At 43.0% G+C, this 57,671-nt stretch carries 46 protein-coding genes (1 of these 46 running past the window's edge); 25 read left to right on the forward strand and 21 right to left on the reverse strand.

Going from position 1 to position 57,671, the window contains the following annotated elements:
* Positions 1-259 precede the first annotated feature (259 nt).
* Positions 260-1,072, reverse strand: a complete 813-nt coding sequence (locus NIES1031_RS20865; RefSeq protein ID WP_084544422.1) for a hypothetical protein — start codon at positions 1,070-1,072, stop codon at positions 260-262.
* A 419-nt stretch (positions 1,073-1,491) separates the two neighbouring features.
* Here NIES1031_RS20865 and NIES1031_RS24560 point away from each other — a divergent pair, with 419 nt between their 5' ends.
* The 5 genes from NIES1031_RS24560 to bcsA all read left to right on the forward strand — a co-directional run bounded on the left by NIES1031_RS24560 (position 1,492) and on the right by bcsA (position 13,013).
* Complete coding sequence (locus NIES1031_RS24560; RefSeq protein WP_178378208.1) at positions 1,492-3,585, forward strand: carbohydrate porin; 2,094 nt, start codon at positions 1,492-1,494, stop codon at positions 3,583-3,585.
* Positions 3,582-5,882, forward strand: a complete 2,301-nt coding sequence (locus NIES1031_RS20875) for a tetratricopeptide repeat protein (protein ID WP_073551378.1) — start codon at positions 3,582-3,584, stop codon at positions 5,880-5,882. The genes NIES1031_RS24560 and NIES1031_RS20875 overlap by 4 nt, the downstream gene beginning before the upstream one ends.
* A gap of 704 nt (positions 5,883-6,586) precedes the next feature.
* Positions 6,587-7,873, forward strand: coding sequence for a family 8 glycosyl hydrolase (locus NIES1031_RS20880; RefSeq protein WP_073551379.1), 1,287 nt, complete (start codon positions 6,587-6,589; stop codon positions 7,871-7,873).
* 24 nt (positions 7,874-7,897) lie between these two features.
* Complete coding sequence (locus tag NIES1031_RS20885; protein WP_073551380.1) at positions 7,898-10,462, forward strand: cellulose biosynthesis cyclic di-GMP-binding regulatory protein BcsB; 2,565 nt, start codon at positions 7,898-7,900, stop codon at positions 10,460-10,462.
* Between the two features lie 4 nt (positions 10,463-10,466).
* Positions 10,467-13,013, forward strand: coding sequence for a UDP-forming cellulose synthase catalytic subunit (gene bcsA / locus NIES1031_RS20890; protein ID WP_073551381.1), 2,547 nt, complete (start codon positions 10,467-10,469; stop codon positions 13,011-13,013).
* 255 nt (positions 13,014-13,268) lie between these two features.
* Here bcsA and NIES1031_RS20895 read toward each other — a convergent pair whose 3' ends face one another.
* Entirely contained in the window at positions 13,269-14,450 is a 1,182-nt protein-coding gene (locus NIES1031_RS20895; RefSeq protein ID WP_073551382.1) for an HhoA/HhoB/HtrA family serine endopeptidase, read from the reverse strand.
* Positions 14,451-14,805: 355 nt separating this feature from the next.
* Between NIES1031_RS20895 and NIES1031_RS20900 the strand changes: the two genes are divergently transcribed.
* The 5 genes from NIES1031_RS20900 to NIES1031_RS20920 all read left to right on the forward strand — a co-directional run bounded on the left by NIES1031_RS20900 (position 14,806) and on the right by NIES1031_RS20920 (position 19,543).
* Entirely contained in the window at positions 14,806-15,645 is an 840-nt protein-coding gene (locus tag NIES1031_RS20900; protein WP_236738935.1) for a carbohydrate ABC transporter permease, read from the forward strand.
* 13 nt (positions 15,646-15,658) lie between these two features.
* Entirely contained in the window at positions 15,659-16,489 is an 831-nt protein-coding gene (locus NIES1031_RS20905; protein ID WP_073551384.1) for a carbohydrate ABC transporter permease, read from the forward strand.
* Positions 16,490-16,564: 75 nt separating this feature from the next.
* Positions 16,565-17,317 carry a YebC/PmpR family DNA-binding transcriptional regulator gene (locus NIES1031_RS20910; protein WP_073551385.1) on the forward strand — a complete coding sequence of 251 codons (753 nt, stop codon included), beginning with the start codon at positions 16,565-16,567 and terminating at the stop codon, positions 17,315-17,317.
* Between the two features lie 76 nt (positions 17,318-17,393).
* Positions 17,394-18,635, forward strand: coding sequence for an FAD-dependent hydroxylase (locus tag NIES1031_RS20915; protein WP_073551386.1), 1,242 nt, complete (start codon positions 17,394-17,396; stop codon positions 18,633-18,635).
* Between the two features lie 56 nt (positions 18,636-18,691).
* Positions 18,692-19,543, forward strand: coding sequence for a DUF72 domain-containing protein (locus NIES1031_RS20920; RefSeq protein ID WP_073551387.1), 852 nt, complete (start codon positions 18,692-18,694; stop codon positions 19,541-19,543).
* 213 nt (positions 19,544-19,756) lie between these two features.
* Here NIES1031_RS20920 and NIES1031_RS20925 read toward each other — a convergent pair whose 3' ends face one another.
* The 6 genes from NIES1031_RS20925 to NIES1031_RS20945 all read right to left on the reverse strand — a co-directional run bounded on the left by NIES1031_RS20925 (position 19,757) and on the right by NIES1031_RS20945 (position 24,883).
* Complete coding sequence (locus NIES1031_RS20925) at positions 19,757-20,209, reverse strand: hypothetical protein (RefSeq protein WP_073551388.1); 453 nt, start codon at positions 20,207-20,209, stop codon at positions 19,757-19,759.
* A 107-nt stretch (positions 20,210-20,316) separates the two neighbouring features.
* Positions 20,317-20,481 carry a hypothetical protein gene (locus NIES1031_RS24565; protein ID WP_178378209.1) on the reverse strand — a complete coding sequence of 55 codons (165 nt, stop codon included), beginning with the start codon at positions 20,479-20,481 and terminating at the stop codon, positions 20,317-20,319.
* Between the two features lie 96 nt (positions 20,482-20,577).
* Entirely contained in the window at positions 20,578-20,775 is a 198-nt protein-coding gene (locus tag NIES1031_RS20930; protein WP_218596903.1) for a helix-turn-helix domain-containing protein, read from the reverse strand.
* 588 nt (positions 20,776-21,363) lie between these two features.
* Positions 21,364-22,074 (reverse strand): M15 family metallopeptidase, encoded by a 711-nt coding sequence (locus NIES1031_RS20935; RefSeq protein ID WP_073551389.1) that lies wholly within the window; start codon positions 22,072-22,074, stop codon positions 21,364-21,366.
* A gap of 20 nt (positions 22,075-22,094) precedes the next feature.
* A complete protein-coding gene (locus tag NIES1031_RS20940) occupies positions 22,095-23,711 on the reverse strand; it encodes a malectin domain-containing carbohydrate-binding protein (RefSeq protein WP_073551390.1) in 1,617 nt (538 codons plus the stop codon).
* 101 nt (positions 23,712-23,812) lie between these two features.
* The gene (locus NIES1031_RS20945) at positions 23,813-24,883 is read right to left on the reverse strand and encodes a WD40 repeat domain-containing protein (RefSeq protein ID WP_073551391.1); all 1,071 of its coding nucleotides are present in this window, start codon (positions 24,881-24,883) and stop codon (positions 23,813-23,815) included.
* Positions 24,884-25,532: 649 nt separating this feature from the next.
* Between NIES1031_RS20945 and NIES1031_RS20950 the strand changes: the two genes are divergently transcribed.
* Positions 25,533-27,707, forward strand: coding sequence for a serine/threonine-protein kinase (locus tag NIES1031_RS20950; RefSeq protein ID WP_073551392.1), 2,175 nt, complete (start codon positions 25,533-25,535; stop codon positions 27,705-27,707).
* A 5-nt stretch (positions 27,708-27,712) separates the two neighbouring features.
* On the opposite strand, the gene yidD is transcribed toward NIES1031_RS20950, so the two are convergent.
* Positions 27,713-27,928, reverse strand: coding sequence for a membrane protein insertion efficiency factor YidD (gene yidD, locus NIES1031_RS20955; protein WP_073551393.1), 216 nt, complete (start codon positions 27,926-27,928; stop codon positions 27,713-27,715).
* Positions 27,929-28,052: 124 nt separating this feature from the next.
* On the opposite strand from yidD, the gene NIES1031_RS20960 reads away from it, so the two are divergent.
* On the forward strand, positions 28,053-28,685 hold the full coding sequence (locus NIES1031_RS20960; RefSeq protein WP_218596906.1) for a diacylglycerol/polyprenol kinase family protein: 633 nt from the start codon (positions 28,053-28,055) through the stop codon (positions 28,683-28,685).
* Positions 28,686-28,791: 106 nt separating this feature from the next.
* Entirely contained in the window at positions 28,792-29,754 is a 963-nt protein-coding gene (locus NIES1031_RS20965; RefSeq protein ID WP_073551395.1) for an aldo/keto reductase, read from the forward strand.
* A 394-nt stretch (positions 29,755-30,148) separates the two neighbouring features.
* On the opposite strand, the gene NIES1031_RS20970 is transcribed toward NIES1031_RS20965, so the two are convergent.
* Complete coding sequence (locus tag NIES1031_RS20970; RefSeq protein WP_073551396.1) at positions 30,149-31,084, reverse strand: alpha/beta fold hydrolase; 936 nt, start codon at positions 31,082-31,084, stop codon at positions 30,149-30,151.
* Positions 31,085-31,174: 90 nt separating this feature from the next.
* Here NIES1031_RS20970 and NIES1031_RS20975 point away from each other — a divergent pair, with 90 nt between their 5' ends.
* Entirely contained in the window at positions 31,175-32,044 is an 870-nt protein-coding gene (locus NIES1031_RS20975) for a shikimate dehydrogenase (protein ID WP_218596907.1), read from the forward strand.
* Here the strand turns inward: NIES1031_RS20975 and NIES1031_RS20980 are convergent.
* The gene (locus tag NIES1031_RS20980; protein ID WP_073551398.1) at positions 32,041-32,604 is read right to left on the reverse strand and encodes a carbonic anhydrase; all 564 of its coding nucleotides are present in this window, start codon (positions 32,602-32,604) and stop codon (positions 32,041-32,043) included. The genes NIES1031_RS20975 and NIES1031_RS20980 overlap by 4 nt on opposite strands.
* 79 nt (positions 32,605-32,683) lie before the next feature.
* Positions 32,684-34,315, reverse strand: coding sequence for a SulP family inorganic anion transporter (locus NIES1031_RS20985; RefSeq protein ID WP_073551399.1), 1,632 nt, complete (start codon positions 34,313-34,315; stop codon positions 32,684-32,686).
* A gap of 153 nt (positions 34,316-34,468) precedes the next feature.
* On the opposite strand from NIES1031_RS20985, the gene NIES1031_RS20990 reads away from it, so the two are divergent.
* From NIES1031_RS20990 to NIES1031_RS21000, 3 genes are all read left to right on the forward strand, one after another.
* Entirely contained in the window at positions 34,469-34,684 is a 216-nt protein-coding gene (locus NIES1031_RS20990) for a hypothetical protein (protein WP_073551400.1), read from the forward strand.
* Between the two features lie 44 nt (positions 34,685-34,728).
* Positions 34,729-35,604: a ComEC/Rec2 family competence protein gene (locus NIES1031_RS20995; RefSeq protein WP_073551401.1), complete on the forward strand. Its 876-nt coding sequence runs from the start codon at positions 34,729-34,731 to the stop codon at positions 35,602-35,604.
* 90 nt (positions 35,605-35,694) lie between these two features.
* The gene (locus NIES1031_RS21000; RefSeq protein WP_073551402.1) at positions 35,695-36,012 is read left to right on the forward strand and encodes an ArsR/SmtB family transcription factor; all 318 of its coding nucleotides are present in this window, start codon (positions 35,695-35,697) and stop codon (positions 36,010-36,012) included.
* 16 nt (positions 36,013-36,028) lie between these two features.
* Here NIES1031_RS21000 and NIES1031_RS21005 read toward each other — a convergent pair whose 3' ends face one another.
* Positions 36,029-36,640, reverse strand: coding sequence for a hypothetical protein (locus NIES1031_RS21005; RefSeq protein WP_073551403.1), 612 nt, complete (start codon positions 36,638-36,640; stop codon positions 36,029-36,031).
* 126 nt (positions 36,641-36,766) lie between these two features.
* On the opposite strand from NIES1031_RS21005, the gene NIES1031_RS21010 reads away from it, so the two are divergent.
* On the forward strand, positions 36,767-37,195 hold the full coding sequence (locus tag NIES1031_RS21010) for a hypothetical protein (RefSeq protein ID WP_073551404.1): 429 nt from the start codon (positions 36,767-36,769) through the stop codon (positions 37,193-37,195).
* 15 nt (positions 37,196-37,210) lie between these two features.
* Here the strand turns inward: NIES1031_RS21010 and NIES1031_RS21015 are convergent, their stop codons facing one another.
* The 6 genes from NIES1031_RS21015 to NIES1031_RS21040 form a co-directional block, all read right to left on the reverse strand.
* Positions 37,211-37,492, reverse strand: a complete 282-nt coding sequence (locus tag NIES1031_RS21015) for a YggT family protein (RefSeq protein WP_015189853.1) — start codon at positions 37,490-37,492, stop codon at positions 37,211-37,213.
* Between the two features lie 128 nt (positions 37,493-37,620).
* A complete protein-coding gene (locus tag NIES1031_RS21020; RefSeq protein ID WP_073551405.1) occupies positions 37,621-37,959 on the reverse strand; it encodes a ssl2009 family thylakoid membrane protein in 339 nt (112 codons plus the stop codon).
* Between the two features lie 181 nt (positions 37,960-38,140).
* A complete protein-coding gene (upp, locus tag NIES1031_RS21025; protein ID WP_073551406.1) occupies positions 38,141-38,791 on the reverse strand; it encodes a uracil phosphoribosyltransferase in 651 nt (216 codons plus the stop codon).
* A 668-nt stretch (positions 38,792-39,459) separates the two neighbouring features.
* Positions 39,460-41,079, reverse strand: a complete 1,620-nt coding sequence (locus NIES1031_RS21030; protein ID WP_236738936.1) for a putative bifunctional diguanylate cyclase/phosphodiesterase — start codon at positions 41,077-41,079, stop codon at positions 39,460-39,462.
* Between the two features lie 373 nt (positions 41,080-41,452).
* Positions 41,453-43,663: a hybrid sensor histidine kinase/response regulator gene (locus tag NIES1031_RS21035; protein WP_073551408.1), complete on the reverse strand. Its 2,211-nt coding sequence runs from the start codon at positions 43,661-43,663 to the stop codon at positions 41,453-41,455.
* Positions 43,664-43,847: 184 nt separating this feature from the next.
* Positions 43,848-47,522 carry a WD40 domain-containing protein gene (locus NIES1031_RS21040; protein ID WP_073551409.1) on the reverse strand — a complete coding sequence of 1,225 codons (3,675 nt, stop codon included), beginning with the start codon at positions 47,520-47,522 and terminating at the stop codon, positions 43,848-43,850.
* Between the two features lie 876 nt (positions 47,523-48,398).
* Here NIES1031_RS21040 and NIES1031_RS21045 point away from each other — a divergent pair.
* The 6 genes from NIES1031_RS21045 (at position 48,399) to mnmA (ending at position 54,400) form a co-directional block, all read left to right on the forward strand.
* Entirely contained in the window at positions 48,399-49,532 is a 1,134-nt protein-coding gene (locus NIES1031_RS21045; protein ID WP_236738937.1) for a HetZ-related protein 2, read from the forward strand.
* A gap of 211 nt (positions 49,533-49,743) precedes the next feature.
* Positions 49,744-50,013 (forward strand): hypothetical protein, encoded by a 270-nt coding sequence (locus tag NIES1031_RS25195; RefSeq protein WP_218596904.1) that lies wholly within the window; start codon positions 49,744-49,746, stop codon positions 50,011-50,013.
* A 363-nt stretch (positions 50,014-50,376) separates the two neighbouring features.
* The gene (locus tag NIES1031_RS25200; protein WP_218596905.1) at positions 50,377-50,730 is read left to right on the forward strand and encodes a hypothetical protein; all 354 of its coding nucleotides are present in this window, start codon (positions 50,377-50,379) and stop codon (positions 50,728-50,730) included.
* 92 nt (positions 50,731-50,822) lie between these two features.
* Complete coding sequence (locus NIES1031_RS21055) at positions 50,823-52,610, forward strand: M61 family metallopeptidase (RefSeq protein WP_073551417.1); 1,788 nt, start codon at positions 50,823-50,825, stop codon at positions 52,608-52,610.
* Between the two features lie 212 nt (positions 52,611-52,822).
* Positions 52,823-53,257: a DUF1622 domain-containing protein gene (locus NIES1031_RS21060; protein WP_084544426.1), complete on the forward strand. Its 435-nt coding sequence runs from the start codon at positions 52,823-52,825 to the stop codon at positions 53,255-53,257.
* Positions 53,258-53,347: 90 nt separating this feature from the next.
* Positions 53,348-54,400: a tRNA 2-thiouridine(34) synthase MnmA gene (gene mnmA / locus NIES1031_RS21065; RefSeq protein WP_073551411.1), complete on the forward strand. Its 1,053-nt coding sequence runs from the start codon at positions 53,348-53,350 to the stop codon at positions 54,398-54,400.
* Between the two features lie 4 nt (positions 54,401-54,404).
* On the opposite strand, the gene NIES1031_RS21070 is transcribed toward mnmA, so the two are convergent.
* Positions 54,405-55,754 (reverse strand): ABC transporter ATP-binding protein, encoded by a 1,350-nt coding sequence (locus NIES1031_RS21070; protein ID WP_073551412.1) that lies wholly within the window; start codon positions 55,752-55,754, stop codon positions 54,405-54,407.
* 14 nt (positions 55,755-55,768) lie between these two features.
* Entirely contained in the window at positions 55,769-57,496 is a 1,728-nt protein-coding gene (locus NIES1031_RS21075; protein WP_073551413.1) for an ABC transporter permease, read from the reverse strand.
* A gap of 166 nt (positions 57,497-57,662) precedes the next feature.
* On the opposite strand from NIES1031_RS21075, the gene NIES1031_RS21080 reads away from it, so the two are divergent.
* On the forward strand, positions 57,663-57,671 hold the beginning of the coding sequence (locus NIES1031_RS21080; RefSeq protein ID WP_073551414.1) for a DUF2252 domain-containing protein. Its footprint extends 1,368 nt past the window's final position; 9 of the gene's 1,377 nt are visible here — the first part of the coding sequence; the start codon lies at positions 57,663-57,665; its stop codon lies off the right edge, out of view.

Raw genomic sequence — 57,671 nt, forward strand, 5'->3', positions numbered from 1 at the left:
GTGGAAGCGGGAAAATGTCCCGCAAGTGTTAGCTCATCGTTGTGCTTATCTGAATGGGTTAATTGACTCACCATTGCCCAGCCGCTCAGCATAATTGCTTGTAGAAAAAGTGACATGTTCCCAGACAGAATGCTTTAAGTAACTGAGATTTTTGAAATTTTAATTAGAAAAAAACTCAATAATTATTGACGCAAACAAGGCGTCTTTTTTTATGTATCAAACACACCTACTCTTTTAAATTCCTAGGAAGGATAGTTAATTAACGTAAATATTCAGACCCAGAAAGTGGCGCATTTGATTGAATTGTTCTAATTACTTTTGGACGTGTAGTACTACTAGGATTATCGACTCTAAGTTCTGCGCGATTTCCCCAACCACCATTGATATCTTCTGGCTGAATACTTGGAGGAGTTGTTTTTCCAGAAGCCAAAGCAATTAGTAAAGTTTGACTTGCCTGTACATACTCTTCTCCATCATTACTAAAGCGAACTAGTTTCCCTTGTAATTCTGGAATTTGCTGTTGTGTTGCTGTTAGCTGGCTTGAAGGTTTGTAAGTAGCAATAAAACTAACCGTTGTTGCTGGTTGTAATGAGTTTTGCAATGCGGCTTCCATCTGCCAAGCTTCTTGGAAGCGCCCATCTGGTGCAACTTGCCAAAAGTTAAGCGTAGTTTGCCATTTTCCAGCAGATACTGGCACACTTTGCCGCGCCAAGATTGAGTATGTATTAGTAGACGAGTTAGGATTAAGCGATCGCTCTTGTGCAAGACGTAAATAACGCACTGCTGTGACGACAATTTGACTATCATCGGGTAAATTGGTGCTACCTGCGACATTGTAAACTCCAGGACGACTTGTCGCTTTCACCTTGTTGATGTTGAGTTCTACATTTGGTAATGATGAACGTTGCGAGCAGCTGACACACAACAGCAGTAGTAAACCGTAAGCTGTCATCCGAGGGAAGATTTTAATTTTTTGTAAAATAAATTGATATAAATGGGTAAGCATAGCGCGATCGCCACAAATAAACATTAATTTTTCAGTATTCTGCTCAAAAATTTCAAAATAAGGCAAAAAATATTAGATACCAGTAGGCACCGTTTGTGCTTCAAAAGTCAGAAAACTACTGTTCCAGGATAATCTTGCTTTTTCAGTTCAACAAGAGACCTTCACAAAGAATTTTTATGAAACTTTGGTGAACTAATTTAGTAGTTTTATTTACCCTCATTAGGGCGCTCATCCCGTCAAATCTACGGTTACTAGCCATTGGCTAAAACTTTTTAAGCGAAAATATAGACTCGCTAGACTCGTCGATCGAAATAAGGTTTGTTAAAGTGGCGTCAGTCTGCCTCTGAAGAATTAATCAGCCACATAACCAGGGTGTGATGAGCCAAACTGTACCTGATCGTCTTTTATTCGCCTTTTTGAATCAATTCAAGTTAATCAGCTTAGTAGGCACGAGCGCACTAGCTGCGTGCCTGCTAAAAACGAGTGTGATACAACCTGCTCACGCCAATTCTGTAGAACAGGGTAAACACGTTGAATCGCAATATCAGATAACGCAACTGCCAAGCTTACCGGCGCAAAACCTTGCGCCACCAAATTTCTCTGATATTCAACCTCAGCAGGTAAATCCTAACTACAATCAGTTTTTGCCAATTCCTACTCCTCTGCCGAATGGAGTTGCGCAACCGCCATCGATGGTTCCGGCAAGAACATGGCAGCAAGAACTTTCAGCAAGAAGTCAAAGCCCGTATCCGCCTTTGGTTGCGACACCACAGCCTTATATGCAGGGTGCTGGAAATGCCCCAGGTGTCATACCGCAACCTTATGCGCCGCAAGTTCCGAATCACAATGCTTATCCTTATGGCGTTATCGGACAACCGCTTTATGTCCAAACAGCACCTACACCACTACCCGTTCCCGCGAGTCCTGGAGTTCCGCAACCAAATTCTACCAGTGGTAATGCGCTACCACCAGCACCAGGCAATAATTTGAACGGCATGATGGTTCCTTACGGAGTGGTTCCCTATGCAGTGCCAGGACAACCGCCGTACTTACCAGCGCCAGCAATGCCGCAACCGAATGCGATCAGTGGCACAGTTGTGCCGCTACCACCAAGCAATAATTTGAACGGCATGATGGTTCCTTACGGGATGATTCTTTATGCACCCGTAGGACAAGCACCGTACTTACCACCGCCGGTAATGCCGCAACCGAATGCGATCAGCAATAATTTGAACGGCGTGATGGTTCCTTATGCAGTGCCAGGGCAATTGCCGTACCTACCACCATCGGTGATGCCGCAACCGAACACTGCAGGAAATGCGGTCAACCAAGGTAGTTTGACATCCTACTATGCTCCAAGTGGTATACCGATCGCCAATCCAAATACAGCAATGGGGCAACAATTACCGACACCTAGTAACCCCTTTACTCCTGTTGGTTCCTACTTTGCCCCAGTCACAACGCAATTACCTGCACTACCCAATGCAGCACCGCCGAGCGCTCCTAATCCAAGTTTAGCACCAATTCCGCAAACACCTGCCAACCCAATTCCAGCACCACCGGCAACACAACCTACGTTGGATAGCCAACCGGTCAGCGCTTCAGCTTTACAGTTACAAGGCGTGTATTCTTATCAAGGCGATGAGTCTTCGGCACGCGCCCGCGTAGGTGCGGTGTATCCTCTTGCACCACGAGTGTTAGTAGGTGCTACTGTCGATTTAACCGATGGCAATGCGTTTGCTGATTCGCGTACTCAAGGATTAAGCCTCAATGAGTTTTATTTAGCAACTTCGCTAGAAAACGTGCCTAACCTGCGGTTCGTGATTGGTCAACTTGATTTGACTTCCTACTTTGACCGCAATAGCTTTGCTAAAGATGGAGCATCGCAGTTTTTTAATTCCGTTTTCCAAACAAACCCAGCTTTGGTGAGTGCGGGCGTTAACTCGCGTCCTGGTGCTTTGGTAAACTGGTCAATCACGGATAACATTGAGGCTAAAGCTGCGGTGTTTTCTTCTGCGCGGGCGATTGGGGATTTTGCCCTCGACGGTTTCGCGACCGAAGTCGGAATTCGTTATGGCAATGCGATCATTCGTGGGACTTATGCGACAGCGCGTGATGCGGGAACTCAAGACGGTTTCCAAGAAGCGTTTCAAGTAGTAAGAAGTGACAGTGAAACAGGAATTTTACGTGCCGATCGCGAGGAATCATACGGTGTCAATGCCGAAGTTTACATTCCTAATCTCAAAATGGGAATATTTGGTCGTTACGGTCGCTATGAAAACCGCGATTTAGACCTAGGAGGCGATACTTATAGTCTGGGTGTCAGCTTTTTGGATGTTTTTTCCCCAGATGACAGGCTAGGTTTAGCTTATGGGAGAAGTTTGTCGAATGATAAACTGCGTCGCCAAGCTGGGAATGATAGACCTGATGTGCTGGAGTTGTACTATGATTTTCGCTTTCTCTCTAATTTGCGATTGGGTTTTACATTTCAAGAACGCAACGACTTCTCTGAAACAATTTTCGGATTTCGACTTAAAACCGAGTTTAACGTAAGTCCCATCGAGAGTATCTTCCAATGAGGCAGCTTTGTTCTTACATAGTACCTTTTGCGCTGTGTGCAGGATTAATCGGCACTCCAGCTTTAGAAATTGTAAATCTTGGTGTTCCCGTAGCTCAAGCACAAGCACTGCCAGCCGAAGTGCGTAGAGGATATACGCTCCTGGATCAAGGCTTAGTCAAGGATGCGATCGCTGCTTTTCAACAAGCTGTTCGTCGCTATCCACAATCTATTCCCGCGAAACTCGGCTTAGCGATCGCCTATAGACGACAGGGACAAATTTCTGATGCGTGGGATACTTATCAACAAGTCTTGGCACAGGAACCCAATAATCAATTAGCGCTCAAAAGTGTTGGCCTTCTCGGTAGCTATCGCCCTGATTGGCAAGCAAGCGGGATTGAAGCACTGACGACGTTGCTAAGTTTTAATCCCAACGACACCGAAGCCCGTGCTCAACGTGCGTTACTTTACGGATACCAAGGACGGTTTGCGGAAGCTTTAGCAGATTATCAGACAGTTTTAGCAAACAATCCATTGCCGGAAATTTTACTGGGTGCAGCAGAAACTTTTACCAATAGCGGTAACTATCAACAAGGTTTAGAACTTTTTAATCGCTATCGTGCGACGGGAAAATCCATTTCTGGCTATGCGGCGATCGCCTACGCGCGGGCTTTACGCCAAACTGGCAATCCCGCAGGTGCAATTCAAGTTCTCGAACCACAAGTGCAAGCTGCCCAAATTGACGATCGCATCATTCAAGCGCGCGCTGAACTATCGTTAGCTTACTTAGCAAATCAACAATTTACTGAAGCTTTAGCAATTTTAGATCCTTTGCAAGGTAGAGTTGACGCAATTTTACCTTTGGCGCGATCGCTCAATGAAATTCGTCTGCGAACGAATGCAGCAGGACTTGCAGAACGCGTTGCAAACCTTTACAGTCAAGCCCTTGCGCAAGCAGTCACTCCTAATCTGCAACTTTTACGCGAAGCTGCTGATGTTTTTCGGGGTTTACCGCAAGGACAGCAAACCGCACTAAATCTGTATCGTCAGTTAGCAATGAGTCAACCGAATGACCCTAGCATTCAAATTCAAATTCTATCGCTCGAACGTCAGCTTGGATTGATCTCGCCAGCCGATCTCAAAGGAAGGCTATATCAAGTTTTGCAAATCTTGCCAACCGATCCAACGCAACAGCAACAGTTAGCACAAGCTTTGGCACAAATTGAACCTCCAGGACCCGAATTTCTGCCTATCTACCAAAATTTACTGCTAGCAGGAGCGAATCAACCGTTTCTTAACTTCCGAATCGCGCAGCTATTATTGCAAAACAACGACTTAGAAGGTGCGAAACGCGCTTTAGCCGCTTACGCAGCCTCTCCCGCAGGCGCAACTGATCTTGCACTACAGTTACTTGCGGCAGAGATTGAGCGACGCGAAGGAAACCTAGCAGCAGCACAAACACGTTACCAAGCTTTGATTACAGGCAATATTCAAGATACCGATGTTCTTAATGCCGCACTGCAAGGACTCGCTGGAATTTACCTGAGCCAGAATCAACCTGATAATGCACTGGTACTTTACGATCAACTTCTAGCGCGTAATCCACAAGATGCTAATGTCCAACTCGGACGGGCGAGTATTGCTTACCAAGCAAACCGAATCTCGGAAGCTCAAGCAGAAGTTGTACTCAACAGTTGGCTGCAAACGCAACCTACAACTAACGCACCTGCTGAGTTATTTAGTTTAGTGGCTGCTTTACCTGCGAGTCCGCAGCGCGAAAATTTATACAACGCGCTTTTGGCAATTGATCCGAACAATATTCCGATTCAAACGCGATCGCTTCAACTTCTTGTCTCCCGCGATCCAGCACTAGCACGCGCGCGAGTTGCGCAAATCGTTGCGAGCAATCCGAACAATGTTGGTGTTTATTTTTTGCAAGGACAGCTAGCGCAAGCAATCGGCGATTTGAGTCTTGCCGACAAAGCTTATCAAACGATCTTGACGGTGCAACCCTACAATGCAGATGCGCTATCTGCTTTAGCTGGTATTCGGTTCCAGCAACGACGCTTTAACTCTGCACAACAGCTATATTCTCAAGTTTTGGCGTTGAATCCTAATGATTTAGCGATCCGTCGTACGCTCGCAAGCTTAAGTGCTGCCCAAGATAAACCTTTAGCTGCGCTCGAACAAGTAGAACAGTTGCAAGTACAACAACTTACCAACGGAACATCAGATAACGAGCTATCGCGTCAACGGCAACAACTTCAAGAAAACTTTCTCCGACGGCGAGGCTTTCAACCTTCCTGGGAACGGTATTAATGTAGCAAGCAGAGAAGAAATTATAGCAGGGGTCAGAGGTCAGGGGTCAGGGTTAAACTCTCCTCAGAGAAGTCAATACAAGCTTCTATAATGTCCTAACTCTGTTGACTATGGCTATAATTGCAGTTTTTATTTAATGAGATGGTACGATGTCAAATTCGGTTAATTAGTGATAGTGATAACAAAAATGCTGAGTAAAGGTGACTAGTGACTTACCACTAATTATTGGCAACAATACTAATATGATATGCTAATTATTTAGCTTGTAAAAATTTATTTGTTTTCTATTAGATACTTTAGTAACTGAAGAGCTACTTAGGACATAGTACAAGCTCAAAACTATTACTTTAGCTTGCTTTTAACTCTGACCTCTGACCTCTGACCCCTAATACACCACCGCACAATTACTGAATTCGAGCTTTATCTATTAGAAACTATATCAAAACTCTCAGTAAATTCGCTATTGGTTATTACCGAGAAGCAAAGCTAGATTTCAATTGTAGGTTTTTATTTAATTTTGAAAAACGAAGTTAGAGCATTCTAGCTTTATAAACGTCATGGAAAATTTTAAAGGAGGAAGATTTGTAACTTTACTATTTAATGAATATTAATTAATCGTCAATTTTATTGCAAGCTAGTATTTTACACAAAATAGGATTTATAATTTTCGATTTTTCGTATTTATATTTTAGGTAATCAGCAAGATGCAGCAACTCGCTCAAGGTAAAAGTCAGATTCAAAATACGAGCTTTTTGCCTTTAAGTTCTGCACTTGCTGTTATTGTTGCTGTCATTGGGTTAAGCGGTTGTTCCGGTTCATCGGTAGAACAATCCAAGTTACCACTGCATAACATACCAGTAACGACGCCATCTCAATCGCCTGTTGCAACCTCTGCTACAGCGATCAACTTAGACATTTTACTGCAAGAAAGCTGGAATGCTTATCGGCAAAGGTTTATTCAAGCTGATGGGCGGGTAATTGATCGGGAAGATAGCGATCGCTCTACCTCAGAAGCTCAAGCGTATGCCATGCTGCGGGCGGTGTTTGCGGACGATCCAACGACATTTGCTCGTACGCTCAATTGGAGCGAAAATAACCTCCAGCGTACTGTTGCGGGTAAACGCACGGATCAATTGTGGGCATGGAAATGGGGTCGTGATGCGCAAGGAAACTGGGGAATTAGCGATCGCAATTTTGCAAGTGATGCCGATATCGATGCGATTACGGCATTAATTTTTGCATCGCGCCGTTGGCAACGTCCAGATTATCTACAGTTAGCACAAAGCAAGCTGCAAGATTTATGGAACTTGTCTACGGTTGCCGTTCCGCAAGGGTCTCGTTATCTCATTCCAGGTCCTACCGACGCCTTTCAAGAGCGATCGCACCTGCTCATTCTCAATCCTTCTTACTTTGCACCTTACGCATTTCGGATTTTTGCGCAAGTCGATCCTGCCCGTGATTGGCTATCGCTTGTAGATAGCAGTTACCAGGCGTTAGAGGATTCTGCCAAATTATCTCGAGTTAATTTACCGAGTGATTGGATCATTCTAGATACTCAAACAGGTGACTATCAAGCACTACCTGTATCGCATTCATTACGAACCGAATACAGTTTTAATGCGTATCGAGTTTGGTGGCGTTTGGCTTGGGATGCAGTTTGGTTTCAAGAACCACGAGCAACTCAATTTTTACAAAATCACCTCAAGCATCTGCAACAAATGTGGCGTTCCACACAGCGGATTCCTGCACAAATTAACTTGCAAGGAAATCCGTTAGTCAATTACGAAGCAACGTCGCAGTATGCCATGCTCTACGCTGCCTTTCGCCTAATTGAGCCAGCAATTGCAACTGAGATTCTGCAACAAAAACTGTTACCGCAGTATCAAGGTGGCATTTGGGAGCAGGATTCCGCTTACTACACGCAAAATCTGGTGGGATTGGGGTTACTTCCGCCTACCGAGTTAACACAACTTTTACAACTTACCAAATAGTATCGCACTCAATACTCACCGCTCATGCATAGCTTTCGTCGCGATCGACCGACTCGCCCCAAGACTAAAATAATATTCCCCTTGTCTAGCAATGTCTCACCACGGCTTCTTTGGCTAGTGGTGTTAGGTTGTAGTACCGCTGTTCTTGCTTCAACAACGACTTTAACGCAAGCTCAAAGCGAAAGCACGCTGCGGCAAGCAGAACAGCAGTTAATTCAAGAATACGCGTTGCCTAAAGCACCGGCAAGACCGCCAGTTTATCGACCGCAACGCGCTACTCCAGCACCTGCAAAATCGGCACAACCGCGATCGCCAAAGCCTGCATCTCGTGCAATAACACCAGCACCAGCAGCTACACAACAAGTTAGGCGATCTCAACCACCTGCACCCGCTGCAACTCCTCGCCCGCGTCAAGCACCAAGGTCTAATCCTGCGACACCGACTTCGGTTACTGAAAATACTGCACCTTTGAGTCAATATATTTTAGAGTTCAATCGCAGTCCTGTTGTTGGCAATCGCTTTCGTTTACAAGGTATTTACTCGGAAGGACGATTGGGGTTTACTCGCCCGCGTGGTTGGCAGGTGCAATCAGTTAAAGCTTTAATTCGCTTTCAACATTCACCAGCGTTGTTTGCAAATCGCTCGAATTTGACACTACGAGTGAATGGTACGAGTGTTGGTAGCGTTCCCTTAAATCGCAAGCAATCACAAATTGGCAGCGTGCTGTTTGACATTCCACCGAATTTGATTCAGAACTTCAATGAGTTAACGATGGTGGCGCAGCAGCATAATTCCGCAACGTGTAGCGAACCGAACGATCAAACACTGTGGACGGAGATTTTACCCGATTCCAAATTAATCTTTAATTACACTCCGCAGCCAGTTCCGATTAACTTAAGTCGTTATCCTTATCCTTTCTTCGACGAACTTAGTCTTGAGCCAAATCAAATTGCGTATTTGCTACCGCAACAAATGAGCGAGACGTGGTTAACCGCAGCGGCTCGTTTTCAAACATCTTTGGGTAGATTTGCTGAGTTTCGCCCAATTGATACAAGTTTAGTTGAAAGCGTTGATGCGGTAGAAGGACAGCGACTTGTTATTATTGGGACGCCAGAAGAACAACCAGCGTTAAGAAACCTCGATTTACCCTTTGCGATCGCTGGCAATCAAGTTCTTGATGGCAATCAAGATCCGCTTCCTGAAGATGTGGGTGTCTTGATGGTGACAACCACCAAAGATAGCGGTGTTCCTGTGCTTGTTGCTACCGGAAATGGGGCTGATGGCGTTACAAAAGCGGTGCAAGCCCTCGTACAGTCGCAAAACCGTAAAATTGCCACCGGACAGGGAATGATCGTTTCCCAGTTAACCGAAGCACCTACGCCAGGGTTGCGTCAATGGCCGCGTTATCTTCCTGAACGCGATTCGTTTGAACTCAAAGATTTAGCCACAAGTAATAATCAACCGTTTGAAGATGTGACGGTTCGGGGTTCTGCTGCGCCACCGATTGAATTTGACTTCCGCGCGTTGCCAAGCGATCGCTTTAATCGCGGTAATTCGATGACTTTGCGTTACAGCTATGGTCCGCAAGTTAACCCAAGAACTTCAGCAGTAGAAGTTTTACTCGATGGCGTGTTTATCGGTGGAGAACGTCTGACTTCAGAACAGGGAGAAGTTAGAAAAGCACTCAACATTAACTTACCAGAAAATCTGATTACACCCACATCGAAAATTCAAGTTGCATTTCGCTTGCACTCGAAAGAACCACCGGACAGGTGTAGTGGCATTGTTGCCGATCAACAACTTTCTGGTACAGTTCATGCAGATACAAGCTTTCGTCTCAATCGCGAAACATCGGTACAAATTCCTGACTTGAAACTTCTGCAAGCAGGTTATCCTTTCACCGCACCGCAGGATCTTTCGAGTACGGCGATTGTTTTACCCGATACGCCTTCAGAAACCGATTTGCTAACGATGCTGGAATTTAGCGAACGCATGGGGCGGTTGAGTCAAGCCGAGTCGGTGGCATTGCAGGTTTATACCGCAGGGACTTTTCCTAGCCAAGATCAGGGCAAGTATCATTTGGTGGGAATTGGTACGCGCCAGGAGTTTCCTTTTCCGGAAGTGTTTCAAGCTGGTGGCTTTTTCCTGAGTGATGTTTTTTCTCGTGCTTGGGGTGGTGGAACCGTACAAGCGTTACCTGATGAGGATGGGGTAATTAAATCAATCGTTTCACCGTGGAATCGCGATCGCGTTATCTTAGCACTCAGCGCGCAAACCGAAACTGGCTTAGAACGAGTCCGTCAGATTCTCGATAAAGATCCTTGGTTTTTCCAACTGCAAAAAGATACCGTACTGATTTCCAGCAATCAGCAAGATCCTGCGGCGTACGATCCTGAGGGCTACGAACTCAAGTTTCTTCAAAGTTCGCCACAGCGGCGGATTGAAAACGCGAGTTTGTTAAGCAAGGCATCGCGTTTACTACAAGAACATTGGTATTTATTACCCTTGGGAATTTTGGGTATCGCGGTAGTGCTTTATGGTATCACACAAACGTATCTCAAGCGGGCTACAGTGGAGGATAAGAAGTAGAGCTATGGCTTTATTGAGTATTTCACTTGCAAATTGGCTGGTTGAGGATCTGCCGCAACGTTTTGATCGAGCGCTAGAAAAATTAGAAATCCGTCATCTCAAGTGGCTCATCTTACCGCTTTTGCTGCTATCAGTACCGTTGATTACCACACCGTTACAAGTTTGGCAGCAAGGTGTTGTGACGGTATTTTTAATTGCGATCGGTCAAATTATCGTTCGCGCCGAGCAAAACAATCCCTCAAAATCGCGCAGCGAATACTTGCACTTGTTCATGGTGTGGCTTAGTCTCGTGACAACGCTACGCTATCTTTACTACCGAACTTCTTACACGCTCAACTTTAACAACTGGATTAATGGCATTAGTTGCGTACTACTTTATGGAGCCGAGTTATATGCAGTTTTTACCCTTATACTTGCCTATTTTCAAACGCTGAAGATTAAAGACCGTAAACCTGTAGACTTGAAGACAATTCCCCAAGAACAGTGGTTTACAGTTGATATTTATATTCCTACTTATAACGAAAGTATAGAAATTGTTCGTAAAACCGCGCTTGGTGCATTAGCGACTGACTATCCCGCAGATAAAAAACGCGTCTATATTCTCGATGATGGTCGTAAATTCCCTGAACGAAGAGCCGAGTTACGCCAAATGTGCGATGAAATCGGTTGTACATTGCTAACGCGCGAAAACAACGATCATGCAAAGGCAGGAAACATTAATACTGCGTTTCGCCGTACTCAAGGCGATTTAGTCTTAATTTTAGATTGCGACCACATTCCGACGCGAGATATTCTGCAAAACACGGTAGGCTTTTTTTACAATCCGAAAGTTTCTTTAGTACAAACACCGCACTGGTTTTATAACCCCGATCCGTTTGAACGTAACTTGATGACGAAGGGCAAAGTTCCGGTAGGTAATGAACTGTTTTATAAGGTGTTGCAAAAGGGTAATGATTTCTGGAATGCTGCCTTTTTCTGCGGTTCGGCGGCGGTGATTCGCAAAGAACACGTCATGCAAATTGGGGGTATTGCGGTAGAAACTGTTACTGAAGATTGTCACACGTCTTTGCGCTTACATTCTTTGGGGTACGAGACGGTTTACTATGACAAAATTATGGTTGCGGGCTTAGCCCCAGAGAAGTTCGCGGCGTATGTTGGTCAACAAGTGCGTTGGGCGCGGGGAATGGCGCAGATTTTGCGGATTGAAAACCCAATGTTCAACCCGAAGTTGAAGCTGACACTACCGCAACGAATTTGTTATTTTTCGGCAACATCGCACTTTTTCTACGGGTTTCCACGATTGATGTATGCGATCGCTCCTACGCTATTTTTACTGTTTAGCATTAACCCGATTCGCGGTTTAGGTTTGGAAACCCTTGCGTATGCTTTACCACACATTCTTTTAGCTTTAAACACCAACCACATAACTTACAAACATGTCCGCTTTTCGTTCTGGAACGAAATCTTTGAGTTCGTCATGGCGTACCAAGCAGGAATTGTCACGTTTTTAGCACTAATTAACCCAAAACTTGGTTCTTTCAACGTTACGGATAAAGGACAAACTGTCGATAAGCGCACTTTTGATTGGCAATCGGTACGCCCACTGTTAATTGTGACTGCGCTGGTTGTGGCGTCGCTGCTGGCGGTTCCTTTCTGGTTGTTGCTGCGTCCCGAAGATAGCGAGGCGGTTTTAGTTAACGCGCTGTGGTGCGTTTTTAACTTGATATTATTAGTAGCTGCTTGCCTTGTTGCTTTTGAACAGCCGCAATTACGTACTGCACACCGTTTGCAGCGCCATCTTGGTGTGGTGATTTATAGCGCAAATCAAAGCGTTCCAGGAATTACGGTGAATATTTCAGAAACGGGCGCGCTGATCGCGCTCGATTCGTGGGCTAACTTACCTGATGAAGTTGAAGTCGAAATTATTGGCGATTACGGCGCGCGCGCATTTCTCAATGGTAGAATTGTCCGCTGGACGCCGATTAATGATACTCAAATTCATGTCGTCGTTGATTTTATCAATCCGACTCGCGCACAGTTAGATAATTTAGTATTGGCTCTCTATTCAGATGTGAAAGAGTGGTACGGACAAAAACGCGAAATTGTCGATCGACCGTTTCAGTCATTTAAGTTTCTGGCTACAAGCTTAACACGTTCATTCCGCGACTTTGAGCCAGAGCGTAGTGTCAAACAAGTACGCAAACGCGTTCAAACACCAGCACAAATTTACTGGGAAGGACAATTTTATGCGGGAGAAGCGACTGAAATCGGAGCGAGTAGTTTAAGGTTTGAGCTTGATGGTAATGCTAAGTCTTCTGAAAAACAGCTACAAGAGCAGGATATTACAAAGATGAAGCAAGAAAAGCCACTTGTGGGTTTACTTGTTGATAATAACAGCGCTTCCAATCGTCTATTAGCTCAAATTGCTCATGTAGAGGTTTGTCCTAATGACAGCGAGTCTGACTTATTGTTAACAATCGAGTTACAGTTTCCTGAACAGTTTAAGCAAAAACAAGGTGAGAAGATTAAGGAATTGTTACTGACTTTGTAGCGAATAGTATAGTTATACCATTTCACTTTAAATTTGCGACATCTGGGTAGCAGAGGTCAGAGGAGCAAGGCAGTGCCTTGCCCGTAGTTAATGGTATTAGCCCCCATTTGAGTTTTTTAGTTGTTTAGAAGCCTTGCGTGTCCTCTCACTGTACTGTGTTTATGGAACTGGAGGTATCAGGATATTGAAGTTTGAATTTATGCGCGAGTTTAATGATGTGGTAGGACTTACGCTATAGGTAAGTCCTCGTTATCACTAGTAGTTGTTTTCTAGTTCGCCAGTGCGTACTGATAGTTGTTGCGTTTGTTTACCGCGCTGAACTTTGATTTGTAAGGTTTGACCGACTTCGCTATTATCTACGATATTTTGCAGTTGCTCGGCTGTAGATACAGGTTGACGGTCAACTTGTACAATTACATCTCCGCGACGCATTCCTCCGAGTGCGGCTGGAGAGTTTGGGATGACTCGCACTACGAGTACACCGTTCATTTCTGGTACGTTAAGCGGTGAATTTGGATCGCTGTTATTTTGTTTCGCTAGCTGTGGGGTAAGTGTTACCATTTGCACGCCTAAATAAGGATGAGCGATTTTTTCGCCGCGCATCAGCTTGTCTTTAATTGCTTTGGCTTTGTCAATCGGAATCGCAAAACCAATTCCCATTGCATCTGCACGGATGGCGGTATTAATTCCAATGACCTCACCGCGATCATTTAATAATGGTCCTCCAGAGTTACCAGGGTTGATCGCTGCGTCGGTTTGAATAAATTCTAGGCGTTTATCGAGAATGCCAACTTCGCGACTCGAACGCTTCAACGTGCTGACGATTCCGAGGGTCACTGTATTATCTAATCCTAAAGGATTACCAACAGCGATCGCCCAATCACCGACTTGTACTGTACTCGAATCGCCTAAGGGTGCAACTGGCACATCACCGCCGGCATCGATCTTAACGACGGCTAAATCGGTTACTTCATCGACACCTTGAACTGTACCTTCAAACGTGCGTCCATCTTTCAGTTGTACGGTAACGCGATCCGCTTGATTGACAACGTGGGCGTTGGTAAGAATCTCACCGCTGGGATCGATGATTACCCCAGAACCCAATCCGCGTAAAGTTTCTGGGGGCATTTGTTGCGAAAAGCCGTCGCCAAAGAAGCGGCGAAAGAAAGGATCTTCTAGAAATGGCTCAGGAACCCGACGTGTTACTGTACGCTCGGTATCAATGCGTACTACAGCAGATCCAACGCGATTGACTGCGGCGGTGACAAAGCTATTTGAGGTTATTGGGGCTTTAGCTTGCGCAATGCTAGTGTTATTTTCAGCGATAGATGCTGCTTGACACGGTAACACTCGCAAAGTGCTAAATGTCAGAATAACTCCCAGCGCGATCGCTAATATATGAGTACTAAGGCGCATCAACCATGATTTCACATGCATACCTATCTATTTTCAACCAGCTTTTTATGTAACGACTACTCTGTTTTGATTTTGGCTCAACTTTGAGCCGTTGTGACGTTTTCCTGTTTTTGATTCATCGCCCTCCTCAACAATTGTATGGCTTTAACCCTGAAGTTGAGAAGTTTAAGCATCAGACTATAACGATTATTCTTCCCACTTTTTAGCAGATTTTTATCACTTTATCTTTTGTTCAACTTACTAACAACTCTCTCTATTTATTTTTGTAACTCGATTTTAGAAAATCCAATCTTTAATTGTAAATTATATGGCTGTTCCCTCTAAAAAAAAGCAATTTATGCATATTAATAACCAGGCTATTAACGGATATGTATTTATGGCTCCTACTTTTTTAATTATGGGGGTTTTCTTGCTTTTACCAATCTTTTTAGCAATTATTCTCTCATTTTACAGAGTTCAACCTTTGGGAGATGTTAGTTATACCTTTAGAGGTTGGCGTAATTTTTGGCGAATGTTTAGTGATGAACGTGTCAGGATTGCTTTAAAAAATACAGTAGAGTATGTAGCGATCGTTGTTCCAACGCAAACTTTACTTGCTTTAACTTTAGCTTTAGTCCTCAACACACAAATTAAAGGAAAAAACTTTTTTAGAGTTCTGTTCTTCCTACCGACAGTCACTTCATCTGCTGTTTTAACACTTATTTTTATGTGGATTTGTAACTCTAATGGGTTACTCAATCGCTTTCTTGCTGTTTTAGGTTTACCTACGTATAACTGGCTAGGCGATCCTAGTGTTGCACTCAAAGCAATTATGTTGATGAATATTTGGGCGACTGCGCCTCTTTTTATGGTAATTTATTTAGCAGCAATGCAAGATATTCCAGAAACGCTCTACGAAGCAGCAACGTTAGATGGCGCAAGCGCGTGGGATAAGTTGATCTATATTACTTTACCTTTTTTACAACCCGTCACTTTTTTTATTATTGTCATGGGAATAATTGGAACTTTTCAATTATTCGATCAATCTTATATTTTCTCACGAGGTTCGGGAGGTCCTAATAACTCTACTTTGACAGTTGTGTTATTAATTTATCAATATGCTTTTAAAAATCTTGACATGGGTTATGCAGCAGCGCTTGCACTCATGTTAGCACTTGTGATTATGATTGTGACTTTAATTCAGCGGATGTGGATTCAAGAAGAAAATTTTAATTGAAAAAGGATTGGCGATGCTCGAAAAAGCTTCCTGGCTTACACCTGTTTTGTACGTCATCTTAATATTGTATGCGATTTTAACGTTTGTGCCTTTTGCTTGGGCGTTGTCTGCTTCGTTTAAACCGCTATCAGAAATTGTATCAGGCGCAGATGGTTTGATTCCACAACAGTTCACGTTAGAGAACTACCAACAGATTTTTATACAAGAACCGCTTTTTGGCAGATGGTTATTTAATAGTATATTTGTTGCTGTGTGTGTAACGCTAGGTAATTTAATTTTTAACTCAATGGCGGGCTATGCTTTAGCTCGAATTCGTTTCCCTGGAAATCAAATATTCTTTTTTTTAATCTTAGCAGTTTTGATGGTTCCTGGACAAGTAACTCTGATTCCTACTTTTTTGATTTTGAAATCTTTAGGCTGGCTAAATTCCTATCAAGGACTCATTGTTCCTAGCATTGTCAACGCAACTTTTATTTTTATGATGCGGCAGTTTTTTATTAATTTTCCCAAAGAATTGGAAGAAGCAGCAGCGCTAGACGGGCTAGGATATTTAGAAACTTTCTTTCAAATTGTGTTGCCATTAGCTAAACCAGCATTAGCGGCACAAGCTATTTTTATTTTTATGGGTTCGTGGAATAATTTTTTAACTCCATTGCTGATTTTATCGGAAACTGAAATGTTCACTCTGCCACTAGGTTTAAATACATTTAAAGGGCAATATATTAGCTATTGGAACTATATTATGGCAGCATCGATGATGTTCACTTTACCAGCTTTGTTGATTTATGCCTTTTTTAATCGATATTTTATTCGAGGAGTGACTTTTACAGGAAGTAAGGGGTAAAGTTTAGCTCTACATTGCCACAAATCAGTTGTCAATGTTTAAACTGAAATTAGGTTGTGAAGATTCTTTTACGTTATGGCGGGACATAGTAAATGGGCAAATATTAAGCGACAAAAGGCGCGTGTAGATGCAGTCAAAGGAAAAACGTTTACGCAGTTATCGCGGGCTATTATTGTAGCAGCAAGAAATGGCGTACCTGATCCGGCGGGTAATTTTCAGCTACGAACAGCGATTGAAAAAGCAAAAGCTGCTGGCATACCAAATGAAAATATTGATCGCGCGATCGCTAAAGGTGCAGGTACTTACGCAGACGACTCTGTACAGCTTGAGGAGATGCGCTACGAAGGTTATGGATCGGGTGGTGTCGCGATTCTGATCGAAGCATTGACTGATAACCGCAATCGTACCGCTGCTGATTTGAGAGCCGCGTTTAGTAAAAATGGTGGTAATCTCGGTGAGACAGGTTGTGTCAGTTGGATGTTTGCCCAGAAAGGAGTAGCGATCCTTTCTGGTAGAGTTGATGAAGAGAAGCTGTTAGAAGCATCATTAGAAAGCGGCGCTGACTCGTATGAACTTGCAGATTGTATGGCTGAAGTCTTTACAGACGTAGGTAATTTGGAAAACCTCAGTCAACATCTGAAGAATGAAGGTTTTGTTGTTAGTGACGTGGAGTTACGCTGGATTCCCAGCAATAGTGTCGAAGTGAGTGATTCGGAACAAGCGCGATCGCTACTGAAATTAATTGATACGCTAGAATCTCTCGATGATGTGCAAAACGTCACGGCTAACTTTGAAATGGCAGATGAATTAATGGCGTTAAGCGTTTAAGCAAAGATACCTTGATTACAGCAGCTTGATCGCGTAACAATTAAGAAAAGTAAACGATGTGTTAGCTAGTTATACAATGGCGCTGGAGCAGTTGGAACAAGTAATTTGTCCTGAGTTGGACTGTGACTATGACTTGGTGATCGTCGGTGGTGGTATTGTGGGGCTGACGCTGGCGTGTGCGCTGAAAGACTCTGGATTGCGCGTCGCGGTGATTGAAGCCAAACAGCATTCTGTCGCAGCGGCGAAGGGACAAGCTTATGCAGTTCACCAACTTGCAGCACGAATTTTTCAGGGAATTGGTGTCTGGGATAAGATGTTACCCAACATTGCACATTATCACCGAGTGCGGCTTTCTGATGCAGATTACCCTGGTGTCGTTGAATTTCAAACAACAGATTTAGGCACAGATGTCATCGGGTATGTCGCGGAACACCAAGCGCTGCTAGCACCTTTGCAGGAGTTTATGCAGGAATGCGCTAACGTCACTTATTTGTGTCCGGTAGAAGTTGTCGAGACAGAGTATAAACCAGATTTTGTCGAGATTTCAGTTGTGAGTGATGGGAAATTGCAGATGATCCACACGCGATTACTTGTCGCCGCTGATGGGGCGCGATCGCGCATTCGTAACGCCGCCGGTATCAAAACTCGTGGTTGGCAATACTGGCAATCTTGTATTGTCGCCTTTGTGAAACCAGAAAAGGCTCATAATGATACCGCTTATGAGCGGTTTTGGTCAAGTGGCCCATTTGCGATTTTACCCTTACCAGGGAATCGCTGTCGGATTGTGTGGACAGCACCGCATGAAGAAGCAAAGGCTTTACTTGCCTTGGATGACGCGCAGTTTTTGCAGGAGTTGCAACGTCGCTACGGCGATCAGATGGGGAAACTCGAGCTTGAAGGCGATCGCTTTATGTTTCCGGTACAGTTGATGCAGAGCGATCGCTATGTTTTACCTCGGTTGGCTTTGGTTGGGGATGCAGCGCACTGTTGTCATCCGGTGGGTGGTCAAGGGTTAAACTTGGGCGTGCGTGATGCAGCGGCTTTAGCGCAGGTATTACAAAATGCGCACGGAAACAACCAAGATATCGGTAGTATACAGATATTACAGCAGTACGAACGCTGGCGCAAGCGGGAAAATTTAACAATTTTGGGTTTTACTGATTTGTTGGATCGGATGTTTTCTAACAATTGGTTGCCGTTGGTGGTGATGCGGCGGTTGGGTTTGTGGATGCTGCGGCGGATTCCGATGTTTAGGGTTTATGCGTTGCAGTTAATGATTGGGTTGCGGGGACGGATACCGCAGTTAGCGCAGAGGTAAAGGAGCATTAGTGGCAAGGCAGTGCCTTGCCCATACCTTCATGGGAGAAGCGGGTTATGCTTCGGATTGGGTGTGCAGTGTGGTCGTATAAGGGTTGGGTTGGTGATTTTTATCCGGCGGGGAGTCGGGCGAGTGAGTTTTTGCGGCTTTATAGTCGGCGGTTGACGACGGTTGAAGGGAATACGACTTTTTATGCTACGCCTGATCAGGAAACGGTGGCGCGGTGGGCGGCGGATACGCCGTCAGGGTTTGAGTTTTGTTTGAAGTTACCGCGAGAGTTAACACATCAAGGATTGTTAAAACCTTCAATTTCTGGCGCGTTGAGTTTTTTGGAACAGATGCGAGGGTTGGGAAGTCGCTTGGGACCAATTTTTGCACAATTACCGCCGCGCTATGGACCTGAGTGTTTGGAAGATTTGACGGCGTTTCTCAGTGCTTGGTCGCAGGAAAACGCAGAGTTAGCCTTGGAAGTGCGCCATCCTGGCTGGTTTACGGAACCTTATGCAAGTCAATTGACAAGTCTACTAGAAGAGTTGGGTATTGGGCGTGTTTTGCTGGATTCGCGTCCGATTTATGATACGCCAGAAGATGTGGAGATTCTTTCGGAACGTCGCAAGCCTAAATTACCTTTGCCATTGAGTGTAACTGCACCTTTTAGTTTGATTCGTTTTATTAGTCATCCGCAGCAAAAGTTGAATCAAAGCTTTTTGCAAGAGTGGGTGAGTGTTGTTGATGCGTGGTTGCGTCAAGGTAAGCGCGTGTATTTTTTTGTACACTGTCCGCAAGAAGCGCGATCGCCTGGTAATGTGCGATATTTTCAACAGATGTTGGAACAACACGGTGTTGCAGTTCCGCCACTTCCTTGGGATAGTGTTGGGGAATCGCCTACGCAGCTTAATTTGTTTTAAAGAATAAAAGAATAGGTTTGTTACATGAATTGTAGACACCTTTCGACTGAAGTCGGGGCTAAATAACAAAGTGTGCCTTCGCACACTCTGACAAGAAAATCAACTGTAATTCCACGTATGTTGATAGGGTTTGTCTAGTAACAAATTGATTTGTTGAATATGCTACTGGGTGGGTGTAAATGAATTGGGTGATCGCACGCTAAAGTATCAAGCCTAGCGAATAATTTTTACGACATCGTAAAGACCGTGTTCATTATCAGCGTAAGCTTGCCAGTAGTTTGTTTCTTTGTCAAAACCAGGTTGTTGACCGAGTGATTTGAAATCTTCGCGACTATTCCAACGGGCGAGTAATGCAATTGTCGATTTATCTGTACTAGGACACATCGCTGCCCACTGCAATCCTGGAATCATTTGTATTACACTGGGCATCTCTTGAGTGACAATCGTTGCGAGTTCAGATTGATCTTTGCCTGGCTTCATTTTAAATTGGCTAAACATAATCACATCTCCTTGATTGAAGCTTGGTGATGTTGTTCTGGTTTCAGTATGTCGAACTTGGCAAGCGAAGGATTGAGGTGTCTGTGTGGCAACAGTGAGTACGTGTTCTTTGGCGTATGACTGGAAGCTAGATAAATCTTTTCCTTGCCATTGAGATAGTGCAATCACTTGTGTACCATCTTGCGCTTTGAGAATTGCGGAGTCTTGAAAGCCAGGAGTTTTTGCAAATGAGGGTTCGGCTTGGGAAACGTCTGAGAGGACTTTAGCTTGAGTTTTTACGGTTGTGGGATAAACTGTGATGACTTAACGACTTCGTTGCTGGTGTCGAGAGGAATCGCGGTATCAGCTTGTGCTATCATTGGTATTACGGTAAGAGTACCAAACATCAACAGCGCGATCGCCGCAATCGTATTGAACTTACGCATAAATAGACTTAGCATGACCGCTTAACCTTCTGGATACGTGTTTGATAACTAAGGTTACAAAGCTTGCACTATGGTTGTATAGTCGTTTTTTGCAGTTTTAGCAGATTCTTGCTATTTGATTAAATATTGTTTCGGCGTGACTTTAGTGAGGCGCTTGAAGTGTCTGCCAAACTGACTTTGGCTAGCGAATCCAACTTGTAAAGCAACGTTGGTAATCTGCTGATTCTGTGTCAGTAACTCTTGAGCACGTTCAATGCGGCATTTAATGAGATACTGATAAACTTGATAAAGTTGGCGATCGCGGCACAATCTGTAAATGCAACTTTTCTCTATTGTCTTGACTCATGAAACTGCGCACACGTCTTTAGTATTAATTGACTCAATTAGTCTTATTTGAACAAAAGTGTTCAGTACTGTAGTCATTTTCAGTATATGTTAGAACAAAAATGCATTTCTGTTTCATCGCTTTTATAGAATAGCATGAGAAACAAACCACAGAGGCACAGAGAACACTGAGGAAAGCGGTTAGAAGAGATTCTCACTGAACATACGATTGCTGTAGTTTGTTTGAGAAGAAATTGAGTTTTTTATCAAAGAATAGTTGTTAGCAGAAAAATAAAAATTCTTGGATTGCTTTATGTTTATAAACAGAAATGATCGCATCCTGATGGGCTAAGGACGAAGCTGTTAATTACCTCAACGCTGCTCTAGAAAACTCGAATTAACTTATAATTTTCATAATAGAATATATTCTACACCAGGTTAGCAACACAAGGATACGATTTTTTAATTCTGAGGTGTTTAAATTAGGAATAATTTGCCTTGAAAAATCTCTTTTCTTTGTGTACTTTGTGTTCTAACGGCTAACGTCTTCGCTTCGCTGGAGTGGTTCATTTTTTAACTAATACGACCGTAACGCGCAACCACAGGATTATTAGGACTAGCTTGATTAGTTAAATACGCCCACAATTGATCTCCCAGGGAAAAATGCCACCATTCATTAGGATGACGCTGAAAGCCCGCCGAGTGCATTGATTCAAACAATATTTGGCGATGGAGGTGATATTTTTGTGCCGCAGGATCAGTGTTATTGGCATAGTAATCAGGGTGCGATCGCGGCGATAGTTCATCAATCGCAGAACCCATATTAACTATTTCACCAGTATCATTGATAAGTGTTAGATCAACAGCAGCGCCAGTACTATGCGGCGGCGGATAGCGTTCATCTAAACTCGGTACTGCCCAAAGCTGGTAAACTTGTTGCCAAATCTCCTGACGCTGAGTTGCGGATAAACTATCAACTTGCAATCCAGCGGTATGTACCACCTGTTTAAAGGTGTAATCTACCATAAATTGCTGCACAGCAACAGGGCGATAGGCATCAAAAATAAGTAATTGCCACGTGGGATAATGTTTTTGTAGTTGAGTTTGTGCGGCGAGTAACGCTGATACGACACCTTGACGTAAATAATAAGGCGAGCGATCACCATAAGTTGCACCTAATTGTTGATAAGGATGCGGAGAAACCACCGCAAGCTTTTCTAGAGGAATTGGCACGAGTGGTTCATGACACTCTAGAATAGGAACTTGCTGATGAGGCTTCTCCATGACGCGTAGGTAATTTTCTATTAAGCTCGTAATACTTCAATCGCAGAAATTAAAGGAAAGTCCTTTTCAGCCTTGAAAGTCAGGTTCAGCTTACCGTCGGTCACTTGTACACCTCTAATTGATACCATTGTTGCGTTTAAAGCACCACCAGCCGCTTTTGTGATGTCGTAGTTATTCATCACAAGTTTATTCTCAGCTAAAACGTCAAAGACGCGTCTACCAACGCCGCCAGGTCCTTTACCAGGCGCACCCCAGTATGTTTCAGCAAAATACAATCGTACTTCGACATTTCCTGGAGTGTTAATTGGCAGGTTAAAGTTAACAATTCGCGATGCTAGAGGAGTTGTATTCGTAATTTTTCCGCGATAAGTTTGGTAAAGTTTATCATTTGTTGTGTTGGCGATCGCAACATTACCTGCATTCTCAGCTTGTGCGGTTGTGGGCGAAAACCATCCTTTTCCGGTATCAGAAGTCCATACTTTACCTGTCTGATCGGTGTAAGAAACGTTACTGCCTACATCAATGCGGTACAGCGTCGAACGTGTTTCCGGCTTGATATTACTCACCAAATAAACGTTGTCTTGGTAATCGTAGTTGATTCCAGAATAGTCCATTGCAAGAATCCAAGTATTTGGGATAATTTGCCCCTGGCGATTTCTCGCTGCCCAAAAACGAACGTGATGTCCACTCGGTCCAGGACTACCCTTTTGTTGATCGATTAATTGATTATTTTTTGTTGGATCGCTCCACTCTTGATCGATTTTAAAGCCGAAAGTCCCGTTTGGATTAAAAGATCCTTGCGCAAGTTGCGATAAATTTTGTCTGCGTGGGAGTAGCGTTTGCCCGTCAACTCCTGCATGAGTAAAAACAACTTTCGTGGCGTTGCTACCTTTGCTATGCCAGAAAATTGTCGCAGTTTTCCCTTGGGTATGGTAAGCAGCCAATTGCTTTACACTTACTGGTTGTGAAGCATTTGCTTTTTGCCAGTAAGCTGAAAGCACTTCGTCACCGACTGCTTGTACTAAACCATTTTGATTGAGTTTTTGTCCAGGACCAGTAATTTTTGTTTGATAACCGAAAACTTGGAGAATTTCGTTTAAACTTGGCTCTTGATTACCTTCGGATACCGATTGCCAAAAACCAGAAAGCTGAACGACTTTGTTCGCCTCGTCTGCATCATTGGACTTAATCGTTAACGTACCATTATGAACGCTACCACTCGTTGCTTTAAAGCGGATGCGTAAATCAAGCTGTCCTTTAGGAGCAATCGTTACGGGAGTATTGATATTATTGAGTAATTCCCACGGACCTGTAATAGGCACGCCTGTAATTCTCAAAGGACTAGTACCTAAATTTTTAGTTCGCAGTGTAACCGTGTCATGAACTCCGTTATCAGGTGGGTTATTCAGGCTACCAATGCGACTGAAGACAAGGCGATCACTGTATGGTAAGTTATCAAGGTTTTGAATATCAATTTCTGGACCACTTACTGCTGCTTGCAGTGAAGAATGCTGCTGTAGGGAAGACAGCGTGCTGAAATCTGCCTGCAAATCATTGAAACTGTTGCTATGTACTCGACTGGTGTTGCTATTTAGAGTAACACCAGCTAAAGTATCCGATTGATAATTGATCGTCATTGCAGACCTGATAGGTTAGATAGAGGTAAAAGATTGTACTTACGATCCACCTAAAATCTTTACCATAGTTTGGGTACAAGTCGCCGCAAAAATTCTCTACTTTAACTAACTGGTACAGAAGAAGGAGAAACGCGCCAAATCTTGATTGTTCGATCTTTGCTACCAGTGGCAAAATTTAGACCGTTTTGACTAAACGCGACACAAGTGATGCCTTGGGAATGATCGGCAAGATTGCGAACAACTTCTCCATTGTCAATATTCCACAGTCTAACCACTCGGTCTTCGCTAGCAGTTGCAAAGGTTTTGCCGTCACTACTAAAACTGATTGCTGTGACTTCTTTTTTATGTGCAGCGATCGTCCGACGGAGTTCGCCGTTACTCGTATTCCAAAGTTTGACTTCTCCAATATTACTGCCACTTGCGAGCGTTTTACCATCAGGGCTAAAAGCAACTGTATAGACTGGTCGTGCGTGTCCTGTCAGCGAGTGCAGCAACTTACCTGTACGCATTTCCCAAATATTGGCTCTTTGGCGGTAATTACCACTGGCGATCATTTGCCCATTCGGACTAATCGCGATCGCCGCCACGCCTCCTTGATCGGCAATTGTGCGTAAAAGTTGTCCTGTGCGAACGTGCCAGATTTTGATTGTGCGATCGCCACTTCCACTGACTAAAATCTCACCGTTGGGACTAAACGCGATCGAACTCACCCAATCTTTGTGTCCTGCTAAGGTACGGATGTTTTTACCCGTTTTGAGATCCCATAGTTTAATTGTTTTATCGCCACTGGCGCTTGCTAGTATCTGACTATTCGGAGTAAACGCGACTGAACTAATCCAGTCTTTGTGTCCTGATAAAGTGTATAGTAATTTTTTTGCACCCAAGTCCCACACTTTTACAGTGCGATCGCCACTACCACTTGCTAGAACTTGTCCATTTGGGCTAAATCCTACTGTATAGATTGCCCGTGCATGACCGCCACTAATTGTATCTACCGATAATTTACCGCGCCACACATTTGCTGCGGCTTGCAGCAGTTCGATTTGTGATGATGTTGAACTTACCGCTGGCTGTAGTATTCCTTGTACTACAGATTGCGGCATCGCCGCTAAGGGCATGACGTCAAAAGTTAATAATGGAAGCGCGGCAAACACAATTTTTTCTAGGGGCATAAAGCTACCTTTTCAGGTGATTCCACAACGAACTTCAATTAGCCGATTAAGGCTTTTGGCTACTTTTTAGTAAAGTGTACAACTCTCTTAAGAGCGAAATTTTATTTCCTTGGGAAGCTATCTTAAATCAAGAATTTGCTGTCATACTGCCTAATTTGCCGTATTTCATTCATCGAATTTGCTTACTGAGGATAAATGAGTTGACTAATTCATAGCAAATTCGGCAAAAAATATTGTCATGTTGTGTCAGAATTATTGTGGAAACTTACATCTCTTAATAAAACAAGCAAATTCTGAAAAGCTCTACACAAAACTAGTGATGTTGACAAATGTAGGTTTACATGCGTACTTAAAGATTTTGCAGATTTTTTTACCTCTCCTAATGATTTTGGGTGTTGCTGATTGTTGAATCGAGTGAGCCAAGGAGATGCGTAGAAGCTGCTAAATGCGTTTTTGTTCCCAGAGTTTACAAAAAGAAACACTGCCACAATTTTTGGCATTTTTCACTGCATTATCTGCGCTCGTTAGCAACTATTTTTTAATTTGTTTAAACTGAGATCTAAGCTGTTAAATGAATTCAAATTGGCAAAAGTGACGATGAAGTTGTAACTTTTACCAAGGCAATTCAACTCTTGGGGAGAGTCAAGCAATGATAGGTAAATTGCTCGGTGGGCGATACCAAATTGTAGAGATTTTAGGAACTGGGGGCTTCGGTCAAACCTATGTTGCTGAAGACATACACCGACCTGGTCATCCTAAATGTGTAGTTAAACACCTCAAGCCTGCTAGCAGCAACTCGAGTTTTTTAGAAAATGCGCGACGTCTCTTTCAATCTGAAGCTCAAACGTTAGAAAAGCTGGGAAATCACGATCAAATACCTAGATTATTAGCTTATTTTGAAGAAAACGAAGAATTTTATTTAGTCCAAGATTTTATTCAAGGTCATCCCCTGAGTGCTGCACTACAAGCAGATAGACGCTGGAGTGAAGGCAAAGTCTATCAAATGTTGCGCGAAGTCTTAGGAATTTTAGAATACGTCCATAGCCAAGGGGTCATTCATCGCGATATCAAGCCGAATAACTTAATTCGACGTCAAGAGGATGGCAAATTAGTTTTAGTCGATTTTGGTTCGGTAAAGCAAGCGTGGACACAAGTTGTAACAGCGCACGGGTACACAAAAACAAGTTTTGCCTTAGGGACTCCGGCGACTATTGGCATTGGCACTCCAGGATATATGCCAACTGAACAAGGGCGGGGTAGACCGCGTCCGAATAGTGATATCTATGCGTTAGGAATTATTGGTATTCAGGCGCTAACCGGACTAAGCCCGATGCGTTTTCAAGAAGATATAGATACTGGCGAAATTTTGTGGTTAGACGCAGCAGCCGACGTTAATCCAACGCTGGCTACCGTCCTCTCTAAAATGGTGCGCTACCACTTTAAAGATCGTTACCAAACTGCCAGCGAAGTTTTGCAAGACTTAGAACGTATCGATTTACCAGAAATAGAAGACACAACCGACTTGGTACTCGAACAAGTGCCGTTACCCAGTCCACCACACAGCACAATCATATTTACCGAAGATAGCATAACAAACACAGAATCTCAGCGCGTCATCATTCCAGTTACGTTAGCAGGTTCTACCGATCTTTATGCTGGTCAAATTAGTTCGCGGTTAATTTCCCCCATTATCGAGCCGCTACCTCCATCATCCCAAGTTAAGTCTTCACCCTCACCGCCACAGCCCTTATCTAGCCAGCCTACTATTGCTACACCCCAAACAAATACAGTAAAAAAGACTTCTGTAAAGTCACGTGTGAGCAGTCACACAGAGACGAGTTATACGGCTCAAGGTCAATACAAAATCAGAATTGGTGCAGGCATTACCGCAATTATTCTTAGCTTAGTTGCAGGTTATGCAATTTACTGGCAACCGCGACCGAGTGTTTCTAGACCTTTAGAGCAAATGAAATCACTCAAAGCGGAAGGAAGATACGAAGAGTGTGTAGACCACGCTTCTAGTTTGTTAGCACAATCGAGCTATTATACCGATGCGCAGTCGATTTTACACGAATGTCAAATTGCTCAAGCGATTCGATTTGCGGGAGAACGTAACTTCTATGCAGCGATTATGGAAGCCAACAAAATTCCATCATCTGCGACTTTTTATCAAAATGTACAGCAGTTAATTGAACAGTGGTCGCATAGCATACTCGAAATTGCCACAAACGAGTATCAATCAGGCGACCTCAAACAAGCGATCGCAATCGCGCAGCGCGTTCCTAACTTAAGTCCAGTTTACATAGACGCCCAAACATCAATCAAACAATGGAGTAGCGAATGGGCAAATAACACGCGACACGTTGAAGCCGCAAAAACAGCTTTAAAAGCTGAAAAATGGGAAGAGGCGATCGCCGAAGCCAATAAAGTTTTAGATACCGTTTCCTGGCAACAACAAACACAGCCAATTATTCAAACCGCAGAATCAAAGCTAGCAGAAGTTAAGAAAACCACTGTTGCAAATCAATCTACAAGCACTCCACCCAAGAAAACAACTCCTGTTGTCCGCACTGCGGCAATTGCAACGCCTAAATCTACGACACCAGTCCCAAGACGCACCGTCGCAACTTCGACACTAAAACGAGTGACTCCCACAACGCGGACTCCTCAACGCCAAAGTACCCCAGTAACGCCAGCTAGACGCGTGCAACCACGCCCTGCGAATCGGACAACCAGAATCGTTCGCCGCCCCGCAGCGACTCAACCACGCCCTGCGACTCCTAACAAACCATCGTATAGTTGGACAACAAAAACCATACCGTAATAACGTTAATTTTTCGGCACCGGATCGTAGCCACCTGGATGCCAAGGATGGCAGCGCAGCACCCGTCGTGCGGCTAAAATTCCGCCGCGCCATACTCCAAAACGCTCGACAGCTTCCATTGCATACTGCGAACAGGTAGGATAAAAGCGGCAACTAGGAGGAAACAGCGGTGAAATTAAAATTCGATAGCCGCGAATTAAGAAAAGAATCAGACGTTTCATTACACAGCCAAATCTAGATACAGTGATACAAGAATACTTACGTTCAGCTTAATTCAAGACCTTGCTTACTTTAACCTGGTTAGAATCAGTGCCAGATGTGTGGCTACAAATTGCCATTGTCGGAATGTGGTTGAGTGTTATTTTACTACTTGCGGTAGTTGCCAAGCGTTACACGAGTGCCGACTCAGAAATCACTCGCAAAATTGTGCATATCGGCACAGGTAATATTATTTTATTTGCATGGTGGTTAGATATTCCTGCAAGTATAGGTATTGGCGCTTCGATTGTAGCGAGTATCGTTACCCTACTGTCGTATAAATTCCCTCTTTTACCTGGAATTAACAGCGTCGGACGCCAAAGCCTTGGTACGTTTTTTTATGCGGTGAGTATTGGTGTCTTAGTTGCCTGGTTTTGGTCTATCGAACAACCGCAGTACGCTGCTTTGGGCATTTTGGTGATGACGTGGGGCGATGGATTAGCAGCATTAATTGGTCAAAGATTCGGTAAACATCGCTACAAAATTTGGGGAATTCAAAAAAGCTGGGAAGGTTCTTTAGCAATGGCTGCTGTTAGTTACGTCGTCAGTAGCCTGATTTTTCTTGGCGTACAAGGTAACATCTGGCAAACCTGGTTAATTTCGCTCGCCGTTGCGCTTGTTGCAACGAGTTTGGAAGCTTTTTCGAAGTTTGGTATTGATAATCTGACGGTTCCTCTGGGTAGCGCCGTGATCGCTTTTGCTTTAACTCAGTTGCTGTAAATTCAGTTAATCGTAATTGTCATTCTTTCCCAAACTACTATCGGAGGTTGGAACTTCAGTGTATGAATGTGATTGCACAATAAACAAAGAACACTAGGAGGTAAAAATGGAGAAGCGACGCTTAGGCACAACCGATATCCAAATTACTCCCATTTTGATGGGAACATGGCAAGCAGGTCAAAAACAGTGGGTTGGCATTGAAGATGAGGAGAGTATCAAAGCAATCCGCGCCGCAGTTGATGCAGGGATTACGACAATCGACACGGCGGAAGTATACGGTAATGGTCACTCCGAGCAAGTCATCGCGCAAGCCTTAACTGATGTTCCACGCTCGCACATCGTTTACGCCACCAAAGTTTTTGCCAATCACTTGAAATACGATCAAGTTCTCGAAGCTTGCGCTCGCTCGCTGCAAAACCTAAAAATTGAGTATATCGACCTTTACCAAATTCATTGGCCTTCGGGATCCTTCAATACCGAAATTGTGCCAATTGAAGAAACAATGCGTGCTTTAAATCAATTAAAACAACAAGGTAAAATTCGCGCGATCGGAGTTTCTAACTTCTCCCGCACTCAGTTGGAAGAAGCCGCGCAGTATGGACGCATTGATAGCATTCAACCGCCCTACTCGTTGTTTTGGCGTTGGGTTGAGAAAGACGTGATGCCGTACTGTGTTGAGAATAATATCTCGATTCTTGCATACTCTCCGCTAGCGCAAGGGTTATTAACAGGAAAATTTGGTCGCGGACATCAATTCGACCCCCAGGATAACCGCGCGAAAAATAAGCTATTTCAAGGAGAAAACTACGAACGCGCGCAACAAGCTTTAGAAAAACTTCGTCCGATCGCAGAACGCCATCAAGCTTCACTGGCGAATTTAGCGATCGCCTGGTTAATTGCGCAACCCCAAACGCAAGCGATCGTTGGTGCAAGAACCGCTGAACAAGCTGTGGGTAACGCTAAAGCTGTGGAAGTCAAACTCACTGCCGAAGAATTAGCCGAAATTGACGCTATCGGTCGCATTGTTACCGATCACCTCGACGACAATCCAGTGATGTGGAATTGGTAGAGTTGTTGGTGTGTTGCTAAGCATGTTGGCTGTTGTTGCAAAATTCAAAGACTTTTAAACTTAAGTAAATCACCAGTGGCGATGAAATAATCGCGTGATAACTTAAGTATTAAGACACCAGATAGATATAAACCAATTCAAAATGTTCTCGGCGCGGTGTCTCCTGTCGTAGAACTACCAACAGCGAACACCAAGCATAGCTTCTGAGGCAAGACACCTCAAGCAGGTAAAGCCCAACCTTGGTCTGGAAAGACGCTTCTATGCTGGAGTTGCGATCCTCGTAAACCTTAGTTGTTATTTCGCTTACCTCTTTAATTCCAAATTCAATTTGAAGAAGTTGAGTCTTATTTCCTAAAGGGTCTAGTCAATCTATTCTGACTAGACCCAAATTGTTTTATGATGCTGCGCTTAGCGTGAGTAACCACTCTTTTAACAGCGAGTTAACTTGATTTGGTACTTCATCATGCGGGCAATGTCCAGCGCGCAAAAAATACTCGGTTAATTCTGGATAGTACTTGCGAAACTTAGGCGATCGCTCTCTTGCATTCATCCAAGGATCGGCTTCTCCCCATAAAAGCAGCAACGGACACTTTAACTGTCGTAGCAGTGTGTCTACTTTTTCCCCTTGAGGAGTACTAAACACAGAAGCAAAAACATCAACTGCACCAGGATCGCACGAAGGGCGGTAAATGTCTTCCACAAGCTGGTCTGTAATCGCGCTTTTATCGAGATAAACCTTTTCTAAGGTTTGGCGAATGACCCAAGGTTGACGGATGTACTGAAACAACAAAAAACGCCCCAAGGATTGTTGGAAAAACCATTTCGCCGACTCTTGCAGAAATCGTTGTATCCAATCAGACTGTTTTGGTGGCTGAATTTCGGATTGTACAGCTTCGGATTCGGCTGTCGGCTGGTCTTCGTTAAAAGGACCAGCGCTATTGAGTAAGACTAATCCGGCTGCTGCGTCTGGTCGCTGGGCAGCAACGCATAAACTCGTATACCCGCCTAATGAGTTACCCGCTAATACTACTGGCTGACCAATGACTTCTTGAATAAAGTCATACAACTGATCGCGCCATAAATCGCCGCTGTATTGCCACTTTGGCTTAGCTGAACGCCCGAAACCTAATAAATCAATTGCCCATACTTCAAAATCACGCGATAACCCAGCAATATTTTTGCGCCAATGGTCAGTTGAAGCACCAAATCCGTGTACTAATAATAATGGAGGATGCGCTGAGGATTGTCCGGCGCGTACATAATAGATTGACTGTCCTCGCCACTGCCAATATTTGCCAGGAATTGAGCTAGTAGCAGAAGTCGCCTGCATAATCTCAATAAATGTTAAGTTACTTTAATAATTTTAACGTGGATTATAACCATGTAATCTATCTAAGTAGACAGGTTAAATTTGCTATCAATACAAGTGATTACAGGTAAAACACAACTACTTGGCGTGATTGGGCATCCGGTAGAACACTCGCTGTCTCCGGTAATGCATAATGCAGCGATCGCCCACTTAAAGCTCGATTATGCCTATCTACCTCTATCAGTTAAACCAGAAGCTTTAACCGCAGCAGTTGCTGGATTTGCAGCAATCAATCTCAAAGGCTTTAACGTGACGATTCCCCATAAACAGGCAATTTTACCGTTGCTGTCGGAAATTTCTGATGTGGCTCAAGCGGTGGGAGCCGTTAATACAGTTTGGCGCCAAGGTGATACTTGGGCAGGTACAAACACCGATGTTGTAGGCTTTCTGGCTCCGTTGCAAGATATAAATTGCGATTGGAATAGTGCTGTAGCACTAATCTTAGGCTATGGGGGAGCCGCAAGAGCAGTCGTCGCTGCTTGCGCTCAATTGGGTTGTCCGACAATTCACGTCATTGGTCGTAACTTGCAAAAGCTACAGCAATTTTACGCTAGTTGGCACGATGCAGATATCAGCAGTAAATTACAAGTTCATACTTGGGATAAATTACCACAATTGATTCCCCAAGCGACTTTATTAGTCAATACAACTCCTGTGGGAATGCATCCGCACACTGAAGCATCACCCTTAAGTGTTGCAGAAATGATGCTCTTGTCCTCAAATGCGATCGCATACGATTTAATTTACACTCCACGTCCTACGCAGTTTCTTCAGCAAGCCGAAAAACAAGGCGCAATGACGATAGATGGACTAGAAATGCTCGTTCAACAAGGCGCGGCGGCACTAAACATCTGGTTACAGCAATCAGTCCCTATCGATATTATGCGGCAGGCTTTACAACAGCAATTAATCAAGCGTTAGCTGAGACTTGACTCAACTGTAGGCATCACAGACTGAACTTCAGCATTAAGAGTTACAAAATAAAGCTCTATGTTGAGATCAGGATAGCGCTTGCGAATCTCCCAGTAAGCTCGATTTAAATAATCTGCATGAACTTGTTGTTCGCGTTCTCGGTCATTACTCAACTCAGGGTCAATTTTACTAGCATATGCTCCACAATCTTGATGATCCAAGACAATCACTTTTGTAATGTGATGTAAATTGTGAGATAACTCTAGTTGATCCCAAAATGCTTCAGCTTCAGCAGTATGGGGGAAACCAGATAATGCTAGAGAAGCACCAGCTAAAGCTGTCCAATCATATTGATTACTAAGATGTTGCAGCGACAAGAAATATCGCTCTGTTTCTAGAAAGCGAAAATCAATACAACTGAGTACTAATGCTTTTGCCTGATGTTCTGCCGTAGCTGGTAAAGTTTTTAATAAAAAAGGAGCAACAATTGCAGGTAAGAGCGATCGCAAAAAATAACGACGAGGAAATTGATGATCTTGACTACAGGCACAGCCGCTAATTTGTTGCATTTTGAAATCTAGTATAAATGTTTCTCTAAAAAGAAATAAGCTCGTATGTCACTCATTAAATTACAGGTCATTTAGTCATTTAATTCTCACGAACAGAGACTAACTCTTGATGGCATCCAAGTTCAGGAGACAGCGCACAAATTGCAGCATCAGTAGTTTCAAAGCAATTTTCTTTACCTATTTTGTCGAGTAAGCCACTACGTTCTAGCATTTGCTTTACCTGGGGTTGCAAACCACTTAGTAGCAAACGACAGTTGCGTCGTTTTAAGTCATAGTAAATGTCTTCTAATGCAACAAGTCCAGTAGTGTCCATATTAGGCACAAATCGCAACCGTAAAATCAAGTATTTTACTTCTGGTTCGTCGCGCAAAAAAGTCACAAAGCGCTCAGCAGCCCCAAAAAATAAGGGACCATCAACTCGGTAGACTGCAATTTGTTTACTTAGCTCCAAGGGTACACCAGGCGGAAAGGCTTCTATTTCAGATACTTTACCTAAACTAAGGTCACTCATTCGTTTAATAAACAATGCTCCTGCGGCAATCAAGCCGACTTCTACTGCTAACACTAAGTCAAAACAAACAGTCACTAGCCACGTAAGAATCATGACAGCAAAGTCAGAGTATGTTGCTCGCATCAACAACCCGATCGCTTCCCACTCAATCATCCGCACACTTGTAACCATGAGAATACCTGCCAAGGCTGCTAAGGGAACCTGTGCTGCTAAGGGAGCTAATACTAAAACAATGATTGCCAGTGCAACGCCGTGAATGACACCAGAAAGCCGAGTTTTGCCGCCAGCGCGGACATTAACTGCTGTACGGGCGATCGCTCCTGTTGCTGGAATACCACCGAAAAAAGGCACGATGATATTTGCTAAACCTTGACCTATAAGTTCGCGATCGCTATTATGCTTCTCGCTGACAGTCATGCCATCTGCTACTACTGCCGACAGTAACGATTCAATACTGCCCAAAGCTGCTAGGGCTAATGCTGGACTAATTAGTTCTTGAATAAGCTGAAAGTCATTCCAATGAGGAATTGTCTGCGGTATTGGCAATGATTGCGGAATTGAACCAATGGTGGGGACATCGAGATGCAACCAAGCAGCGATCGCTGTTGCTAAGACTAACCCAACTAATGAGCCTGGGATGCCAGTAGTAATCTGCGTCCAAAGCAATTTGGTAGTAATTACCATCAGCGTTAACCCTACCGCTGCCCAATTGATAGCTTCTAGATGCGTTAGTGTTGCCCATAATCCTGGCAAAAAGTGTTCGCTGCGCGATAAATGTAAACCAAAAAAATTATTCAATTGTCCGCAAAAAATGATGATGGCAATGCCATTCGTAAAACCGGCAGTAACTGGATAAGGAATAAATTTGACCAGCCTGCCAAGCTTGGCAACTCCTAGGGCAACTTGAATGATTCCTGCCATCACCCCAGCAATCCACACTTTTTCAATTCCGTACTTGGCAACAATCCCAATCAAGATAACTGCCATTGCTCCCGTAGGACCTGTAATCTGTACAGGAGAACCACCAAATACTGCTGCTACAATCCCTGCCACAATTGCTGTGTAAAGTCCGGCTTTCGGTTCTACGCCACTCGCTACGGCAAATGCTAATGCTAGAGGAAGCGCCACAATTGCTGCTGTCAGCCCTCCAGTCAAGTCCCCACGCCAATTAGTAATCTTCAGAAGGTTTGCTCGTGTCATCTGGTGCTATCCAACTCCAATATTTATCTTTGTATCTTTGTATCTGCAAAGTCTTGCATATAGATTAGCACCCATGCTAAGGTGTGGCAAGCAGCGATATCCAAGTCAACTGCGCCCTTTGAGCGTATTTAACTGATTCAGATGTACAGATACATGGATGTTGAGTCTAATCACGTTGAGCGTTATTTACAAAATCAGATTGAGAGGTCAACTTCCGTGTGGTATGTTGTCCGTCACCTTCCTAATCTGCAATCTATTGTTGTTGCCAAGTTTTCTTCTCGGACAGAGGCGGAAGCACACTTGCGGTTTCTTAAACAAGCACGACCTAGTACTTCATACACAATTGCGTTTGATTGTGTTTCTGAGTAAAATGTCAACTTTTTGTAGCATTTTGTGAGATATATATTAAGACAATGGAAATTAAAATTTTTGATGTTGATCGCGGATTCTGTGCAGTTGTGATTACAGACGATCACCGGACAATACTTCTTGATAGTGGCTATTCGCACACAGTATTTAGGCCCTCACAATATATTGTGCAAAAGCATTGCAATTCTCTAGAATGCTTGATTGTTCCTGCTTATACAGAAGAGCATTTATCTGGTTTTGCCGATATTTTGAATCAGTCTTTAGAACACTGTTTGCCAATTCATTTTTATCTTGCAAACCCCTCAGTTGATGCTGAAAAATTTCCAGGATTACAACGTTTAAATCAGCGATTCAAAAATGCTCTTGCCTTTATGTCAGATACACCTCCAGGAGTAGGAAGTACTCAAGTGATGAAAATTGATGATGTCGCCATCTCATTTTTCTGGAACAATTACTCAGAATTTCAGGATGCTGATAACTTGAGTTTGGTGACTTTTTTATCTTATCGAGATATTAATATTATCTTTCCTAGTAATTTACAAACAGCAGGTTGGTTGTCACTTCTCAAGTCGCCTCAGTTTTGCGATCGCTTACGACAAGTTAATATTTTTGTAGCAGCTAATCATGGTAAAGAAGATGGTTATTGCCCATCGGTTTTTGATTATTGCAAACCAGAAGTTATTATCGTTTCTAATGAATTGGAACAACCCATTTCACCACGAATGATGCAGCGATATCAAAGTCATGCCTACGGTTCTCCTTTAGGAGTTAGTCATAAAAAACTGTTAACCACTTACGATGAAGGAACTATTACTATTACTAAATATCTTGATAGACTGCGACAAGTACAAACTCAGCTTCAAGATCACAAAAACACAGCTGCTCAATTTTTAGAATTTGAGCATATAAACTTGAATTAAATTAACTCTATTCAAGTTGTAACTTGCGCTTTCAGATGCTAAAATATTAAGTTAACTGAAGAGCTTTGAAGATACACAGGTATGTAAGTAATGTTTAAGCCCAGTTATTTTAAAGCTGATCTGTTTAAAGTATTATCCAATCCAGTACGAATTCAAATTTTAGATGCTTTAAGACTGGGAGAACAAAGCGTGAATAGCATTGCCCAGTGGGTTCAAGCCGATCCATCTTCAGTATCTCAGCAACTCGCTGTACTGCGCAGTCGCAATTTAGTTACAAGCCGTAAGCAAGGCAATTATGTATTTTACTCTGTACGTGACCCAGCTATTTTTAATATTCTAGATGCTGCACTAGAAGTATTTAACAATCATCTAGTTGATGTACGTGATGCGCTCGAAAAATTAGAGTAAAGTTGCAACGTCAAGTTTATTCTGACATCCAACGCCAATTATAACGGTTCCAGCTATACACGCCTTGAATTTCGTATTCTGCGCCATTACTTAAACGAACAACACAGCTTGTTGTCGTGTTATTGCCATCATCGGCTTCCTTAATTTGAAGCACAGTGCAACTATACCATTCTCGCTGACAAGGACCTGTTTCTTGCACCCATTCCCACAAGCCGTTGGAAACTTCAATGCGATCGCCAACTTTAAGCTTTAAAGTATCCTCTGCCCCATCGGCATACTCGGCAATATGAACAGGTTTGATGCGATTTAACCATTGCAAACCGTAGCGATCGCGAAGAAACTGCACTTTTCCAGAGTCGCGACTCATTAACCAATCATTCAACAGTTGAATTTTCCAATCACGTTCTTGCTGTTGTTGTTCTTTGATATATTCCCAAAAACTGCGGCGTTCCTCTATTGTGAGTTCCGCAAGTGGATTTGTCGAAGCACTATCTATATCTTCGAGTGAATGCTGATGTGTGATCGCTTGGATGATAATTTCTTTTTGCTGCTCTGTGAGAGCGCAACCTGCTGCTTCACAGTCTCTAAATGCTGCTTGCAGGGTTGCTTCGATCTCCGCAGGGTTCATAGCAAGTTAAGTTGCGATTTCCTATTTTACGATAAAACCTGAATACAAAACTTTTAAAACGCTTGTCCCTAGGAAAATCTCAGCTTAAGCTGAGGTTGGTCACAATTATTTTTACTGTTGTCGTTTATGCGTCGTAGTTTTACTGTTATCCTCATAACTTGCCTTATCGCGATCGCTATTTGTTTATGGAGTCCCCCAGCGTTAGCACTTACTCAAATCAAACTATCAAATCTGACGTATCACGAGTGTCCGCAAGAACTTTCTGAGGGAGCCGTGACGAGTGGTACGACAATGGCAGCTAACTGCTATATTGTCACTGGTAAAGCCGAAAATGCTTCTAATAAACCAGTCTATGATGCTGATATTTTTGGCAGAATCTATGATGCTAATAATGAACCCGTCATGCAAAATCGTACTCGCTTGGGTTCTATTGCCGAAGTTCCGCCAGGAACCAGTGATTTTGAATTGAGAATTTCTGTACCGGCAAATCAACCTACTCCTTTAAAGCTAAAGCAGTTTAAGGCAGCCGGTTTTAGCGGTCAAGTTCGACGGTAATTTCAGCAATACGGCTTAGTAGTAAGCAAATGCTCCTGGTAATCCACCGATGAGGCTTCCTGCTACTTGCAATAGCAAAATAGCCAAAATCGGTGAAATATCAATTCCGCCCAAGGGAGGAATAAACGAACGAAATAGATTCAAATAAGGATCGGTGATTTGGCTGATTGCAGCAAAAGGTTGCGAATACCAATCAATATTAGGGAACCAGGTGAGGAGTACCCGAATAATGAGGATATAGGTGTAAATTGTGATAAATGTAACAAGCGTATTTGTCAGTAAGTAAATGGAACTCATAGATTGGGAGTGAGTTACTAAATTGCACTTTAACAAAGAATGATTTTAATTTAGCCGATATTAGCTCTTTTGGGATCTTTAGCAAGAAAGATCCGCATATGATCGCTTGGTTTGCAGCTGATGTATCGCTATAAGTCTTTGGGCGATTGTTCGCTATCTGGCTGATTGCTGTTGACTTGTCCTAAGGTTAGACGAACTTCATCGATTGTTTCATTAAGTTGAGCAATTTTATCTTCTAAGCTACGCCGTGCGGTTTCGATACTCTGATCCGAGTAAGCTGCTTTGATTTGGCGTCGTTTGAGCCGATTATTATCTGACAGTTTTGAGTTGCGCTTTTCTGCGAACTCTCCCGTTGCTTCATAGTTAGCATTTTGACTAGCTAACAAAGCGCCAATAACGCCTCCTACGATCCCTCCTACGATTGTGCCAGTTAGAAAACCACTAGCAAACCCATCACGCTGATTCATACTGATACTGCCCTCTTAGAATGCACTGTCGCCTTATTCAAATGGTAGGCGATGCAGCCTTTTGCTGAGAATCTAGATTAAATTTTTCTGGAGCAAGGCTTTTATCTCAATGGTCAATATCATTAGGACATTAGAGATGCTCAAACTTAGGACTCCGACCTCTGACCTTTGACCCCTGACATTATGTTCCAAACGTGCGATCGCCCGCATCGCCTAATCCAGGAACAATAAATCCTTGTTCGTTAACGAATTCATCAATTGTTGCGGTATAAATTACTAATCCTGGATAAGCTGCGCCGATTTTTTGCAATGCTGGAGGAGCAACAACAACCGAAATAATCCGCGTCAAACTTGGGTCTACGCCGCGTTTTTCTAATTCGGCTAAGGTCATCATAATTGAGCCACCGGTTGCCAACATTGGCTCAGTAATCAAAACTCGTGTTTCTGGTGCAAACTGGTCAGGGAGTTTATTGAGATAGCAACTTGCTTCTAATGTGTTTTCGTCGCGTACCAAACCCAAGTGGTAAACTGACGCTAATGGTAGCAACGTTTGTGCGCCTTCGAGTAAAGCTAATCCAGCGCGTAAAACCGGAACAACGGCGATCGGGACTTCAGGATTAACTAAAGTTGCTGGCGCAGTTGCTAACGGCGTATCGATGGTTACGTCTTGCGTTGGTAACCAATCTCTTACGGCTTCGTAAGTCAACCAGCGCCCTAATTCTGTCATGGCAGTTTTGAACAAAACTGAAGGCGTCGCAGCATCGCGGGCAACGCCTAACCAATGCTTAATCAGTGGATGCGGTGGAACATAAACACGCAATTGCAGCGTCATAGCTCGATCAAATGACTGGTAAATTACTGGTCTGCATCATCATACTCTCTTCCTGCGCGGCTTGGGAGGATATATAACCAGGACTGACGCAAAAATAGCTAAAGTCGTGGCAGCTTGACAGAATCCTTCTCGAATTGTTGAAAATTATTTTCATTAACTATTGACATTGTTTGTCAATCAAGTTTATATTGACATTCAGTGTTCTCCTCTCTTTTAAAGATCGGCAGACGGGGTTGGTCAGCAGTAGCAGACTGATCCCTATTTTTTTGGAGATTAAGCGCGACCCCAGAATACGGAAATTCTTTTTCCGAGGTGATGATAGTTCTGGTATGGGAGAATTTGTTACAGTAACAAACGCTGTGATGTTGAGACTTAATCATTTTTAGCTTCAAGACTCAAGGCACAACTAACCTACTCACGCAACGATGAGAAGTGGTGAGTGTTAATCTAGAAGTAATTTACGCTCAGTTATCGCTACTCCACGAATAATAATTAGCAGTTTTTTAAGACTGTGAGAAATTTTTGCAAGAATTTGGAGAGATTATTTGCATCAAATGCTGAGTAGCATCCAATTGTACAATTAACGCTAGAAAGTTTTCAACTACTGCAAGGGGTTAGGTATTTGCCTCACAATGGTGGTGATATAGTTTTGTCCATATGGCTGCGGTTTAAACTGCTAAGCTTAAAGTCTTACCCTCTTGTAATAGTTGGGTAAAGGTATTTGCAGGTAGAGGACGGCTGAAGTAGTAGCCTTGCACTTCGTCACAGCCTTTAGTTTGTAAGTAATCTAATTGTTCCTGGCTTTCGACACCTTCAGCAATCACGCTTAGGTTGAGACTATGCGCAAGCGAAATAATTGCATCGACGATCGCCGCATCATCAGAGTTTACTACCAAGTCACACACAAAAGATTGGTCAATTTTAAGTGTATGAATCGGAAATCGTTTGAGATAGTTTAACGAAGAATAACCGGTACCGAAGTCATCAACCGAAAGCACAATCCCCATGTTATGCAATTGTTGCATAACGTTGATCGATTGTTGAATGTTATCTACCATCAAACTTTCAGTTAATTCGAGTTCAAGATAATTAGGATCTAAACCTGTTGCATCTAGAACTTGAGTTACGGTTTCAACTAAGTTTTGTTGCTTGAATTGACGCGCTGATAAATTAACTGCTATTTTCAATGCTGGAAATCCTTGAGCTTGCCATGCGAGGCTTTGCGCGCAAGCAGTACGTAATACCCATTCGCCAATCGGAACAATCAAGCCGGTTTCTTCAGCAATCGGAATGAATTTTGCTGGAGATACCAATCCACGTGTGGGGTTTTGCCAGCGAATTAGCGTTTCTACGCCAATAATACGTCCGCTATGCAGGGAAACTTGCGGTTGATAGTGCAGTAGGAGTTCCCCGCGATCGAGTGCGTAGTAAAGTTCACTTTCTAACGCTAATCGTTCTTGTAAACCGTTATTGATATCGGTCGAATAAAACTGATAATTTGACCCTTGCCTTTGTGCTTGATGCATTGCTGTATCAGCATGGCTGACAAGATGTTCAGCATTCGTGCTGTCATTAGGATAGATCGCGATACCTAAACTAGCGCCAGTACTAATTTCTTGCTGATTGATCGTAAAAGTTCTAGCAGAAGCATCACAGATTTTTTCAGCTAAGGTCACAATGTCGTCAACAGTGCGCAGGTGAGTTTGGACAATTGCGAACGTGTTACTGCCAAGCCGTGCCAATATGTCATTGTCACTCATGCAACTTGCAAACCTTTGCGCCGCATTTCTCAATAGAACATCACCCGCGTGATAACCCAAAGTATCATTAATTCTTTTGAGGCGATTTAAGCGCAGTAGAATGATTGCCAACATCTGGTGGCTATTTTGGGCTTGTGCTACCGCTTGTTGCAAGCGATCGCGAAACAAATCACGGTTTGGTAATCCTGTCAAATCATCATAGTCTGCCATATAGTTGATGACTTGATCGAGTTTTTTCAGCGTATGTGCTGTATCTGCCATTAAAATTCCAGCTTCATCTGTAAACTCTGTTGGCAAATTTGGTAGTTCTTTGTGGAGTAAGTATTTTCTTAACTCTAAAAAGGTGAGTGTTATTGGTGCTAGTAAATTGTGTAATGCGTATAGTGTCAGTGCTGTACCTATTAAAGTTGCTACTAGCGCAATGACTATGATGCGCAACTTCAATTGCAGCCCAAAAGATGTTGAGTTAACAAAATAAATAAGTAAAGATAAAAGTGGTATATGCGTGCCTATAAAGGCAATTACCATAATCTTGCCTTTATAACTTTTTAATAAAGGAAGGCGTGATAAAAATGAGTATAATTGGAGGTTAGGAGAACGCATTTTTGCAATCATTCCTATATTTTATGATTTTTAAATCTACTTTATGAATGCATTGCTCCTAGATCAGCAACAATTATAGCTGAGGTCGCCCAGTGCTAATTCTTTATAGCGATTAGCGAACAAATTAGATAAAAAATATTTACAATAGTTAAATAACACATATAATTACTGTTAAATAACTGATTCCATCCAGCATCTTTCAATTCAAAAGCGTGTATCCTGTATCTTAATTAATAAAAAACGCAGCTACCGCAGTGAAATTACTTAAAAACTTGAAAATTAAACTGTCTCTCAGCCGCTAGGCTTTGATTAAAGCTTGCAGTGTATTTTGTAGATTAGTCAAACTTAGAGGTTTACTTAGATAAGCATCCGCGCCCGCACCCAGACAGCGATCGCGATCGCCTGTCATTGCCATTGCAGTCAGCGCCACGACTGGTACTGATTGCCAGTAAGGGCTAGATTTGAGTTGGCGGATCAGTTTAAAACCATCGACTTTCGGTAACTGAATATCCATAAGAATCAAATCGGGTAAAGCTTTAGCAGATGCAGCGTACAAATGAATTACTTCCATCATGGCACGACCGTCGGCAATTAGCTCTACTCTATAACCTTGTAATTCCAACATCTCGATAATGAGTGCTTGGTTGTATGGCTGATCCTCTACAACCCATATCCATTTACCTTCACCAGTTGCGATCGCACATTCTGGCGTAAAAGAAGCCTCAGTTTGATTCAGGTGCTGCATTACCAACTGCTGGCGCATTTCGGTCAACGGTAGCCACACCCGAAATGTACTACCTTGGTTTTCTATTGATTCGAGCGAAACCGTTCCCCCATGAAGTTCTGCGAGTCGTTTTGTGAGTGCTAACCCTAAGCCTGTCCCTTCGTGTTGTCGAGTCAAAGAAGCATCGACTTGTTGAAAAGGACGAAATAGTAAATGCCACTTGTCTTGAGGAATACCAATTCCTGTATCTTCAACGGCGATACACACATACGGTGTACTGAGATTGACTGGACTACAATCAGGTCGATAAATTTCTGATTGTAATTCATTGCCGTAAGCGATCCGACAACTCAGTTTAATGTGACCGCCTTCGGGTGTAAATTTAACCGCATTTGAGAGTAAGTTAATTAAAATTTGGCGAACACGACGCTCATCTAAGTTAGCTTGTTTTAAGCGATTGTCAAAATTGAGAGAAAGTTGCAGCCGTTTCTTATTGACGCGGGGCTGAATCATTTCCTGACATTGCAGACACAGATCGGGAATTGAGACAGGTTGTAATTCTAATTCAGCTTTACCAGATTCAATTTTAGATAAGTCGAGAATATCATTAATCAGTTGCAACAGGTGTTGACCGCTTTCTTCGATCACCCGCAAATATTTTGTTTGACGCGAAGATAAAGGCACAAGATCTTGGCGTAGTAATAAATCTGAAAAACCGAGAATACTATTTAAGGGCGTGCGTAGTTCGTGCGACATCGAAGCCAAGAATTCTGATTTAAGCTGCGAAGCTTGCTCTAAGTCTTTGTTGATCTGACGCAGGCGTTCTTGCGCTTGGGCGCGTTCGATGGCAACTCCGAGCATCCGGCAGGCTGCCATGAGCATATCTTGCTGTGGAGCATCTTGTAACTTGCGTAAGCTTCGAGATTCTAGCGTTAATACACCAATGATGGTGCTGTCAGCAGCGGGAATTGGAAAGATACCTAATTGACCAATACCAGGGTGACGAAATGCGGTTACTGCCTTGGAGTGTTTGTAATAATCTTCAACAAATAGCGGTGTAGCAGTTTCGACAACTTGCCAGAGAAGTCCTTGTCCGTAGGGAATGCCACGATCGAGTAATTTTGTCATCTCGGCTGCAACAGCCTCGCCATAAGTCGCGACAAATTGCCCAGAAATTTCATTTGTGAGGACATGCGCCAAAGCTTCTTGCCCTTTACCGAAAATCACCTTGACATCACCAAACGCAGCCCCCATTGCTTGTACGAGGTAGCTGAGCGCAAACTGTCCAATTTCTTGCAGTTCACTCGCCGGCTGGATACGTTCCATCAAACCCAAAAGAAATGCTTGTCGTTTGAGTTCGGCGCTAAGATGCGCTTGAGAACGTCGATGTTCAGTAATATCTAAAAAAGTAATGACACTTCCAGTATCCGATGTGTTGCTACAATAAGCTTCTATCGATTTACCATTAGTTTGCTCAATATAAATGGGAAAAATTGTTTCAGGTGATGTAATGGCGCTGAGAAATTGCGCGTACTCTGTTTGCGACCAATAGCCTTGCTTGACGATTTCAGCAAAAACCTCTTCGTAGTGGGGTTTTTGTTTGAGCCAGTTGGAGTGTAAGCCCCAATTTTGACAAAACTGTTGATTAAATACAACAAGGCGATTGGCAGCATCGAACAACGCGATCACTTCACCATGTGGATCAAGTTGCGTTTGCTGATCGAGATTGATATTGCGTTCTGATTCTGATGACTGTATCGGCGATTGCACCCGTAGTGGCAGCATTCTTTCTACAAGACTTCAATCTTGCTTAAGTTTATTTAAAATCTATTGAAAAAGTAAATTGCATTTAGTGGTATAGATTACATTAAATTTGTGTTTGGCATCACAAATTTTCAGATAGGCAGTTCGCTAGTTGCACCAGAGCAAATGATCTAATCTCATATCTTTCTTACTCACGCCAGTCACCTCAACGAGGGAGCCACCCGCACGGCGCAGGCTCCTCTGCTGCTTCCCTTTCCACTGCACCAAGGGCTTTGAGCATAGCAATTTGAGCCTCGGTTAAGCCGGTGACACCAGTAATATTCATGCCCTCATAAGGGCGTTCGCTACGGATTGTGGTTAAGCATTCACCGGTATCGAGATCCCAAAGTTTGATCTGTTCTTCTTGTTCACCGCTAGCGAGAAGTTTTCCTTGGGGGTGAAAGCTGACGGATGTAACGCGATCGCTATGTCCTTGGAAGGTTTGTAAGCACTTGCCCGTACTAACTTCCCAGAGTTTTAACGTTTTATCATCACTCGCACTCGCGAGGCATTCTCCATCAGGACTAAATGCAACCGACCAAACGCCGTTAGTGTGTTCTTGCAATGTTTGCAAACACGCTCCTGTGTCAACATCCCATAACTTTACGGTGTAGTCGTCGCTAGCACTTGCCAGAATTTTGCCTTGTGGATGGAACGCCACCGACCAAACGCCGTTAGTATGTCCTTGAAGAACCTTAATACACTCTCCTGTAACAACGTCCCATAATCTGACAGTGACATCACCGCTACTTGCTAAAATCCTACCCTGCGGATGAAACGCCACCGACCACACCCAGTTTGTATGTCCTACAAGCGTTCGCAGGCAACGTCCTGTTGCCACATTCCATAGCTTCACTGTATGATCGCCGCTCGCACTCGCTAAAATGTTGTCTTGCGAGTGGAATGCAACCGACCATACCCAGTTTGTGTGTCCTTGTAATGTTCTCATCAGCTTACCGCTGGCGACGTTCCACAAATTAATTTTTTCACTGGCACTTGCGAGAATTTGCCCGTTGTGGCTAAATGCCGTCGAGAGAATACCACGCGTGTGTCCTTGAAAAGCTTTGACAACTTTACCTGTGTGGATATCCCACAAGCGCACGGTGCGATCGCTACTTCCCGTAGCCAATAAACTGCCGTCAGGACTAAAGACAACAACTCGCACTAGATTTGTATAACCCCAGAGTGTTTTCAACGCTTTACCTGTTTCTACATCCCACAGTTTTAACAAGCGATCGTCACTACCACTCGCTAAAGTTTGTCCATCAGGACTAAACGCAATTGCCCAAACGCGGCTAGCGTGTCCTTGCAGTGTTTTTGTGCATTGTCCTGTCGTCAGATCCCATAATTTGATATTTTTGTCGTGACTACCACTGGCGAGGGTTTGGCGATCAGGGCTAAATGCTAGGCTTTGAACTAAGTAAGTATGCCCTTGTAAACGCAAACAGTTTCCGCTGGTGAGATCCCAAAGTGTAACGTTGCCATCATCACCACCACTTGCTAGGAGCGCACCATCAACACTAAAAGCGATCACGCGTATTGGCTGCGCTGATTCGGTTAATTGGACCGCCTGACCGCTCATTACATTCCATAACCTAATACTACCGTCATTGCTGCCACTTGCTAAAATTGTTCCTTGGGGATTGAAGTTGACAGACTCGACGCGATTGGTGTGTTCTTGGAAAGATTGTAGAACTTGACCTGTGGTAATGTCCCAAAGTTTTACGGTGCGATCGTCGCTTCCCGTCGCTAAAATCGTACCATCAGGGCTAAAAGCCAGCGACCACACCCAGCTTGCATGTCCTTGTAGCGTTTGCAACAGTTCACCCGTGTGCGCGTCCCAAAGTTTTACGGTGCGATCGTCGCTCCCTGTCGCTAAAATCGTGCCATCAGGACTAAATGCTACGGCTAAAATCCAACGGATATGACCTTTCCACGTTAAGATAGGCTTCATGTCTGTAACGCGCCATAAGCGAATTTGCCCCGCTTCCCCCGCAGTCGCAATAATTTCTCCGTCTGGGCTGTAAGTCATTGCTAAAATGCAGCCGAAGTTCTCGCTAAATGCTGAATTGGTTAAATCTGCGTATTGCAAGTTAACGTGTTGCAAGTTAGCGTTTTTGAGGTAGGCTTGCCAGACACTCATCTCAGAAAAGTCGTAGTGACTTAAATCAGTTTGCAAGTGAATGAGTAAGTTAAGAATGTTACCTCCGCCATATCCTGAAGCAAGTGATGTTCGCAGGTGTTGAAGAATGCGCTCGAGGTGTTCTTCAATTCTTTTTTTATTTCTAAAACTAGCTAGAAGCATATCGACTAATGGTTGCACGATAAATCGTGCTTGCGCATCGCGAATGTAGTCTTTCGTTTGTGCTTTAATTAGCGCATGAGTATTGAAAAGGTTAATATCTAGAGTTGTAATCTCATTGCAGATTGTCGTTACAAATTGATCAATGACATACTCCATCACCGCAGGCTGTTGCGTAAATCTTGCGGTATTTTTAAGCGTTATCGAGGTTGCTTTTTCAATTAACGAGCGTTGTTGTAGCGATTCGAGTGCTTCTAGAACTTCGCGCGGCAATATGAGTGGTAGGATGTCTTGTTTGAGTTCTGCTAATGTAATAGGTTCACGATTGATAGCTAACCAGTACATAATTTGCTGTTCAGCAATCGACAAACGCGTAAATTGTTGCGCAAGAAGATCCCAGATATCGCCAAAAACCGCAGTACCTTGTGCGAGAAATTGAGCGACATCACCATCAAATAATTCTTGAATATTCGTCGCGACTATTTTTAAAGCTAACGGATTACCGCGATAATGCTCCAGCAAAAGTTGCTGTTGTAATGTTGAGCAAAAAAGTCCTTTTGTTGCAAAAATTTCCTTGGCTTCGACTTCGGTTAACCCCCTGAGATGTAGCGATCGCACGGGTAATGCAATTCCTTCATATGATGCTAAGCCGCGCGGCTTTTCGCGGCTTGTTAAGATCGCACAGCTTTGATGTGGTGTTTGAGCAATACAGCGCAAAAGTTGTCCGTATTCTTCATAGCCTTCGAGGTAATAGCCTGCACGCTCACCTTGACGTAAGATTGTTTCGGCATTATCAAGAATCAGTAAACATCGCGACGCACGTAAATACTCAATTAAATATGATATTTTAGCTTCAACGCTTTCAGGTAAATCGTTGATTGTTTCTTGTTGATTTGAGAAAAATAAAATTAAGTTTGTCAGTAAGTCTTGAATCGGTGGTGCATTCCGCAGACTACGCCAAATAATATACTCAAAATCTGTGTGAATTTCTTGGGCTAACTTTACTGACACGCTGGTTTTCCCGATTCCACCCATTCCTAGTAAAGTTACTAATCGACAGCGATCTTGAACAATCCATTGTTGCAATGTTGCTAATTCTTCTGTTCTTCCATAAAAAATTGATATATCAGGCGCACCTCCCCAATCATGTTGAGTACTAATTTCTTCTTGAATTGTTACTAATGGAGTACTCAGAGCCTGAATCGATGAAATTTTAGATAATATTTCGTTTGGAGTGCTTGCGGTTCGCCATCTTACTGTTGCTAGATTATTTAACTCTTTGGGTACCACTCGCGCGTAGCGTAATACAACTGATTGAAAGTTATTTTTAGTAACTTTTTTGCCAAAAACTTTAGTCAGTAACTGCCACAAATGAGAACCAGTATCTTTGATATAACCAGTATCATAACCAGACGCTTTAGCAATCTCCATGTATGATTTTCCTTCCCAAGATTGCCGAAATACAATTTCTTGAGCTTTGTTTAAGCGTCCTTGTTCGAGAAGTTTCTCAACAACATCTATTGCTTCTTCAACGTTCATTTACCAGCACTCCTTATTCATTGCTGTTGTCGTGCTGTGTTAATTGACAGATAATTAATCTATCATTTATCTGAATTGGCTTCATATCCGTAGAGTAAACGTTAAAGGGGTAACTAACAATACTCATCATTTCAAACAAGTTTAGTTAGAAACCTAGTAGTAATCGCTTGCGTTGCTTCAGCAGTCTTATTGTACTATTTCTCTAGATAAGTCGTGTTTGCTTTAATACATTTTTATTACTTTTAACCGACCTTGTGGTGTCTTTTACCGACTGACAAGGATAAGACGATAACGATAAAGTATGTTTCAAGCAAGCCACCGAAACAAACAATTTTTCTTTGTTTTAGGCAGAAACCTTAATAAAAAATTAAAAAGTAGGGGTAGTAAACTAATGGATACTAAAAACATATCTAATTTTTTTTAACTTATTCTGCACATACTTATAAAGCACACAAAAAACTAGCTAGTTTAGAATTGAAGCTAAATATATCAAACTGATATTCGGGCGATCGCTAAACTGCTAAAAACCGAAAGTAAAAGTTGTAAATTTTATTAAAGGTTGCATATTTTCTGGCTTTAGTGCTGACAAATCAATAAAAGTTCAACAAATTTTATTGAATAAAAAATTGACGAGAAAAAGTATTGACTGTCAGTGTTTAGGAATTGAGAGTAGTGTCAGCAATATAAAGATAAAAATGTACAAACAAATTGAGTTTTTAGCTAGGAATTAAGAAAAGTGTAAGTAAACGCTACTAAGCTAATTTGCACAATTCAAGCAAGTCAGGAGCATCTGCTACATAAATCAACTGAGTACGACATATAGAAGTGCAGGTTGTCATGCAAACTTTAGCGCAGGTATTCGAGGAAGACAATCTCATGATTAAGTGGACAGAAGACCTTACACAAAGTTGGCGATCGCGGCTTTGTCTTGAACTACAACAACATCCTGAAGTTATCCAAGCGAGTATTGTGCGTTGGCTAATTGGTAACGATATCGAAAGAATCGAGACGCTGCTTCCTCATGAACTAGAACTCGTACAGCAAGGAATGGAATACCGTTATCGCATCTTACTGCATCGCTATTTAGGGCAAAGTCCCGAACGTGCTTATCGCAACTTGACGACTCGCTTAAGTAGTTTAGTGATTCTCCGCAACAAGATTCACACTTGGGTTTCTCTAAGTCGCGATCGCGCAACAACGGTACTCGATGTTCTGCAAGAAGTGATTCAAGAACTATTGCAAAGTGATCGCTATATGCAGCAGCAAATGAACTGGATTGCGCAATGCACTGAGGATGCGAAACTGCGGAATGCGCTACTGTTTGCGAGTTTGGAGGAATATAGTCTGCGGCGGATTCGCAATCAACCGTTGATTGTCTATCGATTTGTGAACTACTTACGTCGAGCTTCGCGCGGTGGATTAACGCAAGTTCCCGCCCAAGATTTGGTTAAGCTTGTATCGGAGGATTTTTGCGCTGAAGACAATGACGAGCTAATTAGTTTATTTGATACCCAAGCGATCGCGCAATATCAAGATCGACAAACGCATATTGAGCAACAAGCTTTAAGAACCAAAGTTCAAAAGGAATTTGAAGCTTATTTATCCCAAAAACTGGGAATAACTGCACTTAAGTGGTTACAGCTATATCTGCAAGGAAAATCGCAAGAAGTGATCGCGCGCTGTTTAAACTTGCAAGTTAAAGAAGTCTACCGCCTGCGCGAAAAGATCACTTATCATGCAGTACGCGTATTTGCGGCAAAAGAACAAACTGAACTTGTTGGAAACTGGCTAGAAACTTCTTTGCAGGAACATAGCTTTGGTTTAACACCGCAGCAATGGCAAAGTTATTGGGCAAAACTAACTCCTACACAATGCCAGCTAATCGAGTTGCTTAGAGATGGTAAGGAGACAACAACCATTGCGCAGTTGATGCATCTGCAAACCCATCAAGTAGTTGGGGAGTGGATTAAGCTATACCTAGTAGCTCAAACCATGCGAACTCAGGGATAAGACAATCTATTTGCTTTTTGATTTCTTTAAGATAGCTGTTATGCGAAGCATCTGGATTGCTTCGTGTATCTTTTTTCTCAAATAATCCAGCAAAATTAACCAGAACATTAGCAACAATAGTTCACTATACTAGAGTCATCAAAAGAAATAATTAATACATTAATTTGGGTGCTTATACGCTTGTTTTTTGAAGTAAAATGCTCATCGTCTAGTGGTAGCGATCGCACGTCTAAACTGGGTGGTACAAGTGGATATTCAGCAAATGTTCTGGCTTATCGACAACGTAATCTCGCTTGAAGCCTGTTTGTATCATCAAGTACTCCCTTTGTCATTAGCCGAAAATGTTTTACGCTTAGGTATGGTCAACCTCGAAGACACCGCAGCGAAAGATTATGTTGGTTGTATTGTGTGCCACATGAGTTACTCATTAGTAACGCAATCAATCGGCTTAAATACGCATCGGGCAATGCTTTCTGCGTAATTAAAATACAAAGAAACTACCCAGCAAGCGAAACAGCAGGCAATTCCTCCCTTAACTGTCGAAAAAACATCCTCCACAACCGAATTAGAAGCAACAGAACCGCCCTTAGCGCTACCAACGCTAGAAGTCAACGCAATACATCTAGCAAGTTCTGTAGAACTACTTGCCACATTACCTGCAAAAGAACTTCTTCAAGAACTACTTGGAAGAATAGTCACCGAAGGCATTGGCAGACTCTACTTTGAACGACAATATCCTCAATACGGTCGCATTCTTTGGAGTCTGAATGGTGTTGTACAGTCTATTTTAGAAAAACTTCCCGCGCAACAATTTCAAGAAGTTATCGACGAACTCAAGTATTTAATGCATTTAGCGATCGCACCTGTCGAAGAACAAACACAAGTAGAAATTGAACGTTTATACCAAAATAGCCGCATCCTCTTACGTTTACAGATTATGCCTGGCGCTTTTGGTGAGGAAGCAACACTTCAAGTTTTGCGGGGTGCAGCCTTAGAATTTTATCAGCAACAGCAATTATCGCACCTTGGTCAAGATGCATTATCCATTGCCCAACAACTACAGCACAAGTTGCGGGAAATGCACAAACGAGCTAAAATACATCCTAACTTAAGCCGAGAACAATTAGAAGCGCTACCAGTCCTCAATCAACTGCTGACAAATGTCAATAACCAATTAGAAAAGCTGAAAGAAATTTAACGATAACTACTGTCTACTTTCAAGCCTACATCATGCCTTCTTAGCTAATTACCTGCTACATTGGCTTTTAAGACTCCACAGCCAAGATGACAATGACGGAAGCAACTGCTGTTCGCCCCGATAGCAAAATTAATACAACGCCGCAGATACAGTATCAGGTAGCCATGTCGCAACCTGAATCGCATTTGTTTGAAGTTACCTTAAACCTGACAGGTTGGAAATCACCATTACTCGATCTCAAGCTACCCGTTTGGACACCAGGTTCTTACCTAGTCCGAGAATACGCCAAACACATTCAAGATTTTACCGCAACCGCAGGAGAAAAACCTTTATCGTGGCGCAAGCTCAGTAAAAATCACTGGCAAGTCACAACGATGGAGCAAGATGCGACAATTACAATCCAATATCGCGTATTTGCGCACGAATTATCAGTCCGCACAAATCACTTAGACGCAACTCACGGTTACTTTAATGGCGCAGCACTGTTTTTGAGAATTCCTGAGTGGGAGAAACAAGCAATTAGCGTCACGATCGTACCGCCTAAACCCGAATGGCGGGTAACAACTCCTTTACCAGTATCCACAGCACCTCAAACTTTCATCGCTTCTGACTATGACACGTTAGTTGATAGTCCTTTTGAAATTGGCTGTCATGAGTTACATCATTTTGAAGCTTTAGACAAATCTCATGAATTAGCGATTTGGGGAAAGGGAAATATTGATGTAGCAAAGATGATTCCCGACATCCAAAAAATTATTCAGGTAGAAGCCGAGATGTTTGGTGGTTTACCTTACGAAAGGTACGTCTTTTTGTTGCACCTATCTTCGCAAGGTAATGGCGGTTTAGAACATAAAGATAGTTGTTCCTTAAATTATCCACGCTTAGGATTTCGAGCAAAAGAGAAGTATGATCGCTTTATGCAATTGGTCGCACATGAGTTTTTTCACTTGTGGAACGTTAAACGAATTCGTCCTAAAGCATTAGAAGTATTTGACTACGATCGCGAAAACTACACGCCGTCGCTGTGGTTTTGTGAGGGAACAACAAGTTATTACGATATTGTCATACCTCTACGCGCAGGAATTTATGATGCTAAGTCATTTTTAGATAACTTGAGTAAAGATATTACGCGCTTGCAAACGACGCCAGGGCGCTTAGTGCAACCCTTATCCGAATCGAGTTGGGATGCTTGGATTAAATTATATCGCCCCGATGCTAATAGTGGTAATTCTCAAATTTCTTACTACCTCAAAGGCGAATTAGTATCGTTGCTACTAGATTTAATGATTCGCGATCACCACAATAACAAGCGATCCCTTGATGATGTCATGCAGCAGATGTGGCAACAATTTGGCAAATCAGAAGTTGGTTTTACCCCTGAACAGTTGCAACAAGTTATTGAGTCAGTAGCAGAAATCGAGTTGACTGATTTCTTTGATAAATATATTGGCGGTGTTGAAGAGTTACCCTTTGATCAGTATCTTGAACCCTTTGGTTTACAGATCTCAGCAGAAATGGAAGATAACGCAGCGCCTTATTTAGGAATCAGGGCGCAAGCAGAAAATGGCAAAGAACTCATCAAAGTTGTTGAAGCAAATACACCAGCTGCTGTTGCAGGGATCGACGCAGGAGACGAGTTACTCGCGATTGATGGTATCAGAGTACAAGCAAGTAGTTTAAGCGATCGCCTCAAAGATTATCGACCACACGACACAATCCAAGTAACGGTTTTCCATCAAGACGAATTACGCACTTATAATGTTGTACTGACTGAGCCTCGCTTTAGCAAATACCACATAGTACCACTAGAACGTCCTTCTCCTCAGCAGCAACAAAATCTTCAAGAATGGTTAGGAGTTCCTTTAGAGACTATTGGTTAGGAGTTATGTGATATTACTAATCTATAGCTTAATTTTTAAGAGCAAAGTTATAAGTTTACTTTGTTTCTGACTGGGGATCATACCTAATAAAGATTACAAAGAAGTAGAGTCTAACTTAAAATACAGTTCAACCAATGTAGTTTTTGTTAGTTAAAGCTTTGAAAGCTACATGTTTTATCTCTACTTTGAATCAAATATTTGGATTGTGACTGATGATGTCAGCAATAAGCATAGTAGAAAATTTTAATGTAGCCCAAGATGTAGAAACAATAGTTCGGATACTAGACAAACAAGTCGTAAGCATCATTCAACTACTTGCACTTTTTGTAATTTCTATAGGAATTATTAAAGCTTTACTGATTTTTGTTCAACAAGCTTTATTTCAATCTCACTCTAATACAGCTTTTCAAAAAAGCCGCTTAGAAATGGGCTATTCTTTTTCGTTGGGTCTAAGCTTTTTGGTTGGTGCTAGTATCCTCAAGACAATTATTGCGCCTACTTGGGACGATATTGGTAAACTCGGTGCAATTATCTTGATTCGGACAGTTCTAAATTATCTCCTTCTACAAGCGATTGCTAAGCAATCAACACCCAACAATACCGTTACCGATACGAGTCAGCCCAGAATGATAGTAAGTGCTAAATAGCTACTCACTTTGTAGGTAATTGTGATCCTGTCAAGTAAGACTCCATTAGTTTAGAATTGATATCTGGGCAATTGTTTTGAAGCCACGTTCATGAAAAAAGTCGTAGTTGGTCTATCTGGTGGCGTTGATAGTTCCACAGCTGCTGCCATTTTACAACAACAAGGTTATGAAGTTGTAGGTCTTACCCTTTGGTTGATGAAGGGTAAAGGTCAGTGCTGTTCTGAAGGTATGATTGATGCGGCTTATATTTGCGAACAGTTAGGGATTGAGCATCACGTTGTTGATATTCGCGAGGTCTTTCAAACTAATATCATCGATTATTTAGTTGCAGGTTACAGTGCAGGCATTACACCATTACCGTGTTCGCAATGCAACAAAACGGTTAAGTTTGGTCCAATGCTAGATTATGCCCGTGAACATTTAGGTATAGATAAAATTGCTACAGGTCACTACGCCAAAATCACCTATGATGCTGCGACAAATCGCTATCAATTGCGTCGTGCGGTAGATCGTAACAAAGATCAAACATACTTTTTATACGATTTATCACAAGATTTACTTGCAGGAACAGTGTTTCCTTTAGGTGAAACAACCAAGACAGAAACACGGCAAATTGCTGCTCAATTTGACCTAAAAACTGCTAACAAGCCAGAAAGTCAAGATTTATGTTTAGTTGAAGCTAACGGTTCGATGCGACAATTTCTTGACAAATACATTACACCCAAACAAGGTGAAATTGTTGATGCCACGGGAAAAGTGTTAGGACAGCACGAAGGAGTGCATCATTATACAATCGGACAGCGTAGAGGCTTAGGAATTGCTGCGGCTGAACCGTTGTATGTGATTGGCTTAGATGCAGTGATGAATCGCGTGATAGTTGGCGATCGCACCAGCGCTACGCAATCTGAATGCACTGTACAACGCGTTAATTGGGTTTCCATCGCCGAACCAACTGCACCAATTCGCGCGGAAGTTCAAGTACGCTATCGTTCGCAGCCTGTTTCTGTTACAGTCATCCCCCTAGAAAACTCGCGTGTCAAACTCGTCTTTGACGAACCGCAATTTAGTATCACACCTGGACAAGCCGCAGTTTGGTACGATGGCGATATAGTACTAGGTGGCGGCGTAATTGAAAGACAGTAGAAGTTCACAGAGTACTTTCTTCAACAACCTTATCAGTCTGTAGCGGAAGATATAGTCGTTCCTCACTAGCATCATATTCAAATAATTCTGCATAGCGTCCCCAGTCTACTGCTGTTGCAAATTGACGTTCTGCCTCTGCGTGTGGGAAATATTCATCCCATAAATCCAGGAAAAAATCTGCCCGCATAAAGCCACTTCTTTTCTCCCGCAGAGTTTGTACAATACTGCCGATGACAGGAACGTGTTTTAGTACCTGTTGTCGAAACAGATCTTTGCTCCGCAAAATTGTTGTTGTGGCAAAATCCTGTCCAATTTCTGTCAATTTGACATCTCCCTGTGCAACTTTAGCAAAATTTAGTAACACAGCAGCATCCAAAATAGGCAGTAAGTCGTCTACAGCAAGTTGAAGACGTTCTGCAAGATGAGGCAGATCGTCAGTGCCTTCGGGTTGATCGACAATCAGTTCTAGTAAACCACTAATACCACCAACGCGAGCATGAGGTAACGGTTTAGCATAGGGAGACTGCGATGCTACAGGTACTTGGGGAGATTCAAAAGCAACTCCAGTCACTTTGATCTCAGGATTTGTCATAATTGTATAAATATAGTCCACCAAAGATTTGAAGCGAGAACTCGCGCGATCGTGAGGACGCGGTAAATCAATCAAAACTTCGCCCCGCACTCTTCCAGGATTTGCTCCTAATATCACGACGCGATCGGCAAGAAATACCGCTTCCTCAATATTGTGGGTGACAATCAAAATACTTTTAGAGGGAAAGGTTTTAGCATTCCATAAATCGTCAATTTCACCCCGTAGGTTTTCCGCAGTCAGCACATCTAACGCACTAAAAGGTTCATCCATAAATAAAACTTGCGGTTCCAGGACAAACGCTCGTGCAAAACCAACACGCTGTTTCATTCCACCAGATAATTCTTTAGGATAGGCACTCTCAAAACCATCTAAACCAACAAGATCAATTGCTTTCAACGCTCTTTGTCGGCGTTGTTCGCGGCTAATACCCTGCGCTTCCAGTCCCAATTCAACATTTTCTTGTACAGTTAGCCAAGGCAGAAGTGCAAAGCTTTGAAACACCATTGCTACATCACGATTCGCACCTCGGAGTAACTTGCCATTGCTTAAGACCCGTCCCTGACTAGGAGGAATTAAGCCTGCCATGATACGTAATAATGTACTTTTTCCACTGCCACTGCGTCCCAACAGCGCGACAACTTCACCCGATCGCACGACTAAACTAACGTCGCTTAACACCGTGAATTCACCTTTGCCTTCCGGTAGGGGAAAACTTTTGTAAACACGTTCAACGGTAATCAGATGTTCGTGACTTGAGGTCATGCTTGTTTTTCCCTTTATAAATGGTATTTGACTTCTGCCAACTGATACAACCGCCGCCACAACAAACGGTTTAGCCCGACCACAAATAAACTCATCATCCCGATGCCCAACACAATCCGCGACCAGTCTCCAACTGCGGTGGCTTGAGCAATGTAGGTTCCTAAGCCAGTTGCTGTAAGTGTTGTCTGCCCCCAAGAGACAATTTCTGCAACAATACTAGCGTTCCAGGCTCCACCGCTAGCCGTGACACCACCTGTCACCCACGCGGAAAAAATTCCTGGAATAATTAGTCTTTGCCAACGTTTCCAACCTTTTAATCCAATATCGCTTGCCATTTCTCGCAGGTCAGTTGGAATGCTTTGAGCGCCCGCGATCGAGTTGAATAAAATATACCACTGAGCGCCCAATGACATTAGTAAAATGCTCCCCCAATCAATACTAATGTGAGAACGGATGAAAAATAGTGTTGCAAAAGGGAAAATAAAGTTTGCAGGAAAAGAAGCGAGAAACTGCACCACGGGCTGTAACAGACGGGCCAACTTAGGGTTAAAGCCAATAGCAACTCCAATGGGAGTCCAGATTAGCGTAGCAAATATCAGTAGCACCGTAACGCGCAGCAAGGTCAGGACACCGAGCCAGAAGGTTTTGAGGACTTCAGCAAAACCAACAGTGGTTAAAATAAAATGCAACGCCCAAGCGACCAAAGCTCCGATGATCGCTAATAAGATAAAGTTGTAAAGGCGATCGCTCATCTTTTGCTGTCGATCAGTAACAATCGCAGTCGGCTTGGGTCGTGTTAATCCTGATAAGACCTGATTCACTGTTTCTCGCACTGGAATCAGGGCATTGCCAATCAGTCGCGGAATTCGAGCCGCTTTTAACAAGTCATATACCCACGATTCTGGTGCTTGTGCCGAAGCGCTTTGCTCTAAGCGAAACTTATCTGACCAGGCAATAAGTGGTCGCCAAAATAACTGATCTACTAAAATAATCACAACAGCAATTGTCAGCAATGCCCACCCTAAAGCTGGAAGATTTTCTGCGGCGATCGCTGTTGCTACATACGACCCAATCCCTGGTAAGGTATATTCTTGGTTCAAAACACTAATCGCTTCACTTGCTGCGACAAAGAACCAGCCTCCACCAAAGCTCATCATTGCGTTCCACAGCAGCCCAATCATTGATGCAGGAACTTCCAGTTTGGTAAATCGTTGCCAGTGTGAAAGTTGGTAGAGGGTAACAGCTTCATCGAGTTCTTTTGGTACAGTTCGCAAAGACTGGTAAAACGAAAAAGTCATATTCCAGACTTGGCTAGTAAAGATTGCAAAAATAGATGCCGCTTCCAATCCCAACAAACTACCAGGAAACAACGCAATAAAGCCTGTGACTGTAATCGAAAGAAATCCTAAAACTGGAACTGATTGCAAGATGTCCAGCAGCGGAATCATCACCTGTTCAGCCCGACGGCTGTTAGCAGCGATATAACCGTAAACAAGTGTGAAAACAGTTGAACACAACAGTGCAATAAACATCCGCAAGGTCGATCGTGCTGCATAGTACGGCAAGTTACGCGGATTGAGGTCGATTCCAGGCACAATATCTGGAGGCTGAAAACTCACCAAAGTTCCAGCCCCTACACGAGCAATAAGTGCGAGTAAAACTAAGGTGCCAAGAATAACTGCAATATCAGCCAACCCAAATGGCAAGCGTCGAAGCGCTTCAGGGGAAGGAAAAGTTTTCATTATTTAATTGGGATAATCGAGGTGATAGTCATATCAGGTGCTGAACCTTAGTCTCTTACTTCCCGCTTTGCGAAGTAACTCATAAAGTATTATGAGTGATGCAAGTATCAGAAATTTCAATTCAAAACTCAAAACTGGTGAACCCATATTTTACAAAATTTGAGTTATGCCATCA

Source organism: Chroogloeocystis siderophila 5.2 s.c.1, assembly GCF_001904655.1.
In the GTDB taxonomy this organism is placed as follows: Bacteria; Cyanobacteriota; Cyanobacteriia; order Cyanobacteriales; family Chroococcidiopsidaceae; genus Chroogloeocystis; species Chroogloeocystis siderophila.

Bases quoted from the DNA above. Each gene is read 5' to 3' on its own strand.
- NIES1031_RS21045 (WP_236738937.1), top strand. From the start codon at position 48,399: ATGATTAAGTGGACAGAAGACCTTACACAAAGTTGGCGATCGCGGCTT.
- NIES1031_RS21070 (WP_073551412.1), bottom strand. From the start codon at position 55,754: ATGACCTCAAGTCACGAACATCTGATTACCGTTGAACGTGTTTACAAA.
- NIES1031_RS21035 (WP_073551408.1), bottom strand. From the start codon at position 43,663: ATGCTGCCACTACGGGTGCAATCGCCGATACAGTCATCAGAATCAGAA.
- NIES1031_RS21010 (WP_073551404.1), top strand. From the start codon at position 36,767: ATGCGTCGTAGTTTTACTGTTATCCTCATAACTTGCCTTATCGCGATC.
- NIES1031_RS20875 (WP_073551378.1), top strand. From the start codon at position 3,582: ATGAGGCAGCTTTGTTCTTACATAGTACCTTTTGCGCTGTGTGCAGGA.
- NIES1031_RS20945 (WP_073551391.1), bottom strand. From the start codon at position 24,883: ATGCCCCTAGAAAAAATTGTGTTTGCCGCGCTTCCATTATTAACTTTT.
- NIES1031_RS20995 (WP_073551401.1), top strand. From the start codon at position 34,729: ATGGAAATTAAAATTTTTGATGTTGATCGCGGATTCTGTGCAGTTGTG.
- bcsA (WP_073551381.1), top strand. From the start codon at position 10,467: ATGGCTTTATTGAGTATTTCACTTGCAAATTGGCTGGTTGAGGATCTG.
- NIES1031_RS20915 (WP_073551386.1), top strand. From the start codon at position 17,394: ATGGCGCTGGAGCAGTTGGAACAAGTAATTTGTCCTGAGTTGGACTGT.
- NIES1031_RS20940 (WP_073551390.1), bottom strand. From the start codon at position 23,711: ATGACGATCAATTATCAATCGGATACTTTAGCTGGTGTTACTCTAAAT.
- NIES1031_RS20905 (WP_073551384.1), top strand. From the start codon at position 15,659: ATGCTCGAAAAAGCTTCCTGGCTTACACCTGTTTTGTACGTCATCTTA.
- NIES1031_RS20900 (WP_236738935.1), top strand. From the start codon at position 14,806: ATGGCTCCTACTTTTTTAATTATGGGGGTTTTCTTGCTTTTACCAATC.
- NIES1031_RS20985 (WP_073551399.1), bottom strand. From the start codon at position 34,315: ATGACACGAGCAAACCTTCTGAAGATTACTAATTGGCGTGGGGACTTG.
- NIES1031_RS21030 (WP_236738936.1), bottom strand. From the start codon at position 41,079: ATGGTAATTGCCTTTATAGGCACGCATATACCACTTTTATCTTTACTT.
- NIES1031_RS21060 (WP_084544426.1), top strand. From the start codon at position 52,823: ATGATGTCAGCAATAAGCATAGTAGAAAATTTTAATGTAGCCCAAGAT.
- NIES1031_RS25200 (WP_218596905.1), top strand. From the start codon at position 50,377: ATGCATTTAGCGATCGCACCTGTCGAAGAACAAACACAAGTAGAAATT.
- NIES1031_RS20885 (WP_073551380.1), top strand. From the start codon at position 7,898: ATGCATAGCTTTCGTCGCGATCGACCGACTCGCCCCAAGACTAAAATA.
- NIES1031_RS21005 (WP_073551403.1), bottom strand. From the start codon at position 36,640: ATGAACCCTGCGGAGATCGAAGCAACCCTGCAAGCAGCATTTAGAGAC.
- NIES1031_RS20910 (WP_073551385.1), top strand. From the start codon at position 16,565: ATGGCGGGACATAGTAAATGGGCAAATATTAAGCGACAAAAGGCGCGT.
- NIES1031_RS21015 (WP_015189853.1), bottom strand. From the start codon at position 37,492: ATGAGTTCCATTTACTTACTGACAAATACGCTTGTTACATTTATCACA.
- NIES1031_RS20990 (WP_073551400.1), top strand. From the start codon at position 34,469: ATGGATGTTGAGTCTAATCACGTTGAGCGTTATTTACAAAATCAGATT.
- NIES1031_RS20965 (WP_073551395.1), top strand. From the start codon at position 28,792: ATGGAGAAGCGACGCTTAGGCACAACCGATATCCAAATTACTCCCATT.
- NIES1031_RS21055 (WP_073551417.1), top strand. From the start codon at position 50,823: ATGACGGAAGCAACTGCTGTTCGCCCCGATAGCAAAATTAATACAACG.
- NIES1031_RS20970 (WP_073551396.1), bottom strand. From the start codon at position 31,084: ATGCAGGCGACTTCTGCTACTAGCTCAATTCCTGGCAAATATTGGCAG.
- NIES1031_RS20980 (WP_073551398.1), bottom strand. From the start codon at position 32,604: ATGCAACAAATTAGCGGCTGTGCCTGTAGTCAAGATCATCAATTTCCT.
- NIES1031_RS24565 (WP_178378209.1), bottom strand. From the start codon at position 20,481: ATGCTAAGTCTATTTATGCGTAAGTTCAATACGATTGCGGCGATCGCG.
- NIES1031_RS21075 (WP_073551413.1), bottom strand. From the start codon at position 57,496: ATGAAAACTTTTCCTTCCCCTGAAGCGCTTCGACGCTTGCCATTTGGG.
- NIES1031_RS20920 (WP_073551387.1), top strand. From the start codon at position 18,692: ATGCTTCGGATTGGGTGTGCAGTGTGGTCGTATAAGGGTTGGGTTGGT.
- yidD (WP_073551393.1), bottom strand. From the start codon at position 27,928: ATGAAACGTCTGATTCTTTTCTTAATTCGCGGCTATCGAATTTTAATT.
- upp (WP_073551406.1), bottom strand. From the start codon at position 38,791: ATGACGCTGCAATTGCGTGTTTATGTTCCACCGCATCCACTGATTAAG.
- NIES1031_RS21000 (WP_073551402.1), top strand. From the start codon at position 35,695: ATGTTTAAGCCCAGTTATTTTAAAGCTGATCTGTTTAAAGTATTATCC.
- NIES1031_RS21020 (WP_073551405.1), bottom strand. From the start codon at position 37,959: ATGAATCAGCGTGATGGGTTTGCTAGTGGTTTTCTAACTGGCACAATC.
- NIES1031_RS20880 (WP_073551379.1), top strand. From the start codon at position 6,587: ATGCAGCAACTCGCTCAAGGTAAAAGTCAGATTCAAAATACGAGCTTT.
- mnmA (WP_073551411.1), top strand. From the start codon at position 53,348: ATGAAAAAAGTCGTAGTTGGTCTATCTGGTGGCGTTGATAGTTCCACA.
- NIES1031_RS20960 (WP_218596906.1), top strand. From the start codon at position 28,053: ATGTGGTTGAGTGTTATTTTACTACTTGCGGTAGTTGCCAAGCGTTAC.
- NIES1031_RS21040 (WP_073551409.1), bottom strand. From the start codon at position 47,522: ATGAACGTTGAAGAAGCAATAGATGTTGTTGAGAAACTTCTCGAACAA.
- NIES1031_RS20950 (WP_073551392.1), top strand. From the start codon at position 25,533: ATGATAGGTAAATTGCTCGGTGGGCGATACCAAATTGTAGAGATTTTA.
- NIES1031_RS20935 (WP_073551389.1), bottom strand. From the start codon at position 22,074: ATGGAGAAGCCTCATCAGCAAGTTCCTATTCTAGAGTGTCATGAACCA.
- NIES1031_RS20895 (WP_073551382.1), bottom strand. From the start codon at position 14,450: ATGCATGTGAAATCATGGTTGATGCGCCTTAGTACTCATATATTAGCG.